The following is a 57,215-nucleotide window of genomic DNA, read 5'->3' on the forward strand; positions in this document are numbered from 1 at the left end:
TTCCTTGTCCTGCGCGGGCACGAAGCCGCCCGGCACGACCTTCGACACGAGCACGGTCGCGCCCACCAGCACGAGGTACACGCCGAGCATCAGCGTCTTGCGCGACAGCACGCCGCGCACGCCGCGGCCGTAGTTCTCCGCGCCGCGATGGAACACCTTGTTGAAGCCGCGGAAGAAGCCGCCGAGCACGCGGTTCATCACGCGCGTGAGCCAGTCTTCCTTGTCACCGTGACCCTTCAGCAGGATCGCGGACAGCGCCGGCGACAACGTCAGCGAGTTGAACGCCGAGATCACCGTCGAGATCGCGATGGTCATCGCGAACTGCTTGTAGAACTGGCCGGTCAGGCCCGACATGAACGCGAGCGGCACGAACACGGCGACGAGCGTCAGCGCGATCGCGATGATCGGCCCGCTCACTTCCTGCATCGCCTTGTAGGTCGCCGCCCGTGCGTTCATCCCGCTCTCGATGTTCCGCTCGACGTTCTCGACCACCACGATCGCATCGTCGACCACGATCCCGATCGCGAGCACCATCCCGAACAGTGACAACGCGTTGATCGAATACCCGAACGCGAGCAGCAGCGAGAACGTACCGATGATCGACACCGGCACCGCGATCAGCGGAATCAGCGACGCGCGCCAGGTCTGCAGGAACACGATCACGACGATCACGACCAGCGCGATCGCTTCGAGCAGCGTATGCACGACGGCCTTGATCGACGAACGCACGAACTGCGTCGGGTCATAGACGATCTTGTAGTCGACGCCCGCCGGCATGTCCTGCTTCAGCTCGGCCATCGTCTTGCGCACTTCGTCCGAGATCTGCAGCGAGTTCGCGCCCGGCGACTGGTTGATCGCCATCGCGACGGCCGGCTTGTTGTCGAGCAGCGAGCGCAGCCCGTATTCGGATGCGTCGAGCTGGATCCGCGCGATGTCACGCAGGTGCGTGACGCCGCCGTCCGGCGTCGTCTTCACGACGATGTCGCCGAACTCGTCTTCCGTCTGCAGGCGGCCGCGCGCGTTCACCGACAACTGCAGCGGCGTGCCCGGCAGCGACGGCGACGCGCCGATCACGCCGGCCGCGACCTGCACGTTCTGCTCGCGGATCGCCTGCACGACGTCCTCGGCCGACAGCCCGCGCTGCGCGACCTTCTGCGGATCGAGCCATACGCGCATCGCGTAGTCGCCCGAACCCCACAGCTGCACCTGGCCGACGCCCTGGATCCGCGACAGGCGATCCTTCACGTTGATCAGCGCGTAGTTGCGCAGGTAGGTCATGTCGTAGCGGTTGTCCGGCGAGATCAGGTGAACCACCATCGTCAGCGTCGGCGAGCTCTTCACCGTCGTGATGCCGAGCCGCTGCACGTCTTCCGGCAGGCGCGGCAGCGCCTGGTTCACGCGGTTCTGCACGAGCTGCGTGGCCTTGTCCGGATCGGTGCCGAGCTTGAACGTGACGGTGATCGTCATGTTGCCGTCGCTGTTCGCCTGCGACTGCATGTAGAGCATGTCCTCGACGCCGTTGATCTGCTCTTCGAGCGGCGACGCGACCGTCTCGGCGATCACTTTCGGGTTCGCGCCCGGGTACTGCGCCTTGACGATCACGGAAGGCGGCACGACTTCCGGATACTCGGAGATCGGCAGCAGGAACATCGCGATCACCCCGCCGAGCAGGATGATCACCGATAGGACTCCTGCGAAGATCGGCCGGTCGATAAAGAATTTTGAAATGTTCATGTGTGGCTCTGTCTGGTTGAACGCGGATACGAAGCGGCGGGCCGCTTACGAATCCGCCTTCGCCGGGGCGGCCGGCTTCGCGTTGCCCGCCAAAGGCGCGGACGGCGCGTCACCGCCCGTCATCGGGACCATGTGCGGCTTCACCTGCTCGCCGGGGCGCACGCGCTGCGTGCCGTTCACGACCACGCGATCGCCGGCGGAGAGCCCGCTCACGATCACGCGCCGGTTGCCGTGCTGCATCCCCTGCTGCACTTCGCGGTACGACACGCGGCCTTGCTGGTCGACGACGAACACGAACTTCTTGTCCTGGTCGGTGTTGATCGCCGCGTCGTCGACGAGCAGTGCCTCGTGCGGCGCGCTGCCGCCCACCTTCACGCGTGCATAGAGGCCCGGGACGAGCGCACCGTCGGCGTTGTCGAAGCGCGCACGCACGCGGATCGTGCCGGACGACGTGTCGAGCCGGTTGTCGACCGAGTCGATCTCGCCGCTGCGCGAGTAGCCGGTTTCGTTCGCGAGGCCGAGCTCGACCGGCACCTTGCGGCCGCTGCGCGCGCCGTTGATGTATTGCAGGTAGGTCTGCTCGTCCGCGTCGAACGACGCGTAGATCGGCGACACCGACACCAGCGTCGTCAGCGGCGCGGCCGCTGCGCCGGCCGACACGACGTTGCCGAGCGTGATTTCCGCACGCGACACGCGGCCCGACACCGGCGCCGTGATCCGCGTATAGCCGAGGTTGATGCGCGCCGTTTCCAGCGCGGCTTCCGCGGCCTTCAGGTTCGCCGTCGCCTCGCGGGCCGCATTCTGCTTCTCGTCGTAGTCGCGCTTCGCGATCGCGTTGTCACCGATCAGCCGTTGCGCGCGCTGCCAGTCGGTCTGCGCGTAGCCGTTGCGCGCCTGCGCGGCCGCGAGCTGCGCGGCCGCGCGATCGGTTTCGGCCTGGTACGGACGCGGGTCGATCACGAACAGCACGTCGCCCTTCTTCACGAGCGCGCCGTCCTTGAAGTTCACCGCGACGATCGTGCCCGACACCTGCGGGCGCACGTCGACTTTCTCGACCGCTTCGAGGCGGCCCGAATAACTCTGCCAGTCGGTCACGGTCTGCGGCACGACGGTCGCGACGTCGACTTCGGGCAGCGGTGCTGCCGCTTTCTCCGGTGCGTTTGCGTTCACGCGCATCGCGCCGAACGTTCCGAGGCCGACGACGGCGAGCGTCACGATCGCCGCTGTCGCGATTCGGGAACGGGAGGTGCGTAGGATGGCCATGTGGATCTCCAGTAAACGTGGATTGGTTTTGGTTATTCGGAACGGTTCGGCTGGCGCGCCTGGAAGCGGCACTGGAAGAAGTGCACGGCTTCCTCGAAGGCGGCTTCGTGCGTCGCGAGCGCGGCGTGCGTGATGTCCGGATAGCGGATCACCTGCGTGAGCACGCCCGACGAGATCAGGCAGCCCGCATATTTCTCCGCCTCGACGTGCAGCACGTCGTTCTGCGCGGTGACGACGAGTGTCGGCGGCAACCCCGCGAGGCGCACCGATTCGAGCGGCGCCGCGTACGGGTGCATGCGTTGCGCGGCCTGCGGCAGATACGCGCGATAACAGGCCGCGCATTCGCGCGGGGTGATGTCGGAGGAAAGGCGATCGGCGTCGCCGATGCGCGTCATGCTGGGGTCGAGCATCGGCCCGAACAGCGCCTGCGCGACGATCTGCACCTCGCCGCGATCGCGCGCGATGAACGCGAGGCAGTTCGCGAGCTGGCCGCCCGCGTCGTGGCCCGCGACACCGATCTTCTTCGGGTTGCCGCCGAACGCGCGGGCGCGCGTCGCGGCCCACACGGCGGCGCGATACGCATCCTCCGGCGCGGCCGGAAAAGGAAAGGCCGGCGCGAGCGAATAATCGACCGACACTACGAGCGCTGGTAAGCGTTCTGCTAAAAAACGCGCGGCGAAATCGGCGTCTTCGAGCGAACCGCGCACGAAGCCACCGCCGTGGAAATAAAGCACTACTGGCAACCCGGTCTTGTCCGGGCGGCGGTAGAGGCGCAGCACGATGTCCTGCGCGTAGCCGGGAATTTCGACTTCGGCGACCGTCAGCGCCGCGCCTGCCGTGGCTTGCACGGGCAACGCGGCCTTCAGGAATTTGCTGAATTCAGAAGCGTCCATGACGATGCAGCATCCATTTCGAGATGGAACGAATTCTGGGTCCGGCAGACATTGGGATAAATGCCTATAATCCGGCAACACAATTCAACGCCCCCGAACAATCCGAGGCTGCGTTTACCCACGAGGTAGCGCAGCCTTCTTGTTCCGGAGGCTCATTAGATTGCGGAGGTTGTGATGGACCGGCTTCAGGCCATGCAGGTGTTTACTCGCGTCGTCGATACAAGCAGCTTCACCAAGGCAGCAGAAACGCTCAGCTTGCCGCGAGCGTCCGTCACGACGATCATCCAGAATCTCGAAGCATTCCTCGGTGTGCGGCTGATGCACCGGACCACGCGCCGGCTGTCGCTCACGCCGGACGGCGCCGCGTACTACGAACGATGCGTGCGGATCCTCGCGGACGTCGAGGAAACCGAGGCGAGCTTCCAGGCGAACAACCGGAAGCCGCACGGAAAGTTGCGTATCGACATGCCGGGTTCGATCGGGCGGCTGCTCGTGATTCCGTCGCTGTGCGAATTCCATACGCGCTATCCGGACATCGACCTGCAGCTCGGCCTGTCCGACCGGCCGGTCGACCTGCTGCAGGAAGGGGTCGATTGCGTGATCCGCGTCGGTGCGCTGCAGGACTCGTCGCTCGTCGCACGCCGGGTCGGGCTGTTCGAATGCGTGACGGTCGCGTCGCCCGACTACCTCGAGCGCCACGGCGAGCCGCAGACGATCGACGACCTGACCCAGCACAAGGCCGTCAACTACTTCTCGAGCCGCACCGGCCGCACGATCGACTGGACGTTCCTGACCGACGGCAAGGAAGTCGAGATGAAGATGGAAGGCATCGTGTCGGTCAACGACGCGGATGCATACGTGACCTGCGGGATCGAAGGCTTCGGGCTGATCCAGCCGCCGCTCTTCATGGTGCTGCCGCATCTGCGCGAAGGCCGGCTCAAGGAAGTGCTGCCGGGCGTCAAGCCGCTGCCGATGCCGATCTCGGTCGTGTATCCGCACAGCCGCCATCTGTCGCCGAAGGTGCGCGTGTTCGTCGACTGGATCGCCGAGGTGTTCGACCGCTGCCCGCTGCTGAGCGGCAAGGGCAGCCTCGACGCGACGTGCAGCAAGCGCACGTTCGAGGAAGCCGAACGCGCGCCGGCGCTCGACACGCCGGTCATCAACGAGTGGGTTGCGTAAGCGCCTGAACTGAGCAACTGAACCGCACACGCGGGCTGCCAGGCCCGCGTGTCGCCCCGCCTCCGCGCCCCATTTCCCGCCCGGCGCAGCCGATCCTTCCCGAATCCGCAGCAAACCTTTGTGCCACGCGACGCAATCGTCCGCCTGCGTCGTCGCGCGCCGTCGTCGCGCCCGTGCGAGGCCCGCTGCAAGCGGGTTCGAGCGATTTCCGCATAACCCTGCCGGGTGTACGGATGGCGATTGTTCCACTGACACGACAATTCAATTCGCATCTGCCGCATTTATCGCGACGGAACAGATACCTAGAGTAAACCCTGTCGCGCACCTCGTTGCGCATCGAACAGATCCCGCTCGATGGGACCGGAGTAAGCGCTCTAGCTCTAGCGCCAGCTCCGACATGCCAAGCATGGGATCTGAGTAAGCGCTGAAGCGCTAACTCATATCGACACAGGAGTTACGCCATGAACCGCCGCCATCTTCTCTCCGCCCTCGCCCTCACGCTCGCCGTGTCCGCCCCGGCCTTCGCCGATTCCGGCACCCCGCACGCCGGCGACTACGGCAACACGTCGTGGTACTCGCAACACAACGGCCCGCGTACGCGCGCCGAAGTGAATGCGGAAGTCGCGCAGGCACGCAAGGACGGCACGCTCGCGTACCTGCGTAAGGCCAATTCGTATCCGCAAGGGCTCGAACTGGCGCAAGGCCCGTATCGCTCGATGCCGGAAAGCAACCAGCTCGCCGGCGGGGGCCGGTAAACGCGCAACGCCGCGCAACGGGTTGCCCCGCGCGCGGCGTTTCGAACCCGCCATCGACGACTCGCCGAGTCAGTCAGCTAGATAGTTAGTTGCAGGAGAACATGATGAACGATCAACTCCCTTCGCCGCTCGATCACTGGGACGACACCACGCCGGTGTGGACGCCGTTCCGTTCGGCCCCGCACGCGCACTGATCGCGGCTGAGTCGTCGTCCGGTACTTACCGGCGCGGCACCCCGTCACGCCATTCGCCCCAGTGCGTCACGATGTCCTGCACGAGCGGATTGCCCGCGCGATACAGGTTTTCGGTCGCCGGGGCGAAGCCGCCCTGGTCCGCGTAGTTCAGCAGGTTGTCGGCACTCGTCTGCCCCGCATACGGCCGATCGAAATCGGACCCGGTGCGCAGCACCGCGACGCGCGACAGGTCGACCCGCTTCACGCTCGCCGCGCGCTTGAGCGCTTCATACGTCGCGTTGTCTTCCTGCGCGGTCATGCAGTACGTGCCCTTGCCGTCGGTCAGGATCTTCGTCCACTGGCGCGCGCGCTCGCCGATCAGCGTGCCCGAGAACCACGTGTTGCCCGATGACGTGTCGCACTGGATCACCGTCGGCGGCCGGTTCGCCGGCGCGTAGTTGAACTTCGCGCGCGCGGCCTGCGCCTGCGCGCTGTCGGCGAGCACGACGTTGCGCGACAGCGCGACCGCGGCGTCGGTCAGCTGCGGGTTGAGCTGGAACACCTCGGTGCGATAGTCGAGCGGCGGCTTGTCGTTCGGGCTCTTCGTGTTGATGCCGAGGAAGCCGGTATTCCAGCCGGCCGGAATCTCGCGTGCATCGAGCTCCCACTGCAGGCTGAAATCGACGAGGTATTTCGACCACGCGGCCGAACCGACCGTGCCTTGCGCGGGGTCGACGCCCGCGATGCCGGAGATCAGGAAGTACGTGCGGCGCAGGTCGAAGCGCTGCGAGAACGTGAGCGCCATGATCGTCGCCGACGCGTTCGCATAGCCCATGCCGGTCGTGACCACGCACACGTCCTGCTTGTTGCAATGCACGTTCGGATAGTCGGGCGACAGGCCGGGCACGGCGATGTCGCGCCACGGGCCGATCCGGTCGAGCCAGGCCTGGCCCTCCGGACCGAACATCGTGATGATCATGACCTTGACCGGGCGGCCCTGTGCACCGGTCTCGGCGAATGCATTGTTGCCCGCGTTGTTGCCCTGGTTGTCCTGCGCGATCGACGGCGCGGTCGCACAGGCTGCGAGCGAGAATGCAGCGGCGGAAAGAATGGAGCGAGTCAGCATCGGCGTTCCTTGTTTCGATGATGTTGGGTGAGAACGGCTCTCGTAGACTGCGCGTCGGAGTATAGAACGCGCGTGCCCGATGCGGAACCCGACTACGAAACGGCGACGGTGCGTCGGTGCGGGTCGGGTACGCGCGGGAATGACGAGGAAAATCGTCTCCGCGCGTCGACACACCATCAGGAATACTATCCGGTTGCTCGACACCGGCACGTCAATCGCACGTGCACGCGTGTCACCCGGCGGCCGCTACAACCGTGCCAGCCCGGCTACCCCGTAACCCAGCACGACAAGCGCCGCGACCACATGGCTCGCCGCGAGCAGCGCCGGCGACTTCACGATCCGGCCGATCACGCTGCCGCCGAATGCGAACACGAGCTGCCCCGCGAGGCTGCCGGCAAACACGCACGCGGCACCGAGCAGCCAGTGTCGATGCGCACCGGCGGCAGCCGTTGCATAGCCGTAGAACAACAGGATCGTGAGCGGGTTCGCCAGCGTGACGAAGAACATCGATGAAAACGGGCGGCTGCCTGGCGGCCGTGCATCACCATCGAGCGTGCGGCGGCGATCCCGCAGCGCCTGCCACAGCATCCGCGCGCCCATTGCGAGCAGCACGAGCGCGCCGACCAGGCGAAACAGCAACAGATGGGCCGCGAGCGTGCTCGCGAGCATCGCACCGAGCGTGAATGCGACGACCGCATAGCAGCCGTCGGCCGTCGCGACACCCACCGCCGCGCGCACGCCGCTTGCGGTGCCGGCGCGCATCCCGTAGTTCGCGATCATCAGCGCGACGGGCCCGACCGACAACGCGATCATCAGCCCGAACAGGAAGTCGTTCATCAGTCGTCGATGCGTTCTATGGAAGGCATCGATTCTAGCGACCGCAAAAAAAAATCCTGCGTGGCGCGTGAGCGTCACGCGACGTCGACGCGTGCGGGCCCGTCCACCATCTCGCCGATCACGCCCGCGCGGTCGAAGCCGTCGGCACGGAAGCACGCGAGCACGTCGTCGACGGCCTCCGGCGCGCACGCGACCAGCAGGCCGCCCGACGTCTGCGGATCGGTCAGCAGCGCCTGCGCGACGGGCGGCAGCGTGGCGGCCAGCTGCACGTCCGCGCCGTACGCGGCCCAGTTGCGGCCCGACGCGCCGGTGAACACGCCATCGGCGACGAACGCCTCGACGCTCGCGAGCCACGGCAGCGACGCATAGTGCACGCGCGCGGTGAGGTGTGCGCCGCGCGCCAGCTCGAGCGTATGGCCGAGCAGCCCGAAGCCTGTCACGTCGGTCAGCGCATGCACGCCCGGCAGCGCGGCGAGTTCGGCGCCCGGCCGGTTCAGCTTGGTGGTCGTCGCGACCATCTGCGCATAGCCATCGGCATCGAGCTGGTTCTTCTTCAGCGCGGCGGACAGCACGCCGACGCCGAGCGGCTTGCCGAGCACGAGCACGTCGCCCGCGCGCGCGGCCGCATTGCGCTTCACACGCGACGGATGCACGACGCCAATTGCCGCAAGCCCGTAGATCGGCTCGACCGAATCGATCGAATGGCCGCCCGCGACCGGGATGCCGGCGTCCGCGCACACCGATTCGCCGCCGCGCAGCACGGCCGCGATCGTTTCGTGCGGCAGCACGTTGATCGGCATGCCGACCAGCGCGAGCGCGAGGATCGGCTTGCCGCCCATCGCATAGACGTCGGACAGCGCGTTGGTCGCGGCGATGCGGCCGAAGTCGAACGGATCGTCGACGATCGGCATGAAGAAGTCGGTGGTCGCGACGATCGCCTGCTCGTCGTTGAGGCGGTAGACGGCCGCGTCGTCGGAGGTCTCGGTGCCGACCAGCAGATCCGGGAACAGCGCCGGCGGCGTCGCGCGCTTCAGCAGCTCGGACAGCACGCCCGGCGCGATCTTGCAGCCGCAGCCGCCGCCATGTGACAGGCTCGTGAGGCGCGGAACGGCAGGCTGGGCTTGGGTGGCTTCGGTCATGGTCGGCATCCGGTGAATAACAACACGCCATTATCGACAATTCCATGCGAGTGCGCCCGATACCCACATAATGACGGCGCCGCCTCCGCTCCCGCCCCTGTCCGCCCCTTCGTCCATGGACCACCTCTTCATCGGCCTCGTGCTGTGCTCCGCGTTGCTGCACGCGATCTGGAATGCCTTCCTCCATGTCAGCGAAGACCGGCTCGTCCAGCTCGGCACGATGTCGCTGCCGTATTTGGTGTTCGGCGCGGCCGGCGCCGCGCTGCTGCCCGCGCCGGCGCCCGCCGCGTGGCCGTATATCGCCGGGTCGGCCGTGCTCGAGGTCGCGTACTGCTTCACGCTGGCGCGCGCGTATCGCAGCGGCGAATTCGGGCAGATCTACCCGATCGCACGCGGGATTTCTCCGCTGCTCGTGTCGATACTCGCGCTCGCGATCCTGCATGAGCGGCCGACGCCGCTCGGCTTCGCGGGCATCGCACTCGTGTCGTTCGGCATCATGTCGCTCGCACTGCGGCGCGGCTTCCGGTTCTCCGGCGAGGGCGTGCCGTTTGCGCTGCTCACGGGCGTGTTCATCGCCGCGTATTCGATCTGCGACGGCATCGGCTCGCGCGTATCCGGCAGCGCGCTCGGCTACATCGCGTGGGTGTACGTGCTGTGGAGCGTGCCTCAATTCGTGCTGGTGTGCGCGGTGCGTGGCGGCCCGCGCGCGGTGCTCGGCTCGCGCACCGCGCTCACGCAGGGCGCGATCGCCGGCACGATCTCGCTCGCGGCGTACGGGATCGTGATCCTCGCGTATCGGTACTTGCCGGTCGGCACGGTGTCGGCGCTGCGCGAAACGAGCTCGATCTTCGCGGTCGCGATCGGCTGGCTCGTGATGCGCGAGCGGCCCGGCGCGCAGCGGCTCGCCGCGTGTGCGCTGGTGGTGGCGGGCGCGGCGCTGATCCGGCTGTAAGCAGAACGAGCGCGCGCCCGCGCGCCTGCCGCCGCGTTAGAACTTGTGGCGGATGCCCGTCACCGCGACGATCTGCGTGCGCGTGCTCGACGGATTCGAGATGCCTTCGATCGCGGCCACCGTGTTCGACGACGCACGCTGGTAGAACGCGTTCACGTAGATATCGGTGCGCTTCGACAGGAAATACTGCGCACCGACGCTCGTCTGCAGGTAGTGCGAACTCGGCTTCGGCCCTTGCGGCGCGAGCACCTGCGTATAGGTTTCGCCGAGCGCGAACTGCAGCGCGGGCGTCATCAGGTAGCGCACGCTGCCCTCGTAGTTGTTGAAGCGCATCGCGCCGCCCGTCTGCAGGTTGAACAGCGAACTCGTGTACAGCAGCCCGAACGTCGCGGCGCCCCACGCATACGCGCCGCCCGCGCCCCAGATCTGCTGGCGCGTCACGCCCTTGATGAACGTGTAGTAGTTGTCGGATGCCGCCGCGCCGGTGGTGTCGAGCGCCGGATGATCGACGCGCACATAGGCCGCGCCGAGTTGCAGCGGCCCGTTCTCGTAGCTCGTGCCGATGCTCCACACGCGGTTTTGCGCGAACGACGTCGAATTCGAGAAGCCGTACAGGCCGACCGCGCGCAAGCCGTACCAGGTGGGCGTCTGGTACTGCACCGAATTGTTGGTGCGGAACGTGTTGTTCAGGTCGTCGGTGTCGAACGGGTGCAGCGCGTACTGCGTGAGCGCGGTGGTCGCGCCGATCTGCAGCGGCTCCAGCACTTCCTGCGCCGCGTTGTACTGGCGACCCATCGTCAGCGTGCCCCAGCGGTCGTTTTCCAGCCCGACGTACGCGCGGCGCCCGAACAGCCGGCCGCCCTGGCTCGCGGCGCCGCTCTCGATGTTGAAGCCGTTCTCGAGCCGGAACACCGCGCGCGTGCCGCCGCCGAGGTCTTCCTTGCCGAGCAGCCCGAAGCGCGTGCCCTGCTCGTTGCCGCCGGTCGCCTGCCACGCGGCATGCCCGTTCTGGTTGTTCGTGTACGTGATCCCCGAATCGACCACGCCGTACAGCGTCACGCTCGACTGCGCATGCGCGTGCATCGCACCCGCCGCCGTTGCGAGTCCCGCCAGCGCGACCGCCATTCCTTTCCGCTTCATCTCCAACCCCTTTTATCGACCGAATATGGGGAGCGATTTATTTCGCTCGACACGTGTTTTATTGAATAAAACATCGTCTTATTCATTGTCGAATTCGGCGATTTGAAGCGTCAAGCGATGACAAAAATCGTACATGGGAGTGGAATACCCCTGAATCTCCAGGCGTTTCAAGGAATGAAACACACCCAATAACCACGGGCATTACAGCCCGATCTCGACACGCAATCCCGATATCGCAAAAAGCCCTTGACCGCGATTTTCAGTCGTTGTGAAATATTGATACGATGTTTTGATGATTAAAACAAACGCACGAGACGCTTCGAGAAACTAGGTAAAGAACCTGATCCCCATGCTGACGTTTAATTGCAACAACGCGACCGCCGGCGCATCGCCTGCGTACTTCGTCGCGACGCCGACGGTGCCGGCCCTGCCGATCGTCGTCGACTCGCCGCACAGCGGCATCGCGTATCCGCCGGACTTCGCCACCGTTGCACCCGATGACGCGATCCGCACGACGTGGGACGCGTACGTCGACGAACTGTGGGCCGGCACGCCCGCGCGCGGCGGCACGCTGCTCGGCGCGAGGTTTCCGCGCGCATACATCGATCCGAACCGCGCGGAAACGGACATCGACGCAACGCTGCTCGCCGAGCCGTGGCCCGAGCCGCTTGCGCCGCAGCCGTACACGCAGCGCGGGATGGGGCTGATCCGTCGCGACGCGCTGCCCGGCGTGCCGCTATACGACCGCAAGCTGTCGCTCGAAGCAGTACGCCACCGGATCGACGCGTACTACCTGCCGTACCGCCGCGCGCTCGCCGGCATCGCCGAGCCGCTGCACGCCGCGCACGGCGCGCTGTGGCATATCGACTGCCATTCGATGAAGTCGCGCGGCAACGCGATGAACGTCGACGCGGGCGCATGGCGGCCGGACGTCGTCGTCAGCGACCGGCGCGGCACGACCGCGGACCCGGCCTTCACCGCGTGGACCGCGCAGTGGTTCGCCGACGCCGGCTATCGCGTGCAGGTCAACGACCCGTACCAGGGCGGCGACCTGCTGACCGCGCTCGCGGATCCCGCGCGGCAGCGCCACAGCATCCAGATCGAGTTCAATCGCGCGCTGTATATGGACGAGGCCGCATTCGCGAAACACGTGGGCTTCGCCACGCTGAAGCGCTCGGTCGACGCGTACCTCGACGCACTCGCCGATTACGTCCGCGTGCGCATCGCGCCGCAGGGAGACCCCGCATGACGACCTATATCGTCGACGCCGTCGACAGCGCGCTGAAGCTGCTGACCTACGTGGCCGAGCATCCGAACCTCGGCGTGACCGAGCTCGCGTCGCAGCTCGGCATCAACAAGTCGCGCACGTACCGGATGCTATGCACGCTCGAACTGCACCGCTTCGTCGTGCAGGACCCGCGCACGTCCACCTATGCGCTCGGCCCGCAGGCGTTCGTGATCGGCGTGGCCGCGTCGCAGCAGAACGCGCTCGTGCGCGCCGCGCACCGTCACATGCTCGCGCTCAACCAGGCGATCAACGAGACCATCGTGCTGCGCGTGCGCGAAGGGCTCGAATCGGTGTGCGTCGCGCGCTGCGAAACGACGCATGCGGTGCGCACCGTCGGCGCGGTCGGCAATCGCCGGCCAATCAATTTCGGCGCATCGGGCAAGGTGCTGCTCGCATTCGCGCCCGATCCGGTGCGCGACGACTATCTCGCGCAACTGCGCCGAAACGGGCACGCCGACGATCCGGCGAAGCTCGCCGGCGAACTCGACGCGGTCGCGCGCAAAGGCTACGCGGTGAGCAGCGGCGAGGTGACGCCCGGCGCGGTCGGGATTGCGGTGCCGGTGCGCGACCTGACGGGGGCGACAGTCGCGTCGGTCAGCGTGACGGGGCCCGAGGTGCGCGTGAGCCACGCCGACATTCCCGACTATCTCGAACGACTGCAGGCGTGCAGCCTCGCGATTTCCGCCGAACTCGGCTACGTCCCGGCGCGTGCCGCGCTGCAACCGGCCTGACGGCCCGCTTCCTTCTCCGACGAGGATCCGATGTCCGCCTCTTCCCCGAACCCTGCCGGCGCACGCGCCGCCGACGCCACCACGCTCGCAGCACCGGCTGACGCAGCGACCCACGACGCGCCCGGCAATGCGCCCGGCAATGCGCCCGGCGACGCATCGGCCCACGCCGGCCGCGCGCCGCATCCGCACGGCAAGATGCTGCATCCGGTCGTGATGATGCTGTGGGTGCTGGCGGTCGCGATCGCACTCACGTGGTTCGTCGATTCCGGCCGCTTCGAGCGCAACGGCCGGCTCGTCGTGCCGGGCACCTATCACGTGGTGCCGAAGACCACATCGCTCACGACGCTCGTTGCACCGGCAGTCAGCCACAGCACGCCCACGCATGCGATGCCCGCGAGCGTCGTGTCGGCGTTCGTCGCGATACCGGAAGGATTGCTGAAGAACGCGCCGCTGATCGTGATGGTGATGTTCGTCGGCGGGATGTTCGGCGTGATGCGCCGCACCGGCGTGGTCGACGCGGGCATCGACCGTCTGCTGCAGCTCACCGGCAACAATGCGTACCTGCTGACACCGATGCTGATGATCCTGATCGGGCTCGGCAGCACGCTGCTCGGCTTCATCTCCGAGTACCTCGTGATCATTCCGATGGTGGTCGTGATCGCGCGGCGCCTGGGGCTCTCCGACCTGTTCGCGGTCGCTCTGGTCGCGCTCGCCGCGAAGATCGGCTATATCGCGTCGGTCACGAACCCGCTCGCGCTGGCCGTCGCGCAGCCGCTCGTCGGCGTGCCGCTGTTCAGCGGCGTCGCGCTGCGCGCGGCCGTGTTCGTCGTCTTCCTGACGATCGGCATCCTGTACCTGCTGCGCTACGTGCGCAGCACCGGCTATCGCGCCGGGCAGACCGCCGCCGGCCACGCCGCGCACGCAACCGCGAAGCTGTCGCTGCGCCACAAGGCGACACTGGCCGTGTTCGCCGCGGCGGTCGCGATGCTGATCTACGGCACGCGCGAACTGAAGTGGGGCAACGTCGAACTGGCGGCGTTCTATACGTTCGTGAGCATCGTGACGGCCGTGATCGGCGGGCTCGATTCGCGCAGCGCGGCGGACGCGTTCGTCGACGGGATGAAGAACATGATCCTCGCGGCGCTGTTGATGGGGCTCGCCGCGTCCGTCGAACTGCTGCTGCAGAACAGCCTCGTGCTCGACACGCTGATCCACTTCTTCACGCGGCTCGCGGACGGGCAATCGCCGGTGTGGGTCGCGAACGGGCTGATGGGCGTGCAGATGGTGCTCGACGTATTCATTCCGTCGGTGTCGGGCAAGGCCGCGGTCAGCATGCCGATCATCGGGCCGATCGCGCAGCTGTCGGGCGTGAGCGGCCAGACGTCGGTGCTCGCGTTCGTGCTCGGCGGCGGGCTGACGAACCTCGTCACGCCGACGTCCGGGATGCTGCTCGCGTATCTGGCCACCGCACGCGTCGATTTCGGCGCGTGGATCCGCTTCGTGCTGCCGCTGTTCCTGACGCTGCTCGCGCTATCGTGCGTCGTGCTGACGTTCGCGGTGTGGATCGGGTATTGAGGTTCACGGCAGGGTCTGCACAACGCGCGTGCTCTTCGCGGTGCGGAAAGCACGCCGCCCTCCGGTATCGATGGCCGCAGCGGGCATCGCAACGCGATACCGCCACCGAATACGCCGCTCAAGCCACCTCGACCACCCGACCAAACGCCCGCTCGTCGATCGCCTCGGCAAGCGTCGCGAACGCGGTCGCGATCTCGTCCTCCGCCACGCATGCATAGCCGAGCAGCAACCCCGACGCCGCACGGTCGCGATCCGCGTAATACCCCGACAACGGCCGCACGACGATATTGCGTTCGAGCGCGGCCTGCGCGACCGCGCGATCGTCGACGCCTTCCGGCAACTGCGTGACCAGATGCAGCCCCGCATCGCTGCCGAGCGCGTGCAGCGTGTCGCCGTAGCGCTGCGCGACCGCGTCGAGCAGCACCTCGCGGCGCTGCCCATATAACGTGCGCATCTTGCGGATATGCGACACGAAGTGCCCTTCCGCGATGAACTCGGCCAGCACCGCCTGCTGCAGCAACTGCCCTTCGCGATACAGCTCGGCGCTGGCGGTCGCGAAACTTTCCGCGAGCGGCTCCGGTGCAACCAGATAACCGACCCGCAGCCCCGGGAACAGCGTCTTGCCGAAACTGCCGACATAGATCACCTGCCCGGCCGTATCGAGACCCTGCAGCGACGCGAGCGGCCGGCTGCCGTAGCGGAATTCGCTGTCGTAGTCGTCCTCGATGATCCAGCAGCCGTGCTGGCGCGCGTATTCGAGCAGCATCCGCCGCCGCGCGAGGCTCATCACCATCCCGAGCGGATACTGGTGCGACGGCGTGACCAGCATCAGCTTCGGCGGCTCGGCGAGATCGGCGGCCGATGGCGCGATCCCTTCGTCGTCGACCGGGATCGGCCGCGTCGTCAGCCCCGACACGTTCAGCACGCTGCGCACGCCCCAGTAGCACGGATCCTCGGTCCAGATTGCATCGCCCGGGTCGGTCAGCAGCCGCACCGCGAGGTCGATCGACTGGTGGATGCCGGTCGTGATCACGATCTGCTCCGGCGTGCAGCGCACCGAGCGCGACGTGCGCAGGTAGTCAGCCAGCGCCTCGCGCAGCAGCGCGAGCCCGCCGCCCGGCGCGTAGGTCAGCAGGTCGGGGCGCAGGCGCCGCCAGTACTTGTTGTGCAGCCGCGTCCACACCCGCGCCGGAAATCGCGACACATCGGGCACGCCCGGCATGAACGCGCCGCCCTGCCGCTTCGACACGCCGGCGCCTTCCACGAGCCGCGTGCCGCGCGCGGACAGCCGCCGCGCGGACGGCTGCACGAGCGCCGCGTGGGTGGTAGCCGCGTCGGTCGGCGCGCCGACGATCTCGTCCGGTGCGCTGTCGGCGACGAACGTGCCGCGGCCAGTCGCCGAGTTCACATAGCCTTCGAGCGCAAGCTGCTCGTAAACCTGCGTGACCGTGTTGCGCGCGATCCCGAGCTCGGCGGCCAGGAGCCGCGACGACGGCACACGCGTGCCGGCCGGCAGTTCGCGCGACAGGATCGCCTGTTGCAGCAGCCGGTGAAGCTGCCGGTAGATCGGCTGTTCGCCGCCGCGCACGAGGCGCTGCGCCAGCCAGTCCGACAACACGCTCGCGCGCATGATTGGCTCCTGAATATTTATTGAAATGGCTCTGATTGTCAGAGCCAAATGTGATTATAGTCGCCTCCATGGGCTGTCGAAGCGCCCGATTTTCACCCCACCGGACAGAACATCAAGGAGATGACCGTGAAGAATGCCGACCTGCAGGCCCGCAAGAACGCCGCCACCCCGCGCGGCGTTGGCGTGATGTGCGATTTCTACGCAGCCCGCGCCGAGAACGCGGAACTGTGGGATGTCGAAGGCCGCCGCTTCATCGATTTCGCCGCCGGCATCGCGGTGCTGAACACCGGCCACCGCCACCCGAAGATCGTCAAGGCGATCGCGGATCAGCTGAACAACTTCACGCACACCGCCTACCAGATCGTCCCGTACGCGTCGTACGTCGAGCTGGCTGAAAAGATCAACGACCGCGCGCCGGGCGACTTCCCGAAGAAGACCGCGTTCTTCACGACCGGCGCGGAAGCCGTCGAGAACGCGATCAAGATCGCGCGTGCAGCGACCGGCCGCCCGGGCGTCATCGCGTTCTCGGGCGGCTTCCATGGCCGCACGATGATGGGCATGGCGCTGACCGGCAAGGTTGCCCCGTACAAGCTGAATTTCGGCCCGTTCCCGGGCGACGTGTTCCACGCCCCGTACCCGAACGCCGTGCACGGCGTGACGACGGCCGACTCGATCAAGGCGATCGAGATGCTGTTCAAGGCCGACATCGATCCGAAGCGCGTCGCCGCGATCATCTTCGAACCGGTCCAGGGCGAAGGCGGCTTCAACCCGGCGCCGGCCGAGTTCGTGCGCGCACTGCGCAAGATCTGTAACGAGCACGGCATCCTGCTGATCGCCGACGAAGTGCAGACGGGCTTCGCGCGTACCGGCAAGCTGTTCGCGATGCAGCACTACGACGTGCTGGCCGACCTGATCACGATGGCGAAGAGCCTCGCGGGCGGCATGCCGCTGTCGGGCGTCGTCGGCCGTGCGGACGTGATGGACGCGGCAGCGCCTGGCGGCCTCGGCGGCACGTACGCGGGCAACCCGCTGGCCGTCGCCTCGGCGCACGCGGTGCTCGAGATCATCGACGAAGAGAAGCTGTGCGAACGCGCGACGCAACTCGGCGACGTGCTGAAGGCGAAGCTGAACGCACTGCAGGCCGACGTGCCGCAGATCGCCGACGTGCGCGGCCCGGGCGCGATGATCGCGGTCGAGTTCCTGAAGCCGGGCTCGGGCGAGCCGGATGCGGAATTCACGAAGCGCGTGCAGACGCGTGCGCTCGAGCGCGGCCTGCTGCTGCTCGTGTGCGGCGTGTACTCGAACGTCGTGCGCTTCCTGTTCCCGCTGACGATCCCGCAAGCCGTGTTCGACGAAGCGCTCGTGATCCTCGAGGAAGTGCTGAAGGAAACGGTCGGCGTGCCGGCCTGAGTGTCCGTCGACTTCATCAACTGAATGCGCCGCCGCCGTCTTCATGACGGCGGCGGCCGTTTCATCCGTCCTTTTCGAAGCAGGTGATTCATATGAGCACGGTTCAGGAAACCCTGGCACTGAAAGACCCGTCGCTGTTCCGCCAGCAGGCGTACGTCAACGGCGAATGGCAAGGCGCGACGAACGGCGAGACGTTCGAAGTCCGCAACCCGGCGACGGGCGGCCTGCTCGGCACGGTGCCGGCGATGGGCACGGCCGAGACGCGTCACGCGATCGAAGCCGCGAACGCCGCCTGGCCGGCGTGGCGCAAGAAGACCGCGAAGGAACGTGCGGTCGTCCTGCGCAAGTGGCACGACCTGATGATGGAAAACGCCGACGACCTCGCGCTGATCCTGACCACCGAGCAGGGCAAGTCGCTGGCCGAAGCGAAGGGCGAGATCGGCTATGCCGCGTCGTTCCTCGAGTGGTTCGCGGAAGAAGGCAAGCGCGTGTACGGCGACACGATCCCGACGCCGGCGAGCGACAAGCGCATCGTCGTGACGAAGGAAGCGATCGGCGTGTGCGCGGCGATCACGCCGTGGAACTTCCCGGCGGCGATGATCACGCGCAAGGTCGGCCCGGCGCTTGCCGCAGGCTGCCCGATCGTCGTGAAGCCGGCCGAGGCGACGCCGTTCTCCGCGCTCGCGATGGCCGTGCTGGCCGAGCGCGCGGGCGTGCCGGCGGGCGTGTTCAGCGTCGTCACGGGCGACCCGAAGGCGATCGGCGGCGAACTGACGTCGAACCCGATCGTGCGCAAGCTGTCGTTCACCGGCTCGACGCCGGTCGGCCGCCTGCTGATGTCGCAGTGCGCGGCGACGGTCAAGAAGGTGTCGCTGGAGCTCGGCGGCAACGCGCCGTTCATCGTGTTCGACGACGCCGACCTCGATGCGGCCGTGCAGGGCGCGATTGCATCGAAGTACCGCAACAGCGGCCAGACCTGCGTGTGCACGAACCGCTTCTACGTGCATGAAGCCGTGTACGACCAGTTCGCGCAGAAGCTCGCGGCAGCCGTCGGCCAGTTGAAGGTGGGGCGCGGCACGGAGCCGGGCGTCACGCAAGGTCCGCTGATCAACGAAGCCGCCGTGCTGAAGGTCGAGGCGCACATCGAGGACGCGCTCGCGAAGGGCGCGACCGTCGTGACGGGCGGCAAGCGCCACGCGCTCGGCCACGGCTTCTTCGAGCCGACCGTGCTGACGGGTGTCACGCCGGCGATGAAGGTCGCGAAGGAAGAGACGTTCGGGCCGCTCGCGCCGCTGTTCAAGTTCGGCAGCGACGACGAAGTGATCCGCCTCGCGAACGACACCGAGTTCGGCCTGGCCGCGTACTTCTACAGCCGCGACATCGGCCGCGTGTGGAAGGTGGCGGAAGCCCTCGAATACGGGATGGTCGGCGTGAACACGGGCCTGATCTCGAACGAAGTCGCGCCGTTCGGCGGCGTGAAGCAGTCGGGCCTCGGCCGCGAAGGCTCGCACTACGGCATCGACGACTACGTCGTGATCAAGTACCTCTGCCTCGCCGTCTGACGGTTCAGGGCCTGCCGCTTCGGCGACAGGCCCTGACCGCCCGGCCGGAACCGGGCGGTCCGACGCGGGCCGGCGTCCCTCTCTCTCCGTCGTGCCCGCGTCATCTCTTCCCCCTCCTCTCCCCTTCCCTTCCCCTCCTCACCGCTTTCACCGGACTGCGATCACAGCATCGGCGTTGGTCGAACGGCTGACCGTCGTCATCAGGCCGCGCCTCGCCTGCCAAGCCCGTCCTCTCGAACAAAACCGAAAAACAAAAGCCCTCGCGACATCGGCACACGCCTCCACCCACCAACCTTTCAAATTTGATACGATTCAATTTCATTTTGAAAGGTTTCGGGATACCGGACCGACGGTGCCGGCGCCCGGCGCGAACGCGGTTCGACCGACTGCGCACCCGGCGCAAGCGGTCGTCGTCAGTCTTCGAGCCACGCTCAACGAGGATGCTGTTCATGGAAAGCCACGTAGGACCAACGTGCCTGCGCGCCCAACTCAAGCGGGGGCTGCTTGAGATCAGAGTCGACGCCGCCGCGCTGCCTCCTGCGAACCTGTTCGGTTTCGCGGAGCGCCGGAATCCCAAGCGAGCCTTCCTCTTCGTATCCAAGGTCCTGGGCCGTCACATCCCGGTACGCCCGTCGATCATGGCGGCCAGCTTCGAGCGCCTGGCGGCCGGCATTCCGGCGGACCTGCCCGGGCCGGTACTGGTGATCGGCATGGCCGAAACCGCGGTGGGCCTCGGTGCCGGCGTGCACCGCGCCTATCGTGCGGGCCGCCCTGACAGCGTGTACCTCACCAGTACCCGGCATCCGCTGGGTACGCGCGTCTTTGCTCGATTCGAGGAAGAACACAGCCATGCGAGCGCCCATCTGATCCACTGGCCGGTCGATCCGGAGATTCGTGACCTGATGCTGAAGGCTCGATCGCTGATCCTGGTGGACGACGAAGCCTCCACCGGCAAGACCTTCCTGAACCTGCATCGCGCACTGGTCGCAGCAGGCCTGAGCAACGTCGAGCGAGTGGTCACCTGCGTCCTGACGGACTGGACTGCCGGTGCCACGCGTCACGCGATCGGGGAACCGGTCACCGCGGTATCGCTGCTGACCGGCTCCTACCAGTTCCACGAGGATCAGTCCGCACCCCTCCCGGATATGCCGAACGTCGGCACCGTTTCCATGGGCGAATGGCCGCTCTCGCCCCGCAATGACTGGGGACGTCTGGGCGTCCGGGAGGTGGACGACACGCTTGCGCCGGGCGTTCAGGTCCGGCCCGGCGAGAAAGTCATTGTCGTCGGTACCGGCGAGTTCGTCTGGCGTCCTTTTCTGCTGGCGGAACGCCTGGAGCGATCTGGCGCGGATGTCCACTTCAGCTCGACCACGCGGTCCCCCATCGCCCTGGGCCATGCCATCGAGCACGCGCTGTCGTTCCCCGACAACTACGGCCTCGGTATTCCGAACTTCCTCTACAACGTGAAGCCCGGCCAGTTCGACCGGGTCCTGATCTGCACGGAAACGCCCGCTCAGGCACTCCCCGTGGAACTCGTCGATGCACTGAACGCAGAGGTGATTGTCGATGAGCGGTAACCGCCCCCTGGCATTCGTCGACCTCGACGACACCCTGTTCCAGACCGCCCGCAAGATGGCGGAAGGCGTCCCGCGCACGGCGGCCACGCTGGACGTGCAGGGTCAGCCAAACGGCTTCATGGACCCGGTCCAGCACGCGTTCATCACGTGGCTGCTCGCCACCGCCGACGTCGTTCCGGTCACCGCGCGCAGCGTGGAGGCATACGGCCGCGTCATGCTTCCCTTCACCGAAGGCGCAATCTGCTCGCATGGGGGCGTCATGCTCCGCCCCGACGGGTTACGCGATCGAAGCTGGCACGGGCGAATGGTCGAGGTTCTCCAGGGCGTTCAGGAGCGACTGCCGGCACTGTGCGAGGCCACGCTGGCGATCGGCGAGGAACTCGGCTACTCACTCCGCGGCTGGGTCGTGGAAGAAGAAGGCTTGCGCCACTACGTGGTGATCAAGCACAACGCGTCCGACGACGCAGTGCTCGCCGAGGTGCTGGCCGGAGTGCGGTCCCGGCGCATGGTCGACGGCATGCACGTTCACGCCAACGGCAACAACCTCGCCTTCCTGCCAACGGGGCTGGCCAAGCGTGCAGCCGTTCAGGAATGGTTGCGCCGCGACCGTGAGATCCACGGCGAGCGACCGGTCCTGGGCTTCGGCGACAGCATCACCGATCTGGGGTACATGGATCTCTGCCACATGTGGGCGACACCGGCGCGCAGCCAGCTTGCGAATTGGGTGACGGGGACGATCCATGGGTAATCGCCTCGCGAGCCTGAACACCGTCGGCAGCGGCAGCTATGCCCCCGACGATGTGCATGTCCTGCTGCAACACGTGCGGATGAGCGTCACCGACGTCGAGGAGAAGGAACGTCTGATCCAGACGAATCAAAAACACTACTCGGAAATGATCGGCCTCGAGCAGGCGCCCAGCGACGTGCACCAGCGCCTTTACGCCCGCGCGCTGCTGCAGAACGGCGCCCGCATGGCTTCGGAGGTGCAGTCCCTGGCGCTGGCGCTGAATGCCGCTTGCACCGGGCCGGGCATCGCGCTGGTCTCGTTTGTGCGCGCGGGCCTGCCGCTTGGCGTGCTGCTGCGCCGGGCACTCGTGGAGATGGGGCGCGACGCCCGCCACTACGGGATCAGCATCATTCGCGATCGCGGGATCGACACGGTTGCGCTGGAAGCCATCATTCGGCTGCATGGTGCCGAAAACATCGTCTTCGTCGACGGCTGGACCGGCAAAGGTGCCATTTCCGGCGAGCTCGCACGGACCCTGGCGGACGACACGCGCTTCCCCGCAGGTCCGCGCCTCGTGGTTCTGGCGGATCCTTGCGGCCGCGCGTGGCTGGCTGCCTCCGCGCAAGACTGGACCATTCCGTCCGGCATTCTCGGTGCAACCGTTTCCGGGCTGGTGTCCCGCTCCATCTGGCCGGCTCAAGGCGGCCTGCATGGTTGCGTGGTCTACGAACACCTGCGCGAACACGATGTCACGCGCGCGTTCATCGATAGGATCGACGCCGAACGTCGGGCGCTGGCAGACGCCCGACCTGCCGCTCCATGGACCAACGATCAGCGACTGACGCTCCAGGCGTCCGCGGACGACGTGGTGTCCGCGCTGGCAACCCGCTTCGACATCGGCAACCTGAACCGCGTGAAACCGGGTATCGCCGAGGCAACCCGAGCGGTCCTGCGCCGTGTGCCGGATCGCGTGCTGGTACGTGACCGCGATGACAGCGACGTTCAGTTGCTGCTGCATCTCACCGAACGCGCGGGCGTGACCGTAGAGGAAGCTGGCGCCGATCTGGGGCCGTACTGCGCGGTCACCATCATTCGGAGCGCGAATTGATTAAAACCATCTCTCCGTTCGCCCTCGGCGCGACGCTGTACATGCCGGCCACCCGCAGCGACATTCTGGATGTGGTTTCCGGCACAAGGCTCCCCGAGCTGCGCTCGCTGGTGGTCTGTCTGGAAGACGCGGTGGCGGCAATCGACGTCGACAGCGCGCTGGCGAACCTGCGGGCGCTCCTCATGAATCTCGATGCCCGGGGCGGGCGCGCCGAATCCGGTCCCTTGCTGTTCGTTCGGCCACGTGATGCCGCGATGGCGGCGGTGCTGAACGACTGGCCGCTGATGAAGCACGTCGATGGGTTCGTCGTCCCCAAGTTGACCCTGCAGTCCCTTTCGTCGTGGGAGAGCGCGGTCAGTCATCCTGACCTGTACCTCATGCCGACACTGGAGACGGCCGACGTTTACGACCCGGGCGCAATGGTGGAGCTTGGCTCGGCCCTGAAGGCGAACCTGAACCGACGCATCATCGCGCTGCGCATCGGCGGCAACGACCTGATGGGTTGTCTTGGTCTGCGGCGCAACCCGGCCACCACGCTCTACAGCACGCCTCTCAGCTACGTGATTCCCATGCTTGCCGGAATCATGGGGGCGCAGGGATTTGCCCTGACCGCGCCCGTCTTCGAGCAACTCGCCACGCCCCATCTCCTGAACGAGGAACTGGAACTGGACATCGCTCATGGCCTGGTAGGGAAGACGGCCATTCACCCGAGCCAGATCCGCATCATCCAGGAGGCGCTGCGCGTGAGCCTCGAGGACTTCAACTGCGCCACGCTGATCGTCAACGATGCGGCCCCTGCCGTTTTCAAGCACAACGATGCAATGTGCGAGCCGGCAACCCACTACAAGTGGGCGGTCAACATCCTCGAACGCGCCAAGTGGCACGGCGTGAAGCCCACCGCCCCGAGCAATGGCGAGCATGGCGTCCGACTGGCGGAGGCCGGCTGATGCGCGCGGAAATGCATGAGGCTGCCTCCAAAGGCGCACGGTCTGCTGTCCGCCGACGCGATGTCGGCCGAGCAGCAGCGGCGACTTGCATCCGGACCGTGAGTGAGCGGCTGCCGCACAAGACGAGTCACGGCGACGCTTTCCCCGTGTGGCGGCAATCCTCGTGGTTTGGCCAAGCCGGGACTCGGCAACGTGACTCCGTCCGATCCCTCGCACGAACACTGAACATTGAAGATCAACAAGGAGCGTAAAGATGGCACTCACCCTGAGCAAGAATCAGAGCATCTCGCTGGAAAAAACCGCGGGCCGTGGCTTGACCTCGATTAGTCTGGGCCTGGGTTGGGACCCGGTAAAGCCCAGCGGCTTCTTCTCCAAGATGCTGGGCGGCGGCAGCAATGACATCGACCTCGATGCTTCCTGCATCCTGCTGGACGGCGACATGAATTCCGTCGACCTGGTCTGGTTCCGACAACTGGCATCCAGGGACGGCGCCATCGAGCACTCCGGCGACAACCTGACGGGTGAAGGCGATGGCGACGATGAAACCATCCACGTCGACCTGCAGCGCCTGCCGGGCACCATCCAGCACCTGGTGTTCACCGTGAACAGCTTCCGCGGTCAGACGTTCGACCAAGTCGAAAACGCCTACTGCCGCATCCTCGACGACGCCCAAGACAAGGAGCTGGCGCGCTTCAACCTCGCGGAGAAAGGCCGCCACACCGGTGTCGTCATGGCCAGCCTCAGCCGTGGTTGCGGCGGCTGGGAATTCAAGGCGATCGGCCAGTCCACCCATGGCCGCACCGCGGACGATCTCGTCAATCTGGCGATTCAGGCGGTGCGAGCATGACGACACTGGTACCTGGCGGCAATGCACCGGTGGCCACCGGTCAATTGCGCGTGGACATCAACTACGCGCCGATTCCAGGCGCGGAGATCGATATCTCCGCATTCGCGCTCACCGCTGCGGCGAAAGTCCGGGGCGATGGCGACATGTGCTTCTACGGCCAAACCAGTGTCCTGGGCGGCGCGGTTCAGTTGACCGCCACGACGGCCGGCCGCGCAACGTTCACCGTGGATCTCGCCCGGATCGACCCTGCCGTCGAGAAAGTCGCGCTCACCGCGACCATCCATGAGAACAAGGCGACCTTCGATCGCGTTTCGACGCTGGCGCTGGCCGTGACGGGAGGGATCGAGGCGCAGATCCCGACTGCCGGGATGAAGGAGACTGCGCTGATCCTCGGGGAGTTTTACCGCCGTCAGGACGCGTGGAAATTCCGCTGTGTCGCACAGGGCTTTGCCGGCGGCCTGGAGCCGCTGGCCAGGCACTTCGGCGTCGACGTTGCCGCGCCTTCCGGTAGCCCTGCGCAGAGCCCTCCCGCGCCGGCCCCGGCGCCCGTCCCGGCGCCCGCGCTCGCACCGGCACCGCCTGGCGCACCGACGTCCACGATCCGGCTCAGCAAAGTCACGCTCGACAAATCACGCCCCAGCATCAGCCTGGAGAAGACCGCTGCCGGCTTCGGTGAAATCAAGGTGAACCTGAACTGGAACCAGGGTACGAGTGGCCTGCTCGGCGGCTTCCTGGGAAAACGCGGCGCCATCGACCTCGACCTGGGTTGCCTGTTCGAAATGCAGGACGGATTCAAAGGGGCCGTGCAGGCGCTCGGCAATCGTTTCGGCGATCTGCGGGAGGAACCCTACATCCAGCTGATGGGAGATGACCGCACCGGCTCGGTTGCCGATGGCGAGTGGCTTCGCATCAATGGGCAACAGTGGAACAAGATCGAACGCATCCTGATTTTCGCGTTCATCTACGACGGCGCGCCGAACTGGAAGGCAACGGATGGTGTCGTCACCATTTTCGTGCCCGGCCAGTCCGAAATCGAAGTTCGCATGAACGAGGAAGGCGGCCGCCACGGCATGTGCGCGATTGCCCTGCTTGAAAACGTGAACGGGGCCGTCAAGGTCTCTCGTCGAGTCGACTTCCATCCCGGACACGAGGAAATGGATCGTGCCTACGGCTGGGGGATGCGCTGGAAAGCAGGCTCCAAGTAACCATTGACCGGCGGGGCCGTCCGGCCCCGCTCACTGAGAGGAAACACATGCTCGACTGGCTGAAAACCAACGCGGCCAAAGCCCGCGAAACCTTGACCATCGAAGTCGCCAAATTCAAGAACCGGACGTTCATGGAGGCAACCGCCAATGCTTGCGCGCTGATCTCCGCCGCGGATGGCGAGATCAAATCCGAAGAGAAGCTGAAGATGGTCGGCTTCATCAACAATTCCCCGGAATTGAAGGTCTTCAACCTGAGCGACGTGATCGCGGTGTTCAACGACGCCTGCGGCAAGTTCGAATTCGATTTCCAGATCGGCCAGGCCGAGGCGCTGAAGGCGATCGGCAAGATCAAGGGCAAGGATGGCGAAGCACGCTTGCTGGTGCGCGTGGCCTGTGCCATTGGCGCATCCGACGGTCATTTCGACGACAAGGAAAAAGCCGCTTGCCGCCTGATTTGCCTCGAGCTCGGCTTGAACCCGGTTGACTTCGAACTGTAGGAAACCGAAACGTGGAAACGACACACATTGGCTTCCCGCCGTTGACCATGGCGGTATTCATCGGCCTGGCGCTGGCCGCCCTGGTGCTGGACATGGTGACCCACCGCGACGACAAGCCGATCACCCTCGCCCGGGCGTCCATCTGGTCGGTATTCTGGGTGGCCATCTCCGTTGCATTCGCCGGCTTCCTGTACGTGCAGCACGGCGCGGAAGTGGCCAGCCTGTTCCTGACCGGTTATGCGCTGGAGAAGGTCCTCTCCGTCGACAACCTGTTCGTCTTCATGGCGATCTTCGCGTGGTTCAAGGTCCCGGACGGCATGCGTCACCGCATCCTGCACTGGGGCATCATCGGGGCCATCGTCTTCCGTGGGGTCTTTGTCGTCATCGGTACCGGCCTGCTGGCATTCGGCCCATGGGTCGAGATCGCCTTCGCGCTGATCGTGGCGTGGACCGCCGTCATGATGCTCAAGGGCGGTGACGACGATGACGAGGCGAAGGACTACTCGCAGCATCTTGCTTTCCGCTTCGCGAAAAAGCTCTTCCCCGTATGGCCCAGGCTGCACGGCCACAAATTTTTCGTGAGCCGCAAGCAGCTCGAGGCGGAAGCACGGACGGCCGAGCGGGACATGAGCCTGGCGGCCAAAGGCAGCCTGTTCGCTACGCCGCTGTTCCTCTGCCTGGTCGTGATCGAAGTGTCCGACGTCCTGTTCGCGTTCGACTCGGTCCCCGCGGTCATCGCAGTCAGCCGTGAACCGCTGATCGTCTACTCGGCGATGCTGTTCGCCATTCTTGGCCTTCGCACGCTGTATTTCGTGCTGGAAGCGCTGAAGCGCTACGTGGTGCATCTGGAAAAGGCCGTGGTCGTCTTGCTGTTCTTCATCGCGGCGAAGCTGGCCCTGAACGCGACCGACCATCTGTTCCACCACGGTATCAGCATCTCCCCGAACACCAGCCTGCTCATCGTCATGGCGGTCCTGGCAATCGGAATCCTGGCCAGCGTGATCTTCCCGAACAAGGAAGACGCGCAAGCCGAAAATCAGTAACCCGTCACAACCCAAAGGAGCTGTTTTTCATGGCACTGACTCTTCAAAAAGGCGGCAACCTCTCCCTGTCCAAAGCCGACCCGAGCCTGACCCGAATCCTGGTTGGCCTGGGCTGGGACCCGCGCGCGACCGATGGCGCCGAGTTCGATCTGGACGCCAGCGCGTTCCTGCTGGGGGCCAACGGCAAAGTCCGCGGTGAAGCCGACTTCATCTTCTACAACCAATTGCGCAGCCAGGACGGCTCCGTCGAGCATACCGGCGACAACCGTACCGGCGCGGGCGACGGCGATGACGAAGTCATCAAGGTCGACCTGAGCCGCGTTCCGGCCGACATCGACAAGATCGCCTTCACGGTCACCATCCACGACGCGGAAGCGCGCAAGCAGAACTTCGGCCAGGTCAGCAATTCGTTCATCCGCGTCGTGAACGAGACCTCCGGTGCCGAGGTGGTCCGCTACGACCTGGCGGAAGACGCCTCCACCGAAACCGCGATGATCTTCGCGGAGTTGTACCGCAGCAGCGGCGAATGGAAATTCCGCGCCGTTGGCCAAGGCTACGCCGGCGGCCTGCGTGCCCTGGCCAACGGCTACGGCATGAACTTCTGAACGGTCTCCTCACCTGAACAAGGAATCACACCATGGCTGTCAGTCTGTCCAAAGGCGGTAACGTCTCCCTGTCGAAAGAGGCCCCGGGCCTGAGCGAAATCGTCGTCGGCCTGGGCTGGGACCCGCGCGTCACCGACGGCACCGAGTTCGACCTCGACGCCTCGATCTTCGTCACCGGTGAAAACGGCAAAGTCCTGAACGACGCCAGCTTCATCTTCTACAACAACAAGAAGTCCGCCGACGGTTCCATCGAGCACCTGGGCGACAACCGTTCCGGCCAGGGCGATGGCGACGACGAGCAGGTCAACGTGAAGCTGGCCGGTCTGGCGGCCGACGTGAAGAAGCTGGTCTTCGCCGTCACGATTCACGACGCAGAAGCCCGCAAGCAGTCGTTCGGTCAAGTCAGCAACGCCTATATCCGCGTCGTCAACAAGGCCGACAGCAAGGAAATCGCCCGCTACGACCTGTCCGAAGACGCATCCACCGAAACCGCCATGATCTTCGGCGAGCTGTATCGCCACAACGACGAGTTCAAGTTCAAGGCGATCGGACAAGGTTTCACGGGTGGCCTGAAGCCTCTGGCAGAAGCTCACGGGGTAAGCATCGGTTAATCCGAAAGGCTGGAAAATCTCCAGCCTGGCCGATCGCGCCGTTCAGTTCGTCACTGAACGGCGCGATCCACGCATGAGGCCGGTCGACATGCGTGAAGGCCAACGAAGCAAGCCAGCTCACCGAACACGCTCACCGGAACACGTTCACCGCCTCCACCAGCCGCGACGCCTGCTGCTTCAGGCTCTCCGACGCCGCCGTGCTCTGCTCGACCAGCGCCGCGTTCTGCTGCGTGATGTTGTCCAGGTGCACGACTGCCTGGTCGACCTGCGCAACCCCCGTGCTCTGCTCCGCCGTCGATGAGCTGATCTCCGCGATCAGGTCCGACACGCGCTTCACCTGCGTGACGATGTCCTCCATCGTCTTGCCCGCGCCATCGACGATCCGCGCACCCGATTCGACGCGCTCGACGCTCGCGCCGATCAACGTCTTGATCTCCTTCGCCGCATTCGCGCTGCGCTGCGCGAGCGCCCGCACCTCACCAGCGACCACCGCGAAACCACGCCCCTGATCGCCGGCCCGCGCCGCCTCCACCGCCGCGTTCAGCGCAAGGATGTTGGTCTGGAACGCGATGCCGTCGATCACGCCGATGATGTCCGAGATCTTGCGCGAGCTGGCCGTGATGTCGTTCATCGTCGCGACCACCTCGCTCACCGCCTGCCCGCCGCGCCCCGCCGCTTCGCTCGCGGACACCGACAACTGGTTCGCCTGCAGCGCCGTCTCCGCATTGCTCGACACGGTCGCCGTCATCTCGGCCATCGACGCCGCCGTCTGCTGCACGCTCGTCGACGCCTGCTCGGTGCGCGCGCTCAGGTCGTTGTTGCCCTGCGCGATCTCGTTGCTCGCGCGCTGCACGTTCAGCACCTGCTCGCTGACGTCGTCGACGAGCCAGCGGAACATCAGCCCGAGCTGGTTGATCGTGCGCAGCGTCATGCCGATCTCGTCGACACGGTTCATCCGCACGCCGCGCCGGCTTTCGCCGGTCGCGACGTTCAGCGCCTGGTCGTGCAGCCGCTTCAGCGGACGCACGATCTGCGCATCGAGCCACAGGCCGGCCGCCGCCGCCACGCCGACCGTCACGCCGGCAAACGCCGCGAGCCCGCCGCCCGCCAGCCCGCATGCCCAGCCCGCGCCAACGACCGCCGGCGCGAGCACGCACAGCGCCGAGTGCACGCGCGCGCGCACCGACATCGTCTGCGACAGCGACGCGATGCGCAGCAGCCCCGTACGGATCACCAGCCCCTTGTGGAACCGGCGCTGGCCGGCCTTGCCTTCGCGGAACGCGCGATACAGCGCGTCGGCGGCCTCGGACTCGTCGTGCGGCGCCTTCGTCCGCACCGACATGTAGCCTTGCGGCTCGCCGTTGCGCATCACCGGAATCGCGTTCGCACGCACCCAGTAGTGATCGCCGTTCTTGCGGCGGTTCTTCACCAGCGCGGTCCATGGCTCGCCGCGCCTGAGCGTCGCCCACATGTCGGCAAACGCTTCGCGCGGCATGTCCGGGTGGCGCACCGCGTTGTGCGGCTGGCCGACGAGTTCCTCGTTCGTGAAGCCGCTCACCTGCGCGAACGTCGTGTTGGCGTAGGTGATGATGCTGTCTGCGTCGGTCGTCGACATCAGCGTGACGTCGTCGGGAAAATCGAATTCCTGTTGGGTAACGGGCTGGTTATTGCGCATGCAAGGCTCCGAAAAGCGGATCTGACGTCCGCGTCGCGCTGACTTCACGCTCAGTAGCCGAAAAACGGTTTATCGCTTTACGACGGTCTTCATCTTACTGTCGGCATATTGGGGAAAAACCTTACCCTTTGATCGCATAAAATATTCAATTTGGCGGACGCCATGATTTCGATCAAATAATCCGGCAATATTCGCTGCGCGTGTTCATCCGCCTGTCACGCCGCACCGCCCAGCCAGCCCGCACGGCACGCCAACGCCGTCGGCCGCTGCACGCGGCGAAACGATTCCGTCTATCCTGTCCCATTCAATCGGTATTCGAATTCGATGAAAAAGGCATTGCACGAACTGAATCGGCTGTCCTGGAATACGGCGACAGTCGCGCATAACAGTCATAAAGGCGATCAGGCCGCATTTTTTCGCGCGGGCGGCTCGACGCTCTTCCCGGAAGAACGCGAACTGCTCGGCGACGTCAGCGGGCTGCGGCTCCTGCACCTGCAGTGCAACGCGGGGCAGGACACGCTGAGCCTCGTGCGCGACGGCGCGGACGCGACGGGCGTCGACATCTCCGACGAAGCGATCGCCTTCGCACGGCAACTGTCGGCCGACGCGGGCCTGCCCGCACGCTTCGAGCGCGCCGACGTGCTCGACTGGATGCCCGAGGCCGCGGCGCGCGGCGAACGCTTCGATCGCGTGTTCACGTCGTACGGCGCGATCTGCTGGCTGTCCGACCTGAACGCGTGGGCCCGCGGGATCGCCGCGCTGCTCGCGCCCGGCGGCCGTTTCGCGATGGTCGAGTTCCATCCGTTCGCGCTGTATTTCGACGAACACTGGAAGCCGCACTACGACTATTTCAAAGGCGATGCGACCGAGGAGCCGGCAGGTGTCGGCGATTACGTGGCCGCATCCGGCACGGGGCTCGGCGCGCAGCACGACCATCCGGGCGTCGTCGATTTCGCGAACCCGCATCCGAGCTACGAGTTCATGTGGGGCATCGGCGATGTCGTGAACGCGCTCGTATCGGCCGGGCTCGCGATCGACCGCCTGACCGAATATCCGTACGCGAACGGCTGGAAGGGTTTCGACGACATGCGCGAGTTGAACGGCCGCCGGATGGTGCCGCCCGATCACATGCCGCGCCTGCCGCTGATGTATGCGATCGCCGCGCATCGGGAGGCCGCATGACGCGCCGCACCGCCGCCGAACGCGACGCACTCTCCACCCGCCTGCTCACACGCGACGACGTGCCGCTCGTGTGGACCATCGACCGGCGCGAGATCATCGAGCACCTGTACGTGCTGCGCGACGGCACGCTGCATCTCATTCCCGACTTTTATGACGTCGCGGGCTGGCCCGACGGCGAAGCCGACCACTACACGCCGATCCTGCTCGACTGCCACGATCGCGGCGGCTGGTGCGTCGGCATGTTCGACGGCGCGCGGCTCGTCGCGGCGGTCATCGTCGACAGCCAGCCGCTCGGCCCGCACGGCGACATGCTGCAGTTGAAGTTCCTGCACGTGAGCCACGACTGGCGCGGCTGCGGGCTCGGCGAGCAGCTTTACCGCGCGGCCCGCGAGCAGGCGCGCGCGATGGGCGCTGCGCGCCTGTATGTGTCCGCGACGCCGTCGCAGAACACGATCGACTTCTACCTGCGGCTCGGCTTCACGGTCAGCACATCGCCCGACCCGGCGCTGTACGCGCTCGAGCCGGAAGACATTCACCTGGAAGGACCGACGGCCTGACGCACCGGCGCGCGGGCAAAGCGTGGAATTTCCCGCTTTGCCACGGCGCTATCGGCCATCGCCGCATCACGGAGAGCGAAATTGCAGAACGAAGCGCAGCCGCAAGCCATGCCGAAGATCCTCGTCAGCATGTGCGTGATCGGTCATCCGGTCCGTTACAACGGCTCGGCCAAGACCGCTGCACATGAGGCGCTCGAACGGTGGCAGCGCGAAGGGCGTCTCGTGCCCGTCTGCCCCGAACTGGCCGGCGGCTTCAGCGTGCCGCGCCCGCCCGCCGAAATCGCCCACGGCGAATCGGGGCAGCGGGTGCTGTCGGGCGCCGCGCGCATCGTCGACGTGAACGGCACCGACGTGACGGCGCCGTTCGTCTCCGGCGCGCACACCGCGCTGGCCCTCGCGCGCACGCACGATTGCCGCTTCGCGATCCTGGCCGACGGCAGTCCGTCGTGCGGCAGCACGTTCATCTATGACGGGAGTTTCGAGAACCGGCGGCACGCGGGCGCCGGTGTCACGGCGGCGTTGCTGCGCGAACATGGCATCGAAGTGTTCGCGGACACCGAGATCGACGCGCTCGATGCGCGCCTCAAGCAGTTGTCGCAGGCCGGTTAACGACGATGCGCGGCACGAGAACCTCGTGCCGCGCATCGATTTGGATAGCGCGAAGCGGCGCGTGCGCTGCCGCTTCGCCGTGTGACGCTGGTCAGACGCGCTCGATCGCGATCGCGATGCCCTGGCCGACGCCGATGCACATCGTGCACAGCGCAAAGCGGCCGTTCGTGCGATGCAGCTGATACATCGCGGTCGTCACGAGACGCGCGCCCGACGCGCCGAGCGGATGGCCCAGTGCGATCGCGCCGCCGTTCGGGTTCACGCGCGGATCGTCATCGGCCACGCCGAGCATGCGCAGCACCGCGAGACCTTGCGACGCGAACGCCTCGTTCAGCTCGATCACGTCGAACTGGTCGATCGTCATCCCGAGCCGGGCGAGCAGCTTCTGCGTGGCCGGCGCGGGGCCGATGCCCATCACGCGCGGCGCGACGCCGGCCGTCGCGATACCCAGCACACGAGCGCGCGGCGTCAGGCCGAAGCGCTTCGCGGTTTCCTCGTTCGCGAGCAGCAGCGCGGCGGCGCCGTCATTGACGCCCGACGCGTTGCCGGCCGTCACCGAGCCGTCCGGGCGCACGACGCCCTTCAGCTTCGCCAGCGTTTCGAGCGACGTCTCGCGCGGATGCTCGTCGCGCGACACGACCAGCGGATCGCCCTTCTTCTGCGCAATCGTGACCGCGACGATTTCCTCGGCCAGCGTGCCGTCCTGCTGCGCCCGCGCGGCCTTCTGCTGGCTGCGCAGCGCGAACAGGTCCTGGTCGGCGCGGCTGATGTTGTAGTCGACCGCGACGTTTTCGGCCGTCTCCGGCATCGAATCGACGCCGTGCAGCTGTTTCATCAGCGGATTGATGAAGCGCCAGCCGATCGTCGTATCGTAGATGTCGGCCTGGCGCGCGAACGCGCTCGCGGCCTTGCCCATCACGAACGGCGCGCGCGTCATGCTCTCGACGCCGCCCGCGACCATCAGCGCGGCTTCGCCGGACTTGATCGCCCGCGCGGCCACGCCGACCGCATCCATCCCGGAACCGCACAGGCGGTTGATCGTCGAACCGGGCACGCCCTGCGGCAGCCCTGCGAGCAGCGCCGACATGCGCGCGACGTTGCGGTTGTCCTCGCCGGCCTGGTTCGCGCAGCCGTAGATCACGTCGTCGATCGCCGTCCAGTCGACGTCGCGGTTGCGCTCGACGAGCGCCTTGAGCGGCACCGCGCCCAGGTCGTCGGCGCGCACGCCGGACAGTGCACCGCCGTAACGCCCGATCGGCGTACGGATCGCATCACACAGAAAAGCTTCGGTCATCAGTGTCTCCGGTCCCAGGACAGGCTGGGGGAATGAACAGGGCGCGCCCCTTGCATTGCCCGTCGGGATGCGCTTAAATGTTCTATATACGAACATAAGATCGTGTATCGAACGTTCAACGCATCATAGGGAGTGCGGGGACGACCTGTCAAGCGCGCGGTCCGCCGCGCGGTTGGCGTGTCAGGCCCCATGCGCTATCTTCTCGGCTGCACGATATTCCAGGCGCTCATGACAACCGAAGACACTCAGACGAAACCCGGCGACTCCTATGTCCAGTCGTTCGCGCGCGGCCTCGCGGTGATCCGCGCATTCGACGCGGCCCGTCCGGAGCAGACGCTCACCGAGGTCGCCTCGGCCACCGGGCTCACGCGCGCGGGCGCGCGCCGGATCCTGCTCACGCTGCAGACGCTCGGCTACGTCGAGGCCGACGGCCGGCTGTTCCGGCTCACGCCGAAGATCCTCGAGCTCGGCTTCGCGTACCTCACGTCGATGCCGTTCTGGAATCTCGCCGATCCCGTGATGGAGCAGCTGTCCGCGCAGATCCACGAAAGCTGCTCGGCGGCCGTGCTCGACCGCACCGAGATCGTCTACGTGCTGCGCGTGCCGACCCGCAAGATCATGACGATCAACCTGTCGATCGGCAGCCGGCTGCCCGCGTACTGCACGTCGATGGGCCGCGTGCTGCTGTCCGCGCTCGACGACGCCGAGCTCGACGAGACGCTCGCGCAAAGCGGCATCCGCGCGCATACGCCGCGCACGATCACCGACCTCGGTGAACTGAAGGCGGCGATCGCGCAGGTGCGCCAGCAGGGCTGGGCGGTGGTCGACCAGGAACTCGAAGTGGGTCTGATGTCGTTGTCCGCGCCGATCCGCAACCGGCGCGGGCAGATCATCGCGGCAATGAACATCAGCGGCAACGCGCAGCGGCATACCGCGAAGCAGATGGTGAAGGAGTTTCTCGGGCCGCTGCAGCAGGCCGCGCAGACGGTGTCGGAGCTGGTGGCGCGGCGGGGGTGAACAACGAAGGCGCGGAACACGTCAGCGCGTGTTCGGCGCCGCGCTGCGTGGCCTGATCTGCAACTGTGCCCGTTGCATCGCTTGTTGCAGTCGCTCCGTCAGCACCGCTCGCGGCGGCAATGCCGTCAGGTACTCCGCAACGTGGATACCGGACTTGTCCAGTTCCAGCAGTTCAATCTGCTCTGATTTCTTTCCGGTGCAGAGGATGATTCCGAGGGGCGGCGCTTCATCCGCCTCTCGCTCGTGCCTGTCGAGCCAGCGCAGATACAGTTCCATCTGCCCCTTGTACGCGGCCTTGAACTCGCCGACTTTCAACTCGACCGCGACCAGCCGCCGCAGCTTCCGATTGTAGAACAGCAGATCGAGGTGGAAATCCTCGTCGTCGATCTGGATGCGCTTCTGCCGGGCGACGAAAGTAAAGCCTGCGCCAAGCTCCAGCAGAAAGGACTCCATTTCACGAATGATCGCGGTCTCGAGGTCGCCTTCTTGCCACGTGTCGCGCAGACCGAGGAAATCGAGAATATAGGGATCGCGCATGATCAGGCTCGGCGACATGCGTTGTGCATCCCGCATCGTTGCCAGTTCCTCCGCAATCAACGCATCCGGCTTCCGTGAGAGTGCCGTGCGTTCGTACAACATCGAATCGATACGCTCGCGCAGCGTCCTGACGCTCCAGCGTTCCACGCTGGCCATCTGCGCGTAGTAGTCACGCTGGCGCGGGTCCTTGAGCGGAACCAACGCAACGAAGTGCGTCCAGCTCAATTGTCGTATCAGCGATACGACAATCCGCTCGTCCGGAAACGTGACCGCAAATTGCACCATGCGACGAAGATTCTTCACGGCAAAGCTGCTGCCATAGTCTTTCGTCAATTGCACGGCCAGCGTGGGAAGCACCTCCTCACCATAGTCGGCCCGTTTTCCCGCCAGAACCCGGATATGAACGAGTTGACCGATGCGCCAATAAAGCATCGTCAGCTCGCTGTTTACTGCCGAGGCGGTACGCTGTCGCGCAGCGTCGATCAATGCCCGGATGTCACCCAGCAGCGTTTGCGTCGCGACTGGCGACGCAACGACAACCTTGCGTCGGGTCACGCTGTTGCCTCCTCGATATGCCGCCGACCCGCCATTGTTCGGTGCCTGCTAGCCACCGAATCGACTACGCCGACATCGGCCCAGTGCCGGACCGGCATCGCAGTGAAACGAAAAACGGGCAGCATCGCTGCCCGCACACGCTGATTACCTTGCAACGTTCTGCTCACCGAACCCGGAGCAAAAGCCGAGTCACCCAATTTAGTCACGCGCAAAAGCCCGGTCAATTTGACGAGAACGAAACTGCGCCGAGCTTGTCGGACACCGCGCCGCGCACGCGACGAACGGCGCCCCCTTGCGTACCGGCATCGTGCTCATCACACGTCCCAGTGATGCACCGACCGTCGCCACACTCAAAACAGATGATGAATCCCGGCCACGATCGCGAGCTGCCGCTGCGTGCCCGACGCACCGATCGCGAAGATTGCGGCGCGCGCCGCCGCACTCCCTGTCGCCTGCTGCGCAACCGCATGCAGGTAGACCTGCGTGCGCTTCGACAACGCATACACGTCCCCGAGCGAAGCCGACAGATAGCGGCGGCCGATGAACGACGTCGTCGACATCCCGCCCGCCACCGCATTGGCCGGCGTCGCCTGCCACGTGGCGCCCGCATCGAACGTGCGATACGAATCCGTCTGCGCGCCGGCCTTCAGCCTTACGTACGTGTACAGCGCGTGCAGCCGTACGGTGCCCCAGTCGTAGCGCGCGCCGATGCCCGCGTTCTCGACCTTGTCCGCCACGTACGACAGTGCCGGACGCCCCTGGAACGTCGACAGGCCGAGGCCCGCGGTCGTATCGCCGAGCATCGGGCCGAGCGCGCGGTCGTGCTCGTTCACGTACGCGGCAGCGAGCCCGAACGATCCGTTCACGTAATCGATGCCCGCTCCCGCGATGCGTCCGCTCGAGAAATTGCCGGGCACGCCGCCGAACCCGAGCAACAGCCCGACCCTCAACCCGTACAACGCGGGCGAGCGGTATTTCACGACGTTGCTCTCCTGCGCCGACGTCGTCTCGACCAGACCGTCGAGGTTGCCCGGGTGGGCCGCGAGCAGGTTCGACGACTGAAAGCCGTTGCCCATCGGCGCGAGCCAGTCGTAGTTGAACGCGGTCTGCTGGCCGAGTGTGATCGTTCCGGCCCGCTCCGACGACAGCCCGACGTACGCCTGCCGGTTGAACAGCGTGCCGCTGCGCGTCAGTGTGCCCGTATTGGTCGCGAAGCCGTTCTCGAGCCGGAACACGGCGCGCCAGCCGGCGCCAAGTTCCTCGTTGCCCAGAAAGCCGATGCGGTCGGGCTGCATCACGCCCTGCAGCATCGCGGCCTGCGGGCCACCCGCGCGATCGTTCACATACGCGACGCCGGCATCCAGGCTGCCGTACAGCGTCACGCTGCTCTGTGCATGGGCAGCGCTTGCGGCCGCTGCATTCAATACCGCGAAAGTCATGGCCGCGCGGCGGCGGCGTGCCGACGTCTGCATCGGAGTCTCCTCGTTGTATGGGGAATGCGCTCGTTCACGCTTATTCGACGGCTTTCGCATAGCCACCGGGACGGGCGTAACGCAGCCCCATCGCCCCGATCGCGACAGCGGCGCAAACGATCGGCACGATCAGCATCATGAAGACGCCTGACAGCCCCATCGCGCTCGCCATCACCAGCGCGCCGACGAACGAGCCCGCGATCGCGCCGAGCCGGCCGACACCGAGCGCCCAGCTCACGCCTGTCACGCGGCTGCCGGTCGGATAGAAATCGGCCGCGAGCGCATTGGCCCCGGTTTGCGAGCCGGCGACGCCGAAGCCGATCCCGAAGATGCCGATGCATAGCGACGGCAGCTCGTCGTAGCGCCACGCGACGAGGAACACGCACAGCGCACCGGCGAGATAGGCGGCCACCAGCACCGCATAAGCGTTGAAGCGATCCATCGCGCGCCCGATCAGGATCGCGCCGACCGTGCCGCCCAGTTGGAACATCGCGGTGACGATCGCCGCCTGCGCGAGATCGAAGCCCGCTTCGCGAAACAGGCTCGGCAGCCAGTTGGTGACGAGATAGACGATCAGCAGGTTCATCCAGAACGCACACCACAGCGCGAGCGTGCCGAACCGCAGCGGTCGCGCGAACAGTTGCGACACCGGCGAGCGCGCCGCGACGCTCGCCGGCTCGTCCGCGACGAAGCGTTGCACACCGTCCGGCGCATCGGGCGACATGCGGCGCAGCAGGGCAGCGACCTGCGCGGCCGGCGCGCGCCGATGGATCAGGAAGCGGATCGACTCGGGCAGCGCGGCGAGCATCACGAGCCCGAGCGCGATCGGCAGCACGCCGCCGATGACGAACATCGCATGCCAGCCGTAACGCGGAATCACGTGCGCGGCGATGAACCCCGCCGCCGCGGAACCGAACGTAAAGCCGCAAAACATCGTCGTGACGACCAGCGCGCGGCGCGCGCGCGGGCTGTACTCGGACGTCATCGCGATCGCGTTCGGCATCGCCGCACCAAGGCCGACACCGGTCAGGAAACGCATCACCGTCAGCGAATGAATTTCCGGCGCGACCGCGCACAGCGTGCTGAACAGGCCGAACGACAGGACCGACCCGACCAGCAGGCGCTTGCGGCCGAGCCGGTCGCCGAGCGGCCCGGCGAAGAACGCGCCAACCGCGAGACCGACCAACCCGGACGCCAGCAACAGCGTGATGCCGGTCGTGCCGGCATGCCAGTCGCCCCGCAACGCGGGCACGACGAAGCCGATCAGCGCAGTATCGAGCCCGTCGAGCGCGACCACGGCGAAACACTGCAAGGCAATCGCCAGTTGAAAACGTGAGAACGGCAGCGCGTCGATCCAGCGCTGCACGTCGAATGCGGGAGTGGGTTGCAAGAGGGTGTCTCCTTCGTTTTATCCTCGCCCGACGGCCTGTGCCTGCCGCGTGCACCGGGCGCGGCGGACGATGCGGCACGCCCGTCTGCTGCGGCCGTTGCCGATCGTCCCGTTCAATATCAACGACTCATTCGTACTGCGAACTCCATTCGATACCACCGAACCGCGCGCTGCCATGCATCGCCGGATTGTTCCGACGAATCGGCGGCGCCCGCTCCGCTCAGTCCAGCTTGAACAAGCGCTTCGCGTTGTCGCGCCCGATCTTCTCCCGGTCGTTGTCGCCGATCTCGGCAGCGTCGAACCACGCGCTCGCCTCCTCCATCGATTCGAACGGATAGTCGGCCGAGAACAGCACGCGGTCGCTGCCGATCTCGTCGATCGCGTTGCGCATCGCGATCGTGCGGAAATTGCCGCTCGTCGTGACGTAGAAATGCGCGCGGAAAGTATCGATGAAGGAGCGCTTCGCCTTCACGCCCATCGGGTTCTTGCCGTTCGGGGACGCCCAGTGCGACGTGCGCCAGATGTTATGCAGCGCGAGCTCGCCGAGATGGCCGAGGATCACGGTCAGGTTCGGGTGTTCGTCGAACAGGCCGCTACCGATCAGGCGCAGCGCATGCACGCCCGTTTCGCGTGAAAACTCCCACGCCGGCCCCATCAGCCACGGATGGCCTTCGATCGCCAGTTGCTGGCTCGGCAGCGGATTGCGCGGGTGCAGGTAGAACGGCACGTCGAGCCGCGCGACCTCGGCCCAGAACGGCCGGTATTGCGGCAGGTCGTAGTAGGTCGCGTTGTCGGCGTGGCCGATCTGCGAGAAGCCGTTGACGAGCGCGCCCTTGAAACCGAGTTCGGTCACCGTCCGCGCCAGCTCGCGCGCGGCGGCGTCCGGGTCCTGCAGCGGCAGCGCCGCGAACGCGCCGAAGCGATCCGGCCGGCGCGCGACCTGTTCGGCCAGCAGGTCGTTCGCGCGCCGCGCGACGTCGATCGCGCGCCCCGTATCGGTGATCGCCTGGACGGCCGGCGCGTTCAGCGACAGGATCGCGTAGCCGATCCCGCACGCATCCATGCGTTCGATGCGCTCCTCCTGCACGTCGAGCAGCTGACGGCGTCGCGCCGGCCAGATGTCGGCGGTAAAGTAGTGTTCGGAATCGCCGATCGTGTCCGGCGTGGCAAAGTGCTCCTCGAGTGCGATCTTGTCCCGCATGCTGCCTCCTGTGAGATCCGGGCCGCCGCGCCACCTTGGTGCGGCGAGTCGGAACCAGCATAGGAGGGCCGCGGCGCCCTGTTAAATTGCGGCGTTGAATACCGTCATTCACGGCATCTATGCCCGCCTACCGACCGACGCGATGGAACACGACCCCGATCTGCGCAACATCGACCTGAACCTGCTGCTCGTGTTCGACGTGCTGTACCGCACACGCAGCACGACGCGCGCCGCCGACGCGCTGCACCTCACGCAGCCGTCGGTCAGCAACGCGCTGAAGCGGCTGCGCACGCTGTTCGACGACGCGCTGTTCGTGAAGACGGCCGACGGCATGCAACCCACGCCGCGTGCGGACGCGATCGCGGCGCGCGTCGACGAAGGGCTCGCGTCGCTGCGCACCGCGCTGCAGGCCGGCCGCGCGTTCGACCCGGCCACGTCGACCCGCACCTTCCGCCTGTACACGAGCGATCTCGGGCAGGCAATCTTCATGCCGCCGCTCGTCGCGCATCTGCGCCGGGTCGCGCCCGGCATCCGGATCGTCACGGCCGATCCGCCGCTCGATGCCGCGCAGCAGATGATGAAGGTCGGGCAAATCGACCTCGCGCTCGGCATGTTCACCGGGCTGCATGCCGATTTCCATCAGCAGCGCCTGTTCCACGAAACCTACGTCGCGCTCGTGCGCAACGACCATCCGACGATCGGCGCGACGCTCACCGCCGAGCAGTTCTTCGCGGCCGACCATGTGAGCTACACGCCCACGGCCGGCAGCCACGCGCACTTTGAAGCGGCGCTTTACGCGCTGTCGCCGCATGCGGGCAGCACGCGCCATGTCGTGCTGCAGCTCGCGCATTCGTTCGGGCTGGAACGCATCGTGTCGTCGAGCGACCTCATCGCGTGCATTCCCAGCCGCCTCGCCCGCGAGCTGGCGCGACTGCAGGATGTGCGCGCGGTATCGCTGCCGTTCGACACGGCGCCAGCCGACATCGCGCAGTTCTGGCATGAACGCTATCAGCGCGACGAAGGGCATCAGTGGTTGCGCACGCTCGTCTACGACCTGTTTCACGACCTTCGCCACAGTGCGTTGCCGTAGTCGCATCGCAAAAAAAACGGGCAACCCAGGGCTGCCCGTATCAACTCCACTTGGTTACAACGTTCTTCTCACGGAACACGGAGCGAACTCCGCGCCGCACAATTTAGTGACGCACGGAAACGCGGTCAATTTGACAAGAACGAAATTGCGTCGCACACCGGCAGGACACAGCGCCGCTCACGCGCCGAGCAACATCCCCGTGCGCACCGGCACCGTGCCCGTCACACGGCCGAGCGGCGCACCCGCCGTGACGAACCGAATCGCGCGACGCATGTAGAACACGCCATCGGTCCCGCTCGAAATCGTCGTGATCGCGTCCGTCAGCGGATTGACGATATCGAACAGCGGATCGCCGGCGCGGATCGTCGCGCCGATCGCCGCGCGGTGCACGAGTATCCCGCTCACCGGCGCATGGAACTGCTCGCTGCCGGCCAGCGGCGTGGCCGGCGCGGCGAGCGGCGGTAGCGGCCTGGGTTCGCCCTGCACCGCGCCGCGCCACACGAGATAGTCGACGAGCGCATCGGCATCGCGTTCCGCATAGTCGTACGTCACGTCGCGCTGGCCGCGGCACTCGACCGTCACGGCCACGGTGCCGGCCGCCATCGGCGTGCCCGCCGGCAAGTGCTGCCGCAATTGCGACCACAGCAGGTGATGCGCATCGTCGAACGCGTGCCCGCCCGAATCCTCGGCGAGCAGCGACACCTCCGAGCCGAGATAACGCGCAAGCGGCTCGACTTCCGGCCATGCGGTATCGCTCGTGTACACGTGCATCACCGCTTCGAGCGAACAATGCAGGTCGATCACCACATCGGCGTCGAACGACAGCTTCAGCAGCGTGAGCTGCAGCGCATCGAACTCCGTGCGCGGCACGATCTCGTCGAGCGCCGCGCCGACGCATTCGCGCACGATCGCGCGATTGCGCTCGCCGTCGTCGCCGAGCCGGTCGCGCGCATGCGCCGCGATCTCCGCGAGCGGCAGGAAGCCGCGATTGAAGTTGCGGCCGCTCGCGAGATCGAAACGGCCGATGAACTGCCCGAGCAGATGATGATTGAGACCGACCGGATTCGCGACCGGCACGAGCACGATCTCGGCCGCGAGCCGGCCTTCGGCATCGAGCTGCGCGAGACGCTGCTTCAGCACGAACGCCGCGAGCATCGCGGGCGTCTCGTCCGCGTGCAGCGCGGCCTGCAGGTAGATCTTGCGGCCGGTGTCGGCCGGCCCGAAATGAAAGCTCGTCAGCGTGCGCTGCGTGCCGATCGACGGCGACAGGAGCGGCGTGGTGCGAATCTGCATCAATGGTCTCGAACGAAATGAAAACGAAGAAGCCGGTGAAACGTCGAGGTCGCTCGGCGCTCAGTCGCCATACGGGTTGAAGTCGAAATACTTCTTCGCGATCCGGTCGTACGTGCCGTCTTTCAGCATCGACGCGATCGCGCCGTCGATCGACGCCTTGAGCGCCGTATCCGACTGCCGCATGCCGATGCCGACGCCGCGATCGCCCAGGTCGAGCGGTGCGCCGACGAACGCGAAGCCCTTGCCCTTCGGCGTGCGCAGGAAGCCGTAGTCGGCTTCCACGGTGCCGAGCAACGCCGCGTCGAGGCGGCCGTTGACGAGATCGGCGAACACGTCGTCCTGGCTCTTGTACGGCATCACGCCGACACCGGCCGGCGCCCAGTGCGCGAGCGCCCACGATTCGAACTGCGTGCCCGACTGCACGCCGATGCGCTTGCCCGCAAGCGACGCGGTCGTGCTGTCGACGCCGCTGCCGGGCCGCGCGACGAGCCGCGACTTGAAGCGGAACAGCTTCGACGAGAACAGGATCTGCTTCTCGCGCTTCTCGGTGATCGCCATCGACGACAGGATCGCGTCGATCTTGCGCGCCTGCAGCGCGGGAATCATCCCGGAGAATTCGAGCTCGACCCACTGGCAGCGCAACTGCGCGCGGCGGCAGATCTCGTTGCCGAGATCGACGTCGAAGCCCTTCAGGCTGCCGTCCGGCGCCTTCGAATCCATCGGCGGATAGGTGGGATCGATGCCGAGGCGCACGGGGCGCGCATCGAGTGCGTGCGCGGAACCGGCCGCGAGCGCAAGGCATAGGGAAACGAGCGGCAGGAAGGGACGTTTCATGGTCGACGAAGGCGGGACGATGGGCAAACGGCACGAGCCGGACTGCCTGCGATCGTAGTGCGCACGCGCCGCCGCCGGAATCGCCCGCTGCCTTATCATGATCACTTTTCCCGATCACCGGCCAAGCGCTTGCCCATGGCGTTCACGCTCTCCCAGCTCCGCATCTTCCAGGCCGTCGTCGAGCACGGCAGCCTGCGCGCGGCCGCACGCGCGCTCGATCTCGCGCAGAGCGGCGTCACGCAGCAGCTGCAGAGCCTCGAGGCGACGCTCGGCGCGACGCTGTTCACGCGCACCAATCGCGGGATCGTGCCGACGGCCGTCGGCCAGCGGCTGCTCGCGCGCTCCGGGTCGATCCTCGGCGAATGCGAGCAGGTCGAGCGGGAAATCCGGCAACTGAGCGGCGCGTACGAAGGCACCGTCACGCTCGGCCTCGTGGCCGAACCGCTGATCGATGCGTTCGCGCCGGTGCTGAGCGCGTTCCGTGCGCGCTTCGACAAGGTCGACGTGCACCTGCGTACCGGCACGTCGCGGATGATGATCGGCTGGCTGCGGGAAAGCGCGGTCGATTTCGCGATCGCGCTCGTCGCGAAGCAAACCGACACGACCGATCTCGCGGTCACGCCGCTGCGTGCGTCCGCGCCGGTGGTCGTGTGCCGCAACGGGCATCCGGCGATGCATGCGCAATCGCTCGCCGAACTGGCCGACTACGCATGGGTGTCGACACGCTCGCCGAACCTGAGCGCGGACCCCGTCGTCAACCGGCTGCTCGCGTACTTCGACGTGCATGGCCTGCCGCCGCCGAAGATCCTCGCCACCGTCGAAGGGATGTTCGAGACGTTGCAACTCGTCACGCAGACCGATTGCCTGTCGCTCGAAACCGAAGCCGTGACGCGGCACGGGCCGTTCGCCGGCGCGCTCGCGAAAGTGCCCGTGCGCGAACAGGCCGAATCGCAGGACATCTGCCTGCTGCAACGCGCGGCCGTGCCGCTGACGCCCGCCGCGCAGGAACTCGCGACGATGCTCGCGTCGTACCTGAGGGTGGTGCACGGGCGGTAAGCGCGTATTGCCGCCGGCCGCCCGTCGTGCCGAGCTGCGCCGCGTGTCAGTCGATCGAATCCCGCGCCGTCTCGCGCAGCATCGCCACCGCGATCAACGACAGCACCACGCATGCGGCCACGTAACCGGCCGGCGCGAGCTTGCTGCCGGTCGTCTTCACGAGCCAGGTCGCGATCAACTGCGCGGTGCCGCCGAAGATCGTTACCGCGAGCGCATACGCGATCGAGATGCCGGTCGCGCGCACGTGGCGCGGCAACGACTCGCACATCAGCGCCATTTCCGACGCCGAGCCGAGCGAATAGAACAGCAGCATCAGCGCGGTCAGCGGCAGGATCACCGACAGCGTCGGGTGATGGTTCATCAGCCAGAACGCCGGGAACAGCAAGGCGACCAGCACGCCGCGGCCGACGAAGATCGGCAGGCGCCGGCTGCCGAGCCGGTCCGACAGCCAGCCGAACAGCGGGCACGTGACCAGCATCACGCAGCCCGATGCGACGCCGACGAACATCGACAGCTTCATCGGCAGGCCGAGCGTGTGAATCGCGTAGGTCGGCATGTAGAACGTCAGGATGTAGGTCGACACCGTACCGCCCATCACCGTGAGCATCAGCAGCAGCACCGTGCGCGTGTGCTTCGAGAACAGCTCGTGCAGCACGCCGCGTTCGATGCCGTGATGGCTGTCGCCGGGCGCATCGTCAGCGAGCCGGCGGCGCAAGAACATCCCGACCGGCGCGATCAGCACGCCGACGAGAAACGGCAAGCGCCAGCCCCAGCCTTCCAGCGCATCCTTCGTCATCGTGTTCGACAGCAGCGCCGCGAAGCCCGAGCCCATCAGCGCGGCGCCACCCTGCGTCGCGAGCTGCCAGCTCGCGCGGAACGCGCGGCGCGACGTGCCGCCCTGTTCGAGCAGCGTCGATGTCGCCGCGCCGAATTCGCCGCCCTGCGAGAAGCCCTGCATCAGCCGCGCGAACACAACCAGCAGCGGCGCGGCCACGCCGACCTGCGCATACGTCGGCGCGATCGCGATCAGGCCCGTGCCGAGCGCCATCAGCATGATCGTCAGGTTCAGCGCGGCCTTGCGCCCCTTGCGGTCCGCATAGACGCCGAGCACGACGCTGCCGAGCGGCCGCGTGAAGAAGCCGGCGGCGAACGTCGCGACCGACAGCAGCAGCGACGTGGTCGGGTCGCTCGACGGGAAGAACAGCTTGCCGATCAGCACCGCGAAGAAGCCGTACACGGTGAAATCGAAGAATTCCAGCCAGTTGCCGATCACGGCCGCGGCAATCGCACCGCGCCGCGTGACGGCCGGTGCGCCTGGCGCGTGGACTTCGGCCGCCCCCGTCGACGCGGGGTGCAGCGCGAGATGGTCTTTCTGCATCGCTATCCTCTCCTGTCAATGCGCCGGAAGCGCCGGCCGCTCGCGCCGCCGCCGGCATCACTGCCCCAGGTAACGCTCCACGAGACGCGTCCAGTACGCCGCGCCGATCGGCAGGTTGCGATCGTTGAAGTCGTATTTCGGGTTGTGCACCATGCAGCCGTCCTCGCCTTCGCCGTTGCCGAGCCGCACGAACGAGCCCGGCCGCTGCTGCAGCATGAACGCGAAATCCTCGCTGCCCATCAGCAGGTCGGTCTGCTCGACCACATGCGCGTCGCCGACGAGTTCGCGCGCGACCTGCGCGGCGAAATCCGTTTCGGCATCCGTATTGACGACGACCGGATAGCCTTCGATGTATTCCACGTGCGCGGTTGCGCCGTAGCTCGCGGCCTGCGTTTCGGCCAGCTCCGTGATGCGGCGCTTGAGCAGCGCGCGCACGTCGGGGCTGAACGAGCGCACGCTGAGTTCGAGACGCGCGCCGTTCGGGATCACGTTGTTCGCGGTGCCCGCGTGCATCGAGCCGACCGTGACGACCGCCGGTTGCGACGGATCGACGTTGCGCGCGACGATCGTCTGCAGCGCCATCACGATGCTCGCCGCGACGACCACCGGATCGACCGTCAGGTGCGGCCGGGCCGCGTGGCCGCCGACGCCTTCGATCGTGATGATCGCCTTGTCGCCGGCCGACATGAACGGGCCGCGCCGCGTGAGGAACACGCCGGGGGCCGCGCCCGGATGGTTGTGCATGCCGAACACGGCATCGCACGGGAAGCGCTCGAACAGGCCGTCGTCGATCATCTTCTTCGCGCCGCTGTCGACGCCGTGCTCTTCCGCCGGCTGGAAATACAGGTGCACGGTGCCGGAAAAATTGCGTGTCTTCGCGAGATGCTGCGCGGCGCCGAGCAGCATCGTCGTGTGGCCGTCGTGGCCGCACGCGTGCATCTTGCCGTGCGTGCCGCTCGCGTAGGGCAGCCCCGTCGCCTCGATGATCGGCAACGCATCCATGTCGGCGCGAATACCGATGCTGCGCGTGCCGTCGCCCACGCGCAGCGTGCCGACCACGCCCGTCTTGCCGACCCCGCGCGTCACCTGCCAGCCCCACTGTTCGAGCTTCTCGGCGACGAGCGCGGCCGTGTCGTGCTCCTCGTACGCGAGTTCGGGGTGGTGATGGATGTGGTGACGGATCTCGCGCAACCCGCCGGCGGCGGGCATCAGATCCTCGACTTCGGTGAATCGGGTATCGGTGGACATCAAGGGGCTCCGGCTGTTTGTCTGCGCATGCAACGGGTGCGTGCGGGAAAGCGAGCCACTATATCCAGCCGATATCGGTTCAATAAGATGCGGAATTTTTCACCGCGATAAGGTTTTTTAATCAGGGTTAGTGCTGATCCCCAGTTTGGCCATGCGGCTTTCGATCTATGCAAATCCGTACAGCTTCGCCGGGTTCGTGACGAATATCCGTTGCTGCCAGTCCGCACGCCCGATCCAGCCAGCGATCACGTCCAGCAAGCCTGCATCGTCCGGCTTGTCCGTCTTCTGCGTCGGGTGTGGCCAGTCGGTGCCCCACAGCATGCGCTCCGGCGCCATGTCGATCAGCGCCTTCGCGACCGGCGCGACGTCGTCGTAGGCAGGCGCGCCCGTCTTGCTGTCGACGTACGGCCCCGACAACGTGATCCACGTATGGCCCTTGTCGACGAGGCGTTGCGCAGTCCGAAACGCGGCCGACGAGAGCCCGCCGGGCTGCGGCACGTGCGCGATATGGTCGATGACGAGCGGACACGGCAGCACCGCAAGATGACGCTCGAGCTCCGGCAGCCGCGCGCCCTGCACCACCAGCTCGATATGCCAGCCGAGGTTCGCGATGCGCGCGGCGAGCGGCGCCAGCATGTCGAGCGTCGTCGCGCCCGGATAGCTCAGGTTGAACCGGATCGCACGGACGCCGCCGCGATCGAGCATCCGAAGTTCGTCGTCGCTCACGGTGCCGTCGACGACGGCCACGCCGCGGGCGTCGTCGCCGAACCGCGCGAGCGCCGCCAGCGTGCAGCGGTTGTCCGTCCCGTACGTCGACGGCGTCACGACCACGTTGCGCTTCACGCCGACGCGCGTCTGCACGCGCCGGTATTGCGCGACGGTCGCATTCGGCGGGCGCAGCGTCGTGCCCGGCGCGACCGGGAAGCGGTCGTCGTAGATGTGCATGTGGCAGTCGATCGCCCCTTCGGGCAGCCGAAACGCCGGCCGCTCGATGCCGCTCGACCACGTTTCGTCGGCCGCGGCCAGCCTCGGCAATGCAGCCGAAGCCAGCGTCGCGCCGGCGATCCGGAGAAATTCGCGTCTCGCGATGCGCGCCATGATCAGATGGTCTCCGTCTTGCCGACCAGCTTGCCCGCCGAATGATTGCGCGTGAGCAGCAGCAGCGTCGCGACGCTCACGAGCGTGAGGATCGCGAGCGGCATCAACGCGAGCGCATAGCTGCCCGTCGCCGCCTTCACCCACCCGTACACGTTCACCATCAGCCCGCCGCCAAGCAGGTTCGCGATCGCATTGACCGTCGCGAGCCCGGCCGCCACGGTGCTGTTGGACAGCATGTCGGTCGCCAGCGCCCAGAACGGGCCCTTGAACGAATACGCGCCGACCAGCACCGCGCAGAGCATGCAGACCGTCGGCAGCAGCGATCCGCTCAGCGACGTCGCGAACAGGCCCACGCCGATCAGCAGCATCGGCACGACCGTGTGCCAGCGCCGTTCGCCGACGCGGTCCGAGCGACGGCCCCAGTAGACCATCAGGACGGAGGCCACCGCGTAAGGCACCGAATTCAGCAGGCCGGTCTCCATGACGGTCAAGCCGAATGACTTCAGCAACTGCGGCTGCCACACGGACAGCGTGCTGCCTGCCGCGGAAGCGCACGTGTCGACGAGCGCGAGGCACAGCACGTAGCGGTTGCGGAACAACTGCGTGAGCGGCAGCGACGGCACTTTCTTGCGTGTCTTGTGACCGGCGGCCAGCGCGGTCGTGAGCCACGCGCGCTCGTCGTCGTCGAGCCACCTCGCGTCGTCCGGCTTGTTCGTCAGCACGAACAGGCACGCGACGCCGAGCAGCACGGTCGGAACGCCTTCGAGGATGAACAGCCAGTGCCATCCGCGCAGGCCCCAGACGCCGTCCATCTGCAACAGCAGCGCGGAGATCGGCGAGCCGATGAAGCTCGCGGCCGGAATCGCGACCATGAACGTCGCGACGATCCGCGCACGATACTGCGCGGGAATCCAATACGACAGATAAAGCAGCACGCCGGGGAAAAAGCCGGCCTCGGCCGCACCCAGCAGGAAACGCAGCACGTAGAACGTCGTCGCGTTGTGCACGAGCGCGGTCGCCGCCGACACGATGCCCCACGTGATCATGATCCGCGCGATCCAGATCCGCGCGCCGTATTTCTGCAGCGCGAGATTGCTCGGTACTTCGCAAAAGAAGTATGAAATGAAGAACAGGCTGCTGCCGAAACCGAACACCTGCGCCGACATCCCGAGGTCATGGTTCATCTGCAGCGACGCCATCCCCACGTTGCCCCGGTCGATGAAGGCAAGCAGGTAGCAGATCATCAAAAATGGAATGAGTCGCCAGACGACCTTGCGTATGGTCCGGCGCTCGATCGCGGACGCTTCCATGAAACCGGTGTGCATGTTGTCTCCGTTTATTGTGCGCCTGTGCGCGTACCTGTAAACCGTTGCCACGCGATGACCGCGATGACGCCGCACGCGAGCACGGCGGCCATCGCGGCGAAGGTGTGTCGCACGCCGAGCGCCTCGGATGCGCTGCCGACGAGCAGATAACCGAACGGCATCGTGCCGTTGTAGGCCATGCCGTACATCCCGACGAGCCCCCCGCGCACGTGATCCGGACACTGGCGCTGAATGGTCGCGTTCGTCGACGTGGCCGCGAACGTGAGGCTGAAGCCGAGTGCATAGAACGCGGGGATCGATCCCGCCGCATCGGTGGTCGCGGCCAGCACGGCCAGCGCGCCGACGGCCGTCCACGGCGCATACGCGATGAACCGGTGCGAGGCGCGCGGCCCGAGCGCCGACGACAGCAGCACCGCCGCGCTCAACGACCCGGCGCCGGCGCACGCGAAGAACACGCCGGTAAAGCGCGCCGCGTCGTGAAAGCCCTGGTCCGCGAGCAGCGGCACGAGCGTCTGGTAGCTGCCGGCGAACAGGCCGATGCACGCGAGAATCGGCAGATAGCGTGCCGAGAACGCATCGGACAGCACGTAGCCGACCGCGTCGCGCAGGCCGCTCTCCGCGCGCGACGGGCGATCCGCCGTCGCCGCCCGGATCGACCGCACGCACGCCGCCATGAAGCACAGCGCGAGCGCATAGATCGCGAACGACGTCCTGGGGCCCAGCGTCGGATAGACGAAGCCGGCGATGGTCGGGCCGACCATGCGCCCGACGTTGTAGACCATCGTGTTCATCGCGACCGCGTTGGAGGTATGGGTCGCATCCTGCAGGCTCGTCAGCAGCAGAACCTGCCGCGCCGGCGTTTCCACCGCGCTCGACACGCCGATCGCCAGCGCATGCGCGAGGATCAGCTTCACGCCGAGCAGGCCGATCAGCGACAACGTGAAGAGGCTGCCCGTTAGCAGCAGCGACGTCGTCAACACGCATAACGTCACGCGGCGCGCATTGGCCGAGCCGATGCGGGAGCCCGCCACCGGTGCGACGATCAGCTGCGGCCCGTACAGCAGAAAGTTGAGCAGCGCGAGGATCGCCGCCGAGCCGGACAGGTGATAGATCAGCAGATTCAGCGTGACGTTCTGCGTCCAGCTGCCGAGCACCGACGCGACCTGCCCGCTCAGGTAGCGCCGCAGCGACGCCTCCGACAGCGCGGGAAACAGCCTGTTCACCCACCCCGCCTGCGTAGCCACGTTCATGACAGCGCCTTTCCGCGCGTTTCGGGCGCGAACAGCACGACCGCCGCCGCGGCGATGAACGCGACGATCGTCGTCGCGAGTCCGAGCACGAAGCCGCCCGACGTCGACGCCAGCGCACCGATGACCAACGGCGCGATGAAACCGCCGAGCCGGCCGCCGTTGTACGCGAGGCCCATGAAGAACCCGCGCGATGCCGTGTTGCCGATGATCTCCGCGAGGAACGGACCGGCACCCGCAAAGATGCCGTTCACGCTGAAGCCGGTCAGAAAGATCGCGGCCATCAGCAGCAACGGATTCGCCGACACGATGTACACGCCGACGGCCACCGCACCGACCAGCAGGTAGGCCAGGAACATCGGCCGCCGGCCGAGCCGGTCGACCCATGCCGAGAACAGCAGGAACCCGGCGATCGCACCGAACTGAAGCGCCAGCACGAACTTCAGGCTATGCACGAAGTCGAGGTGCTTCACCGTGATGAGGAACGTCGGCGTCCACGTGAATACACCCCAGTAGAGGTACTGCAGAAAGAAGATGAAGCAGAAAGCGGTGAGCAGGCCGCGCACGTTCAGCTTCTCGCGACTTGCCGTGTCGAGCGTGCGGGCCGGCGACTTCGCGTGCCGGCGTTCGAGCCAGATCGGCGATTCCGGCGTCTTGCGCGCAACCCAGAACAGAATGAAGAACGGCGACGCGCCGATCAGGAACAGCAGCCGCCAGCTGTCGCCGGCCAATCCGCCATGCGCGGCGCCGACGATGCCCGAGATCGCGATCGCGAGAATCGCGCCGATCGGCAAGCCCATCTGCATCAGCGCGCCGCCCTTGCCGCGCCGGCTCGGATGCCAGGTCTCCGCGATGAGCGCCGCGCCGGCGGTCCAGGTTCCGCCCATGCCGAGCGCGCCGAAAAAGCGCAACGTCGCGAACGCGTGCGCATCGGGCGCGAATGCGATCAGGCCGGAAAACAGCGAGTAGATGCCGACGCAGAGCAGCGCGGTGCGCACGCGCCCGATCCGGTCCGACACGAAGCCGAACAGGATGCCGCCGACGATCTGCCCGGCCGCCGTGACGCTCGTGAACATGCCGAGCTGCGCCTTGCTCAGCCCGAACTGCAGCGCGAGCGTCGGCAGCAGCAGCGACAGCAGGAACGAATCGTAGCTCTCGAATGTCCAGCCGAGCCCCGCGAGCGACAGCGAACGCCACTCGATACCGGTCACGCGCGTGAGCCCTTTTTCCGCGACTGCGGAATCGATGTCCTGCGTGGCCACGGTTGCACTCGTCTTCATCGGTTGTCTCCGGGAATCGCGACGCGATACGTCGATGCGGCCGTCCGGCTGAACAGCGCGGCCTTTTCATCGGCCGACATCGCGGACGCGAGTCGTTTGAAGGCGTTCCACAGCACGCGATAGCCGAACATCCCCTTGTCGACGGGGAAGTTGCTCTCGAACATGCAGCGTTCGACGCCGAAGAGGTCGACGCAGGTGTCGAAATACGGCTGCCACGCCGCCGCCAGTTCCTGCGACGACGGCGGCAGGTCGCGCGCGGCGAAGTCGAAGCCGAACACGGTCATGCCCGCGCCACCGAGCTTCATGCGCGTGTTCGGCAACGCAGCGAGACGCGCGAGTTGCCGTTTCCATTGCGCATGGACTTCCGCGCGCTGGCCGGCATGCGGACCCACGCCGAGCGGACCGCCGAAATGGTCGATGACGACGGTGACGTGCTCGCATGCGCGCGCGAGTTCGTACAGGTCGTCGAGCTGCGTGTGATAGATCCACGCGTCGAGCGACAGCCCGTAGCGGCCGAGCGTCGCCACGCCACGCCGGAAAGCCGGATCCGACATCCGGTCGCGCGGCGGCGTCACCGGGCTCGATCGCACGTCGGGACTCGCATGCCACGCGAGCGGATTGCGAATCCCGCGCAGTCGGCCGCCGGACACCTGCAGCATCGTGTCGAGCACCGCGTCGAGTTCCGCGCCGAGCGACAGATCGGCGCCGCCGACGATGGCCTCGCAGCATCGCGTGGGGCCGTACGCGCCGCTGTCGAACATCGCGGCGACGCCGCTCGCGAATTGCACTTCGCCCACCGGCTTGAGCGCCTCCGGCCCGCTCGCACGCAACATCGAGCGGCACTGCACGTAGACCGTCGACACGACCCGATGTCCGCTGCGCACGTCCGCACCGAACTCGTCCGCGAGATAGCGACCGGTCTGTCGATCCCACAGGTGATGATGGGCGTCGACGATGGCCAGCGCGGGTTCGAGCACCGGCTCGTCGCGCAAGGCGAGCCACTCGGGCCGGACGGGAAGATGGGGCGCGTGAACGGTCTGCATCGCGCTCGCCTTAGAACTTCTGGCGCATGCCGATCACCACGCCCGTCTGGTTGTGATCGGGTGCGACCGTGCCGTAGCCGTTCACGCCGAGCGCGGAGCCGCCCTTGTTGCGCGCGAAACCGGCCGTCGCATAGATATCGGTGCGCTTCGACAGCAGATAGTCGGCACAGAGCACGGCAAGCCACGGATCGGCGCTGGTCGAATGCACGTCCTGGTAATAGGCGGTTGCCGTGACCACGAACGCCGGCGACACCGCGTATTGCGCGCCGGCCCAGTACAGGTTCGCCGCACTGGCTTCGGAACCGTTCGCGACACGGATCGGGTTCGCCGGCAGGAACGCGTTCGACGCATGGAGGTAGCGATAGCCGGCGAATCCCTTCACCGGCCCGATCGCATACGACGCGGCAGCCGTCGCGCGTCGCTCGGTGCCCGTGTTCGTCGCGACGGTGTTGCTGTTGCGCTGCTCGTACGACACGCTCGCGGCGAGCGGCCCTTGCGCGAACGTCAGCGCCCCGCTGAAAAAGCGGCCGGTGAGTTGCGCGCCCGGCACCTCGGCGCCGTACCCGGTGTCGTAGCGGGTGCTATACATGGCCTGCGCCGTCAGCGGACCGAACACGCCGGTGTACTTCGCTGAATTGTCGATGCGCGCGGCCGCCGCGTAGTCGAGCGACAGCAACGAATACCGCGACGACGCGCCCATCGGGTCGAAGGCCACGGCCTGTTCGTAGAAGAGCGCATTCTGGCGGCCGAACGTCAACTGCTGGCCCCGGTACGCCAGCCCGACCCACGCCTGCCGGCCGAAAATCCGCGACGTCGTGGCGGCATTCGAACCGAGGCCTTTCGTCGACTGCGCGGTCGTGCCGTCATTGATGTTGAAGCCGTCTTCCAGCTGGAAAATGGCCTTCATGCCGGCGCCGAGATCCTCGACGCCCTTCAATCCCCAGCGCGAACCGGACAGATTGCCCGACACTTCGCGCGTCTGCGCGCCGCCGGTGCTCGTGTTGTTGATGTGCTCGATGCCGACGTCGGCAATGCCGTACAGCGTGACGCTGCTTTCTGCCTGGGCGGCACCGCACCACGAGGTCGCGCTCGCGACGGTGATGGCGCCGAGCACGAAGCGGGAGGTCGGGCGGGTATTGCGGCTGGCCTGATTCGACAACATGGAGTCTCCAAACTGTTTTTTATGGGTGGGGCTGACGAAGGAAAATTCAGGGCTCTCGGGCGACAGGCGCTTCGCCGGCGCCCGAGCCCGGATCGCCGAGCCAAGCGATGGTCAACGCGCCGAGCAGCAGCACACCCGACACGGCGATGAGCGGCGCGGTGAAGCCGCCGGAGAATTGCTTGAGCGCGCCGATCAGCGACGGCCCGACGAAGCCGCCGAGATTGCCGACCGACACGATCAGCGCGAGTCCGCCCGCGGCGGCACGGCCGGTGAGGAATCCCGACGGGATGGCCCAGTACGTCGCCTGGAACGCGAGGATCCCGCTCACCGTGACGCACAGTGCGATCAGCTTGAAAACCGGCGCATGAATGAAGGCGCTCGCACACAACGCCACCGCGGCGACCGCCAGCGCACCGGCGACATACGGAATGCGGTTGGCCGCGCGATTGGCGAGACGCGCCCACCAGAGCATCACACCGGCACCGATCGCATACGGAATGGCCGTCAGCCAGCCGACCACCGCGTGTTCGACGCCGAACTGCTTGATGATCTGCGGCATCCACAAGCCGACGCCGAGCGAGCCGACGATCCCGCAGAAGTTGACGAACGCGAGCACGAACACGCGCCAGTTCGTCATCGCGTCGCGCAGTTTGCTGCCGTGCTTCGCGCCGATGTCGCGCTGCTCGAACGCGAGGCGTTTCGCGAGCGACGCCTTCTCTTCGTCACTGAGCCACGCGGCTTTCTCGGGACGGTCGGCCAGCACGAACAGGCACGCGATGCCGAGCATCACCGCAGGGACGCCTTCGATCAGCAGCAGCCACTGCCAGCTGCGCAGCCCGTGCAGGCCGCCGAGTTCGAGCAGCGCACCGGAAATCGGCGAGCCGATCATGTTCGCGACGGGGATGCCGACGAGGAAGGCGGCCGTCACCTTCGCGCGCCACTTGCCGGGAAACCAGTGCGTGAAATACAGGTAGATGCCGGGCGTGAAGCCCGCCTCGGCAAGCCCGAGCAGAAAGCGCGCCGCCGCAAAGCTTTTCGGTCCGACGACGAACGCCGTCGCCATCGAGAACAGGCCCCATGTGATCATGATTCTCGCGATCCACACGCGCGCGCCGACCTTCTGCATGATCAGGTTGCTCGGAATCTCGAACAGGAAGTAGCCGATGAAGAACAGGCCGGCACCGACACCGAATTGCTCCGCCGTCAGACCGAGATCCTTGTTCATCGTGAGCGCGGCAAAACCGACGTTGGTCCTGTCGAGATAGCTGATCACGTAGCAGACGAAGATGAACGGCAGAATGCGCCGGAACGCCTTCGCGAGCGTGCGCTCGCTGGCCGCGTAATCGTCGCCGGCCAGGCGCTCCGCGGACGAGGCGTCGGCGCGCGGTGCGTCATCGCCGGCACGCAGCGCGTGCGAAATGGTCATGCTTGTCTCCTTCGTCGCGCGACTGGCGGCGCGATCTTTCGGCATACGGGCGGGAAACCGGTGAGCGGCTTCCCGGTTCGCGGGTGTCAGTCCTTGTTCGCGGCCTGTTTTGGCAACGGGCCGGCAATGCGCATGTCCGCTTTCAGGACCGAACCGGATGTCGATTCGGTGATAAAGAGCGTCTTCATGTCGGCGCCGCCGAAGCACACGCTCGTGAGCGACGCCCCTTTCGGCCCGGTCAGGATCTCGACGGGCTCCGCGCAGTGGTTGAGCACCCACACGCGGCCGAGCCCCGGATTCGCGACGAACAGCCGGCCTTCGAGATCGACGGTGAGGCCGTCGGGGCCGCTCGGCCCGTAGGACGTGAAGAACGGGCTGACCTTGGTGACCGATCCGTCGGCTTGCAGCGGCATGCGCCACACCGCGTTGCCGCGCGTCATCGCGACGAACAGCACCTTCTCGTCGCGCGACAGCACGAGCCCGTTCGGGCTCGGGCAGGTGCCGAGCAGCATGTCGAGCTTGCCGTCGGGCGAGAGCCGATACACGCGGCCCGTCGGATCGTGCAGCCCGGTCTGCCCCTGGTCGGTGAAATAAATGTTGCCGGCCGAGTCGAACGTCAGGTCGTTCACGCCCTTGAAGCGCTCGGTGTTGCGGCGCTCGAGATACGGGCGAATTTCACCGCGCTCGATATCGAGCAGCATCAGGCCGTTCCGGTAGTCGGTGATGATCAGGTGCGCTGCGTCGAAGCGCTTCATTCCGTTGGGCTCGCCGTCGTATTCGACGACGAGATCCCATTCTCCCGACGGCGAAATGCGGAAGATGCGCCCGTGCGGAATGTCGGTCACGAACAGATAGCCGTCGGGATCCCACACCGGCCCTTCGAGAAACGAATCGGTGACCATGCCGCCGCGATTCGCGCGTGCCCATTCCGTGCGGACGTCCGGCTTGCGAAACTTCTCCGGCATGCGCGTGAACACGTCGGCTTCGCGCACGTCGGGGTTCGTCAGATAAAACATGCGTACCTCGATGTCCAGGGTTCAAGCCGCGCTGTGCGCGCGTTCGTCGAGCACCGCGAGGACGTTGGCCGCCGCACCCTTGCCCATGTTCACGTACGCGGCATCGCTCACGCCGCCGACATGCGGAGACAGAATCACGTTGGGGATCTGCTGGAACGGGTGCGGCACCGTCATCGGTTCCACGTCGAAGCTGTCGAGCCCGGCCGCACGCAAGTGGCCGCTCGCCAGCGCGTCGGCCAGCGCGGCTTCGTCGATCAGGCCGCCGCGCGCGGTATTGACGAGAATCGCCCCGCGCTTGAAACGCGCGAGCGTGTCGCGGTCGAGCATCCGGCGGTTGTCGGCCGTCAACGGACAATGCAGCGACACGACGTCCGACGCCGCGTACAGCGTGTCGAGCGGCACGAGCTTCACGCCGGCGGGCGCTTCCTTCGCGAACGGATCGAACGCGAGCACCTTCATGCCGAACGCCGCGCCGATCGCGGCCACGCGCCGACCGATCGCACCGAGCCCGACGAGGCCGAGCGTGCGCCCGTCGAGTTCGACGGACTTGTGCGTCGACTTGTCCCAATGGCCTTCGCGCATGCGGATATCGAGCTGCGGAACCGACTTCGCACACGCGAGCAGCAGCGCCCAGGCGTGCTCGGCGACGGCGGCCGCATTCGCGCCGACCGCGGCG

General features: G+C 66.5%; 51 protein-coding genes (2 of these 51 only partly in view). 24 read left to right on the top strand and 27 right to left on the bottom strand.

Annotated features, from left to right (window positions below):
* The 3 genes in view from ceoB to G3N98_RS02155 are tightly spaced (at most 45 nt apart) and all read right to left on the bottom strand, a layout consistent with a single transcriptional unit that may run on beyond the window.
* On the bottom strand, positions 1 to 1,734 hold the 5' portion of the coding sequence (ceoB, locus tag G3N98_RS02145; RefSeq protein WP_046546174.1) for a multidrug efflux RND transporter permease subunit CeoB. Its footprint begins 1,467 nt before the window's first position; 1,734 of the gene's 3,201 nt are visible here — the first part of the coding sequence; the start codon lies at positions 1,732 to 1,734; the stop codon falls past the left edge of the window.
* Between the two features lie 45 nt (positions 1,735 to 1,779).
* The gene (ceoA, locus tag G3N98_RS02150; protein WP_089433383.1) at positions 1,780 to 2,997 is read right to left on the bottom strand and encodes a multidrug efflux RND transporter periplasmic adaptor subunit CeoA; all 1,218 of its coding nucleotides are present in this window, start codon (positions 2,995 to 2,997) and stop codon (positions 1,780 to 1,782) included.
* A gap of 32 nt (positions 2,998 to 3,029) precedes the next feature.
* Positions 3,030 to 3,890: an alpha/beta hydrolase gene (locus G3N98_RS02155; protein WP_206147066.1), complete on the bottom strand. Its 861-nt coding sequence runs from the start codon at positions 3,888 to 3,890 to the stop codon at positions 3,030 to 3,032.
* Positions 3,891 to 4,064: 174 nt separating this feature from the next.
* Between G3N98_RS02155 and ceoR the strand changes: the two genes are divergently transcribed.
* Entirely contained in the window at positions 4,065 to 5,069 is a 1,005-nt protein-coding gene (gene ceoR, locus G3N98_RS02160) for a putative multidrug efflux transcriptional regulator CeoR (protein ID WP_206147067.1), read from the top strand.
* Between the two features lie 461 nt (positions 5,070 to 5,530).
* A complete protein-coding gene (locus tag G3N98_RS02165) occupies positions 5,531 to 5,824 on the top strand; it encodes a DUF4148 domain-containing protein (RefSeq protein WP_089475746.1) in 294 nt (97 codons plus the stop codon).
* Positions 5,825 to 6,043: 219 nt separating this feature from the next.
* On the opposite strand, the gene G3N98_RS02170 is transcribed toward G3N98_RS02165, so the two are convergent.
* The 3 genes from G3N98_RS02170 to selD form a co-directional block, all read right to left on the bottom strand.
* Positions 6,044 to 7,123 carry a purine nucleoside permease gene (locus G3N98_RS02170; protein WP_011353903.1) on the bottom strand — a complete coding sequence of 360 codons (1,080 nt, stop codon included), beginning with the start codon at positions 7,121 to 7,123 and terminating at the stop codon, positions 6,044 to 6,046.
* 246 nt (positions 7,124 to 7,369) lie between these two features.
* On the bottom strand, positions 7,370 to 7,960 hold the full coding sequence (locus tag G3N98_RS02175; RefSeq protein WP_206147068.1) for a LysE family transporter: 591 nt from the start codon (positions 7,958 to 7,960) through the stop codon (positions 7,370 to 7,372).
* 74 nt (positions 7,961 to 8,034) lie between these two features.
* On the bottom strand, positions 8,035 to 9,099 hold the full coding sequence (gene selD / locus G3N98_RS02180; protein ID WP_089475965.1) for a selenide, water dikinase SelD: 1,065 nt from the start codon (positions 9,097 to 9,099) through the stop codon (positions 8,035 to 8,037).
* Between the two features lie 115 nt (positions 9,100 to 9,214).
* Here selD and G3N98_RS02185 point away from each other — a divergent pair, with 115 nt between their 5' ends.
* A complete protein-coding gene (locus G3N98_RS02185; protein WP_206147069.1) occupies positions 9,215 to 10,051 on the top strand; it encodes a DMT family transporter in 837 nt (278 codons plus the stop codon).
* 36 nt (positions 10,052 to 10,087) lie between these two features.
* Here the strand turns inward: G3N98_RS02185 and G3N98_RS02190 are convergent, their stop codons facing one another.
* Complete coding sequence (locus tag G3N98_RS02190) at positions 10,088 to 11,191, bottom strand: porin (protein ID WP_206147070.1); 1,104 nt, start codon at positions 11,189 to 11,191, stop codon at positions 10,088 to 10,090.
* Positions 11,192 to 11,540: 349 nt separating this feature from the next.
* Between G3N98_RS02190 and G3N98_RS02195 the strand changes: the two genes are divergently transcribed.
* From G3N98_RS02195 to G3N98_RS02205, 3 genes are read left to right on the top strand one after another with little or no spacing between them, the layout of a single operon-like run.
* Entirely contained in the window at positions 11,541 to 12,440 is a 900-nt protein-coding gene (locus tag G3N98_RS02195; RefSeq protein ID WP_206147071.1) for an N-formylglutamate amidohydrolase, read from the top strand.
* Positions 12,437 to 13,210: an IclR family transcriptional regulator gene (locus tag G3N98_RS02200; protein WP_089475750.1), complete on the top strand. Its 774-nt coding sequence runs from the start codon at positions 12,437 to 12,439 to the stop codon at positions 13,208 to 13,210. Before G3N98_RS02195 ends, G3N98_RS02200 begins: the two co-directional genes overlap by 4 nt.
* 30 nt (positions 13,211 to 13,240) lie before the next feature.
* Complete coding sequence (locus G3N98_RS02205) at positions 13,241 to 14,785, top strand: YfcC family protein (protein ID WP_206147072.1); 1,545 nt, start codon at positions 13,241 to 13,243, stop codon at positions 14,783 to 14,785.
* A 118-nt stretch (positions 14,786 to 14,903) separates the two neighbouring features.
* Here the strand turns inward: G3N98_RS02205 and G3N98_RS02210 are convergent, their stop codons facing one another.
* On the bottom strand, positions 14,904 to 16,415 hold the full coding sequence (locus G3N98_RS02210; RefSeq protein ID WP_206147073.1) for a PLP-dependent aminotransferase family protein: 1,512 nt from the start codon (positions 16,413 to 16,415) through the stop codon (positions 14,904 to 14,906).
* A gap of 126 nt (positions 16,416 to 16,541) precedes the next feature.
* Here G3N98_RS02210 and G3N98_RS02215 point away from each other — a divergent pair, with 126 nt between their 5' ends.
* The 12 genes from G3N98_RS02215 to G3N98_RS02270 all read left to right on the top strand — a co-directional run bounded on the left by G3N98_RS02215 (position 16,542) and on the right by G3N98_RS02270 (position 28,554).
* Positions 16,542 to 17,825 (top strand): 4-aminobutyrate--2-oxoglutarate transaminase, encoded by a 1,284-nt coding sequence (locus tag G3N98_RS02215; protein WP_083266220.1) that lies wholly within the window; start codon positions 16,542 to 16,544, stop codon positions 17,823 to 17,825.
* Positions 17,826 to 17,917: 92 nt separating this feature from the next.
* Entirely contained in the window at positions 17,918 to 19,387 is a 1,470-nt protein-coding gene (gabD, locus tag G3N98_RS02220; protein ID WP_021156413.1) for an NADP-dependent succinate-semialdehyde dehydrogenase, read from the top strand.
* A gap of 449 nt (positions 19,388 to 19,836) precedes the next feature.
* Positions 19,837 to 20,964: a phosphoribosyltransferase domain-containing protein gene (locus tag G3N98_RS02225; protein ID WP_206147074.1), complete on the top strand. Its 1,128-nt coding sequence runs from the start codon at positions 19,837 to 19,839 to the stop codon at positions 20,962 to 20,964.
* Positions 20,954 to 21,712, top strand: a complete 759-nt coding sequence (locus tag G3N98_RS02230; protein WP_206147075.1) for a trehalose phosphatase — start codon at positions 20,954 to 20,956, stop codon at positions 21,710 to 21,712. The genes G3N98_RS02225 and G3N98_RS02230 overlap by 11 nt, the downstream gene beginning before the upstream one ends.
* Positions 21,705 to 22,799: a cysteine protease StiP family protein gene (locus G3N98_RS02235; RefSeq protein WP_206147076.1), complete on the top strand. Its 1,095-nt coding sequence runs from the start codon at positions 21,705 to 21,707 to the stop codon at positions 22,797 to 22,799. Before G3N98_RS02230 ends, G3N98_RS02235 begins: the two co-directional genes overlap by 8 nt.
* Positions 22,796 to 23,746, top strand: a complete 951-nt coding sequence (locus tag G3N98_RS02240; protein ID WP_241025701.1) for an HpcH/HpaI aldolase/citrate lyase family protein — start codon at positions 22,796 to 22,798, stop codon at positions 23,744 to 23,746. Before G3N98_RS02235 ends, G3N98_RS02240 begins: the two co-directional genes overlap by 4 nt.
* A 253-nt stretch (positions 23,747 to 23,999) precedes the next feature.
* The gene (locus G3N98_RS02245) at positions 24,000 to 24,593 is read left to right on the top strand and encodes a TerD family protein (protein WP_206147077.1); all 594 of its coding nucleotides are present in this window, start codon (positions 24,000 to 24,002) and stop codon (positions 24,591 to 24,593) included.
* Positions 24,590 to 25,798 carry a TerD family protein gene (locus G3N98_RS02250; protein ID WP_206147078.1) on the top strand — a complete coding sequence of 403 codons (1,209 nt, stop codon included), beginning with the start codon at positions 24,590 to 24,592 and terminating at the stop codon, positions 25,796 to 25,798. The genes G3N98_RS02245 and G3N98_RS02250 overlap by 4 nt, the downstream gene beginning before the upstream one ends.
* A 47-nt stretch (positions 25,799 to 25,845) precedes the next feature.
* Positions 25,846 to 26,295 carry a tellurite resistance TerB family protein gene (locus G3N98_RS02255; RefSeq protein WP_089428973.1) on the top strand — a complete coding sequence of 150 codons (450 nt, stop codon included), beginning with the start codon at positions 25,846 to 25,848 and terminating at the stop codon, positions 26,293 to 26,295.
* A gap of 11 nt (positions 26,296 to 26,306) precedes the next feature.
* Positions 26,307 to 27,338, top strand: a complete 1,032-nt coding sequence (locus G3N98_RS02260) for a TerC/Alx family metal homeostasis membrane protein (protein ID WP_206147079.1) — start codon at positions 26,307 to 26,309, stop codon at positions 27,336 to 27,338.
* Positions 27,339 to 27,367: 29 nt separating this feature from the next.
* The gene (locus G3N98_RS02265; RefSeq protein ID WP_089428971.1) at positions 27,368 to 27,943 is read left to right on the top strand and encodes a TerD family protein; all 576 of its coding nucleotides are present in this window, start codon (positions 27,368 to 27,370) and stop codon (positions 27,941 to 27,943) included.
* 32 nt (positions 27,944 to 27,975) lie between these two features.
* The gene (locus G3N98_RS02270) at positions 27,976 to 28,554 is read left to right on the top strand and encodes a TerD family protein (RefSeq protein ID WP_089475761.1); all 579 of its coding nucleotides are present in this window, start codon (positions 27,976 to 27,978) and stop codon (positions 28,552 to 28,554) included.
* 130 nt (positions 28,555 to 28,684) lie between these two features.
* Here G3N98_RS02270 and G3N98_RS02275 read toward each other — a convergent pair whose 3' ends face one another.
* Positions 28,685 to 30,229, bottom strand: coding sequence for a PAS domain-containing methyl-accepting chemotaxis protein (locus G3N98_RS02275; protein WP_206147080.1), 1,545 nt, complete (start codon positions 30,227 to 30,229; stop codon positions 28,685 to 28,687).
* Positions 30,230 to 30,553: 324 nt separating this feature from the next.
* Here G3N98_RS02275 and G3N98_RS02280 point away from each other — a divergent pair, with 324 nt between their 5' ends.
* The 3 genes from G3N98_RS02280 (at position 30,554) to G3N98_RS02290 (ending at position 32,577) form a co-directional block, all read left to right on the top strand.
* Positions 30,554 to 31,411, top strand: a complete 858-nt coding sequence (locus G3N98_RS02280) for a class I SAM-dependent methyltransferase (protein ID WP_206147081.1) — start codon at positions 30,554 to 30,556, stop codon at positions 31,409 to 31,411.
* On the top strand, positions 31,408 to 31,968 hold the full coding sequence (locus tag G3N98_RS02285) for an N-acetyltransferase (protein ID WP_206147082.1): 561 nt from the start codon (positions 31,408 to 31,410) through the stop codon (positions 31,966 to 31,968). The genes G3N98_RS02280 and G3N98_RS02285 overlap by 4 nt, the downstream gene beginning before the upstream one ends.
* A gap of 81 nt (positions 31,969 to 32,049) precedes the next feature.
* Complete coding sequence (locus tag G3N98_RS02290; protein ID WP_206147083.1) at positions 32,050 to 32,577, top strand: DUF523 domain-containing protein; 528 nt, start codon at positions 32,050 to 32,052, stop codon at positions 32,575 to 32,577.
* 91 nt (positions 32,578 to 32,668) lie between these two features.
* On the opposite strand, the gene pcaF is transcribed toward G3N98_RS02290, so the two are convergent.
* Positions 32,669 to 33,871: a 3-oxoadipyl-CoA thiolase gene (gene pcaF / locus G3N98_RS02295; protein WP_089475767.1), complete on the bottom strand. Its 1,203-nt coding sequence runs from the start codon at positions 33,869 to 33,871 to the stop codon at positions 32,669 to 32,671.
* A gap of 228 nt (positions 33,872 to 34,099) precedes the next feature.
* On the opposite strand from pcaF, the gene G3N98_RS02300 reads away from it, so the two are divergent.
* A complete protein-coding gene (locus G3N98_RS02300) occupies positions 34,100 to 34,888 on the top strand; it encodes an IclR family transcriptional regulator (RefSeq protein ID WP_039367952.1) in 789 nt (262 codons plus the stop codon).
* Between the two features lie 21 nt (positions 34,889 to 34,909).
* Here the strand turns inward: G3N98_RS02300 and G3N98_RS02305 are convergent, their stop codons facing one another.
* The 4 genes from G3N98_RS02305 to G3N98_RS02320 form a co-directional block, all read right to left on the bottom strand.
* Complete coding sequence (locus G3N98_RS02305; protein WP_089461992.1) at positions 34,910 to 35,980, bottom strand: PDDEXK nuclease domain-containing protein; 1,071 nt, start codon at positions 35,978 to 35,980, stop codon at positions 34,910 to 34,912.
* A gap of 350 nt (positions 35,981 to 36,330) precedes the next feature.
* Positions 36,331 to 37,452 (bottom strand): porin, encoded by a 1,122-nt coding sequence (locus G3N98_RS02310; protein ID WP_206147084.1) that lies wholly within the window; start codon positions 37,450 to 37,452, stop codon positions 36,331 to 36,333.
* 40 nt (positions 37,453 to 37,492) lie between these two features.
* Positions 37,493 to 38,842, bottom strand: a complete 1,350-nt coding sequence (locus G3N98_RS02315; RefSeq protein WP_206147085.1) for an aromatic acid/H+ symport family MFS transporter — start codon at positions 38,840 to 38,842, stop codon at positions 37,493 to 37,495.
* A gap of 220 nt (positions 38,843 to 39,062) precedes the next feature.
* The gene (locus G3N98_RS02320; protein ID WP_089461989.1) at positions 39,063 to 40,043 is read right to left on the bottom strand and encodes an amidohydrolase family protein; all 981 of its coding nucleotides are present in this window, start codon (positions 40,041 to 40,043) and stop codon (positions 39,063 to 39,065) included.
* A gap of 142 nt (positions 40,044 to 40,185) precedes the next feature.
* On the opposite strand from G3N98_RS02320, the gene G3N98_RS02325 reads away from it, so the two are divergent.
* Positions 40,186 to 41,133, top strand: coding sequence for a LysR family transcriptional regulator (locus G3N98_RS02325; RefSeq protein ID WP_206147086.1), 948 nt, complete (start codon positions 40,186 to 40,188; stop codon positions 41,131 to 41,133).
* Between the two features lie 177 nt (positions 41,134 to 41,310).
* On the opposite strand, the gene G3N98_RS02330 is transcribed toward G3N98_RS02325, so the two are convergent.
* The gene (locus tag G3N98_RS02330) at positions 41,311 to 42,426 is read right to left on the bottom strand and encodes a succinylglutamate desuccinylase/aspartoacylase family protein (RefSeq protein ID WP_206147087.1); all 1,116 of its coding nucleotides are present in this window, start codon (positions 42,424 to 42,426) and stop codon (positions 41,311 to 41,313) included.
* 60 nt (positions 42,427 to 42,486) lie between these two features.
* Positions 42,487 to 43,260: a transporter substrate-binding domain-containing protein gene (locus tag G3N98_RS02335; protein ID WP_206147088.1), complete on the bottom strand. Its 774-nt coding sequence runs from the start codon at positions 43,258 to 43,260 to the stop codon at positions 42,487 to 42,489.
* 135 nt (positions 43,261 to 43,395) lie between these two features.
* Here G3N98_RS02335 and G3N98_RS02340 point away from each other — a divergent pair, with 135 nt between their 5' ends.
* Positions 43,396 to 44,316, top strand: coding sequence for a LysR substrate-binding domain-containing protein (locus G3N98_RS02340; protein ID WP_175238743.1), 921 nt, complete (start codon positions 43,396 to 43,398; stop codon positions 44,314 to 44,316).
* Positions 44,317 to 44,362: 46 nt separating this feature from the next.
* On the opposite strand, the gene G3N98_RS02345 is transcribed toward G3N98_RS02340, so the two are convergent.
* The 11 genes from G3N98_RS02345 to G3N98_RS02395 form a co-directional block, all read right to left on the bottom strand.
* Positions 44,363 to 45,694 (bottom strand): MFS transporter, encoded by a 1,332-nt coding sequence (locus G3N98_RS02345; RefSeq protein ID WP_206147089.1) that lies wholly within the window; start codon positions 45,692 to 45,694, stop codon positions 44,363 to 44,365.
* A gap of 57 nt (positions 45,695 to 45,751) precedes the next feature.
* The gene (locus G3N98_RS02350) at positions 45,752 to 46,942 is read right to left on the bottom strand and encodes a M20 aminoacylase family protein (protein WP_206147090.1); all 1,191 of its coding nucleotides are present in this window, start codon (positions 46,940 to 46,942) and stop codon (positions 45,752 to 45,754) included.
* A 165-nt stretch (positions 46,943 to 47,107) separates the two neighbouring features.
* On the bottom strand, positions 47,108 to 48,040 hold the full coding sequence (locus G3N98_RS02355) for an amidohydrolase family protein (protein WP_206147091.1): 933 nt from the start codon (positions 48,038 to 48,040) through the stop codon (positions 47,108 to 47,110).
* A gap of 2 nt (positions 48,041 to 48,042) precedes the next feature.
* Positions 48,043 to 49,365 carry an MFS transporter gene (locus G3N98_RS02360; protein ID WP_206147092.1) on the bottom strand — a complete coding sequence of 441 codons (1,323 nt, stop codon included), beginning with the start codon at positions 49,363 to 49,365 and terminating at the stop codon, positions 48,043 to 48,045.
* 11 nt (positions 49,366 to 49,376) lie between these two features.
* A complete protein-coding gene (locus G3N98_RS02365) occupies positions 49,377 to 50,615 on the bottom strand; it encodes an MFS transporter (protein WP_206147093.1) in 1,239 nt (412 codons plus the stop codon).
* Positions 50,612 to 51,892 (bottom strand): MFS transporter, encoded by a 1,281-nt coding sequence (locus G3N98_RS02370; protein WP_206147094.1) that lies wholly within the window; start codon positions 51,890 to 51,892, stop codon positions 50,612 to 50,614. The genes G3N98_RS02365 and G3N98_RS02370 overlap by 4 nt, the downstream gene beginning before the upstream one ends.
* A complete protein-coding gene (locus tag G3N98_RS02375; protein WP_206147095.1) occupies positions 51,889 to 52,935 on the bottom strand; it encodes an amidohydrolase family protein in 1,047 nt (348 codons plus the stop codon). The genes G3N98_RS02370 and G3N98_RS02375 overlap by 4 nt, the downstream gene beginning before the upstream one ends.
* Positions 52,936 to 52,945: 10 nt before the next feature.
* Entirely contained in the window at positions 52,946 to 54,097 is a 1,152-nt protein-coding gene (locus G3N98_RS02380) for a porin (protein ID WP_206147096.1), read from the bottom strand.
* A gap of 46 nt (positions 54,098 to 54,143) precedes the next feature.
* Entirely contained in the window at positions 54,144 to 55,523 is a 1,380-nt protein-coding gene (locus tag G3N98_RS02385; RefSeq protein WP_206147097.1) for an MFS transporter, read from the bottom strand.
* 86 nt (positions 55,524 to 55,609) lie between these two features.
* The gene (locus G3N98_RS02390; protein WP_206147098.1) at positions 55,610 to 56,539 is read right to left on the bottom strand and encodes an SMP-30/gluconolactonase/LRE family protein; all 930 of its coding nucleotides are present in this window, start codon (positions 56,537 to 56,539) and stop codon (positions 55,610 to 55,612) included.
* Positions 56,540 to 56,560: 21 nt separating this feature from the next.
* Positions 56,561 to 57,215: the 3' portion of an NAD(P)-dependent oxidoreductase gene (locus G3N98_RS02395; RefSeq protein ID WP_206147099.1), read on the bottom strand. The gene runs 293 nt beyond the window's last position; the window shows 655 of its 948 coding nt (coding positions 294-948); its start codon lies off the right edge, out of view; its stop codon occupies positions 56,561 to 56,563.

Source organism: Burkholderia sp. Tr-20390, from assembly GCF_017104595.1.
Classification (GTDB): Bacteria; Pseudomonadota; Gammaproteobacteria; order Burkholderiales; family Burkholderiaceae; genus Burkholderia.

Bases quoted from the DNA above. Each gene is read 5' to 3' on its own strand.
- ceoA (WP_089433383.1), bottom strand. From the start codon at position 2,997: ATGGCCATCCTACGCACCTCCCGTTCCCGAATCGCGACAGCGGCGATC.
- G3N98_RS02155 (WP_206147066.1), bottom strand. From the start codon at position 3,890: ATGGACGCTTCTGAATTCAGCAAATTCCTGAAGGCCGCGTTGCCCGTG.
- ceoR (WP_206147067.1), top strand. From the start codon at position 4,065: ATGGACCGGCTTCAGGCCATGCAGGTGTTTACTCGCGTCGTCGATACA.
- G3N98_RS02165 (WP_089475746.1), top strand. From the start codon at position 5,531: ATGAACCGCCGCCATCTTCTCTCCGCCCTCGCCCTCACGCTCGCCGTG.
- G3N98_RS02170 (WP_011353903.1), bottom strand. From the start codon at position 7,123: ATGCTGACTCGCTCCATTCTTTCCGCCGCTGCATTCTCGCTCGCAGCC.
- G3N98_RS02175 (WP_206147068.1), bottom strand. From the start codon at position 7,960: ATGAACGACTTCCTGTTCGGGCTGATGATCGCGTTGTCGGTCGGGCCC.
- selD (WP_089475965.1), bottom strand. From the start codon at position 9,099: ATGACCGAAGCCACCCAAGCCCAGCCTGCCGTTCCGCGCCTCACGAGC.
- G3N98_RS02185 (WP_206147069.1), top strand. From the start codon at position 9,215: ATGGACCACCTCTTCATCGGCCTCGTGCTGTGCTCCGCGTTGCTGCAC.
- G3N98_RS02190 (WP_206147070.1), bottom strand. From the start codon at position 11,191: ATGAAGCGGAAAGGAATGGCGGTCGCGCTGGCGGGACTCGCAACGGCG.
- G3N98_RS02195 (WP_206147071.1), top strand. From the start codon at position 11,541: ATGCTGACGTTTAATTGCAACAACGCGACCGCCGGCGCATCGCCTGCG.
- G3N98_RS02200 (WP_089475750.1), top strand. From the start codon at position 12,437: ATGACGACCTATATCGTCGACGCCGTCGACAGCGCGCTGAAGCTGCTG.
- G3N98_RS02205 (WP_206147072.1), top strand. From the start codon at position 13,241: ATGTCCGCCTCTTCCCCGAACCCTGCCGGCGCACGCGCCGCCGACGCC.
- G3N98_RS02210 (WP_206147073.1), bottom strand. From the start codon at position 16,415: ATGCGCGCGAGCGTGTTGTCGGACTGGCTGGCGCAGCGCCTCGTGCGC.
- gabD (WP_021156413.1), top strand. From the start codon at position 17,918: ATGAGCACGGTTCAGGAAACCCTGGCACTGAAAGACCCGTCGCTGTTC.
- G3N98_RS02225 (WP_206147074.1), top strand. From the start codon at position 19,837: ATGGAAAGCCACGTAGGACCAACGTGCCTGCGCGCCCAACTCAAGCGG.
- G3N98_RS02230 (WP_206147075.1), top strand. From the start codon at position 20,954: ATGAGCGGTAACCGCCCCCTGGCATTCGTCGACCTCGACGACACCCTG.
- G3N98_RS02235 (WP_206147076.1), top strand. From the start codon at position 21,705: ATGGGTAATCGCCTCGCGAGCCTGAACACCGTCGGCAGCGGCAGCTAT.
- G3N98_RS02245 (WP_206147077.1), top strand. From the start codon at position 24,000: ATGGCACTCACCCTGAGCAAGAATCAGAGCATCTCGCTGGAAAAAACC.
- G3N98_RS02250 (WP_206147078.1), top strand. From the start codon at position 24,590: ATGACGACACTGGTACCTGGCGGCAATGCACCGGTGGCCACCGGTCAA.
- G3N98_RS02255 (WP_089428973.1), top strand. From the start codon at position 25,846: ATGCTCGACTGGCTGAAAACCAACGCGGCCAAAGCCCGCGAAACCTTG.
- G3N98_RS02265 (WP_089428971.1), top strand. From the start codon at position 27,368: ATGGCACTGACTCTTCAAAAAGGCGGCAACCTCTCCCTGTCCAAAGCC.
- G3N98_RS02270 (WP_089475761.1), top strand. From the start codon at position 27,976: ATGGCTGTCAGTCTGTCCAAAGGCGGTAACGTCTCCCTGTCGAAAGAG.
- G3N98_RS02275 (WP_206147080.1), bottom strand. From the start codon at position 30,229: ATGCGCAATAACCAGCCCGTTACCCAACAGGAATTCGATTTTCCCGAC.
- G3N98_RS02280 (WP_206147081.1), top strand. From the start codon at position 30,554: ATGAAAAAGGCATTGCACGAACTGAATCGGCTGTCCTGGAATACGGCG.
- G3N98_RS02285 (WP_206147082.1), top strand. From the start codon at position 31,408: ATGACGCGCCGCACCGCCGCCGAACGCGACGCACTCTCCACCCGCCTG.
- pcaF (WP_089475767.1), bottom strand. From the start codon at position 33,871: ATGACCGAAGCTTTTCTGTGTGATGCGATCCGTACGCCGATCGGGCGT.
- G3N98_RS02300 (WP_039367952.1), top strand. From the start codon at position 34,100: ATGACAACCGAAGACACTCAGACGAAACCCGGCGACTCCTATGTCCAG.
- G3N98_RS02310 (WP_206147084.1), bottom strand. From the start codon at position 37,452: ATGCAGACGTCGGCACGCCGCCGCCGCGCGGCCATGACTTTCGCGGTA.
- G3N98_RS02320 (WP_089461989.1), bottom strand. From the start codon at position 40,043: ATGCGGGACAAGATCGCACTCGAGGAGCACTTTGCCACGCCGGACACG.
- G3N98_RS02325 (WP_206147086.1), top strand. From the start codon at position 40,186: ATGGAACACGACCCCGATCTGCGCAACATCGACCTGAACCTGCTGCTC.
- G3N98_RS02330 (WP_206147087.1), bottom strand. From the start codon at position 42,426: ATGCAGATTCGCACCACGCCGCTCCTGTCGCCGTCGATCGGCACGCAG.
- G3N98_RS02335 (WP_206147088.1), bottom strand. From the start codon at position 43,260: ATGAAACGTCCCTTCCTGCCGCTCGTTTCCCTATGCCTTGCGCTCGCG.
- G3N98_RS02340 (WP_175238743.1), top strand. From the start codon at position 43,396: ATGGCGTTCACGCTCTCCCAGCTCCGCATCTTCCAGGCCGTCGTCGAG.
- G3N98_RS02345 (WP_206147089.1), bottom strand. From the start codon at position 45,694: ATGCAGAAAGACCATCTCGCGCTGCACCCCGCGTCGACGGGGGCGGCC.
- G3N98_RS02350 (WP_206147090.1), bottom strand. From the start codon at position 46,942: ATGTCCACCGATACCCGATTCACCGAAGTCGAGGATCTGATGCCCGCC.
- G3N98_RS02355 (WP_206147091.1), bottom strand. From the start codon at position 48,040: ATGGCGCGCATCGCGAGACGCGAATTTCTCCGGATCGCCGGCGCGACG.
- G3N98_RS02360 (WP_206147092.1), bottom strand. From the start codon at position 49,365: ATGCACACCGGTTTCATGGAAGCGTCCGCGATCGAGCGCCGGACCATA.
- G3N98_RS02365 (WP_206147093.1), bottom strand. From the start codon at position 50,615: ATGAACGTGGCTACGCAGGCGGGGTGGGTGAACAGGCTGTTTCCCGCG.
- G3N98_RS02370 (WP_206147094.1), bottom strand. From the start codon at position 51,892: ATGAAGACGAGTGCAACCGTGGCCACGCAGGACATCGATTCCGCAGTC.
- G3N98_RS02375 (WP_206147095.1), bottom strand. From the start codon at position 52,935: ATGCAGACCGTTCACGCGCCCCATCTTCCCGTCCGGCCCGAGTGGCTC.
- G3N98_RS02380 (WP_206147096.1), bottom strand. From the start codon at position 54,097: ATGTTGTCGAATCAGGCCAGCCGCAATACCCGCCCGACCTCCCGCTTC.
- G3N98_RS02385 (WP_206147097.1), bottom strand. From the start codon at position 55,523: ATGACCATTTCGCACGCGCTGCGTGCCGGCGATGACGCACCGCGCGCC.
- G3N98_RS02390 (WP_206147098.1), bottom strand. From the start codon at position 56,539: ATGTTTTATCTGACGAACCCCGACGTGCGCGAAGCCGACGTGTTCACG.